Below are 56,873 nucleotides of genomic sequence, written 5' to 3'. Positions count from 1 at the left end.
TGCCCCGAGCACCCGCGCGAAACGGCGGAAGAGCCCGTCGTTGCCCACCGCCACCGCCAGCCGGCCCGCCGCGGTGGGGTAGACCTCGTAGGGGGCGATGGAGGGGTGCCGGTTGCCCATGGGGGTGGCCACCATCCCGGCGCCGAGATAAGCGGCGGCCTGGTTGACCAGGGAGGACAGTGAGCAGGAGAGCAGGTCGGTGGCGACCCGCTGGCCGCGCCCGGTACGGTCGCGGTGCCGTAGCGCGGCAAGCACCCCGATCGCCAGGTGCAGCCCGGTGAGCACATCAACCACGGCCACGCCGACCTTCACCTCCGCACCCGGGCCCTCCCCGGTGATCGACAGCAGCCCGCCGACGGCCTGCACCACCAGGTCGTAGCCGCCGAGGGTGGCGCCGGCGCCCTCCCCGAACCCGGATAGGGAGGCGTAGACCACCCGTGGATTGATCTTCCGGAGGTCCGCGTAGCCCAGGCCGAGCCGGTCCATGGTGCCGGGCCGGAAGTTCTCCACCACCACATCGGCGCGGGCGGCGAGCTCCCGGGCCCGGGCGGCGTCGGCGGGGTCGCCGAGGTCCAGCGCCACCGAGGTCTTGTTCCGGTTCACCCCGGTGAAGTAGGTGGCCCGCCCGTCCGGGCCATGCGGCGGACCCCAGGCACGGGTGTCGTCCCCGACCCCGGGACGCTCTACCTTCACCACCTCCGCACCGAGATCGGCGAGCAGCATGGTGGCGTAGGGCCCGGCGAGCACCCGGGAGAAGTCGGCTACCAGGATCCCGTCCAGCGCCCCGGTCGGGGTGTCCTCGGCGGTGCTCATCGGCGGCCTCCCGCGAGGTAGACGGTCACCGGGCGGGTGAAGAACTCCCGAGCCGCGCGGCCTTGCTCCCGCGGTCCGTACCCGGAGGCGCCGGCACCGCCGAAGGGCACATGCGGATCCGCCCCGGTGGTCGCCGAGTTCAGGTGCAGCACCCCGGTATCCAGCAGTTCCACGGCCCGCCCCATCGCGGTGGCGGAGTCGGTGAACACCGCCGCGGACAGGCCCAGCTCCCCGGCGTCGGCGGCGGCGAAGGCGGCCTCGGCGCCGTCGACGACGAGCACCGCGAGCACCGGGGCGAAGAGCTCCTCGACCCAGGCGGGGTTGGCCGCGTCCGGCACCCGTAGCACCGTCGGCTCCAGGAACCACCCGTCGGGGCAGTCCGCCGGGGCGGCGCCCTCCCCACCGGTGAGCAGCCAGGCTCCGGCATCGACCGCGGCGCGCACCCCGGATAGGGCCCGACTCCGAGCGTCGGCGCCGATCAGCGGGCCGAGGTCGACGCCCTCGGCCAGCGGATCCCCGAGAACCCGGGCGTCGGCGCCGGCCACGAGCTGCCGGATGAACTCCTCGGCCACCTCGCGCACTACCGCCACACGGGAGGTGGCGGTGCACTTCTGCCCGGCGGAGTCGAAGGCCCCGGCGAGCACCTGCGCCGCGGCCAGATCCAGATCCGCGTCCCCGAGCACCACCGCCGGGTTCTTACCGCCCAGCTCCGCCTGCACCGGCACTCCCCGGGCGGCGCAGGCCGCGGCGATGCTCCGACCCACCGCGGTGGAGCCGGTGAAGGACACCGCCGCCACGCGCGGGTCGGCCAGCAGCGGGTCCGTGTCCGGCGGCTCGGCGAGCACCAGGTTGAGCACCCCCGGCGGCAGCCCGGCCCGCTCCAGGGCCTCGGCGAGGCGCAGCGCGGGCAGCGCCGCCAGCGGGGAGGGCTTGAGAACCACCGTGTTGCCGTGCACCAGGGCGGGGGCGGCCTTCCACGCGGGGATCGCCACCGGGAAGTTGAAGGGGGTGATTAGACCGACCACGCCAAGGGGGCGGTGCAGTACCTCGATCCGCTCGCCGACCCGGGGGGAGTGGTGCACCTCCCCGGCGTCACGGCCGTCCTCCCCGGCGTGATAGTCGAGCACCGCGGCGGCCCGGGCGAATTCGGCGACGCCTTCGGCGCGGGTCTTGCCCTCCTCCGCGGCCAGCTCCGCGCCCCAGGCCTCGGCGTTGCCGCGCAGGATTGCCGCCGCGCCGCGCAGGATCGCGGCCCGTTCGGCGATCGGCCTCGCCGCCCAGTCGCCGGCGGCCGCCGCGGCGGCGTCGATGCCGGCGGTGACCTGGGCTGCGTCGGCGAGCCGGCCGACGCCGACGGTCTCCTCCGGCCGGGCCGGGTTCACCGAGCGCCACTGGGCGCCGGCGCCGGTCACCCGGGCCCCGCCGATGAGGTGGCGCAGTTTCACGGGGCCGCTCATCGGAACGCCGCCTCGCCGGTGAGCTCCTGACCGATGATGAGCTGGTGCATCTCCGCGGTGCCCTCGTAGGTGAGCACCGACTCCAGGTTGTTGGCGTGCCGGATCGGGGAATACTCGGTGGTGATCCCGGAGGCGCCGAGCAGGGTGCGGCAGGTCCGGGCGATGGCCAGTGCCTCCCGGGTGGAGTTCAGCTTGCCCAGGGAGATCGCCTGGTGCGGCAGCCGGCCGGCGTCTTTCATCCGGCCCAGCTGCAGCGCCAGCAGCAGCCCCTTGTCCAGCTCCAGGACCATGTCCGCGAGCTTGGCCTGGGTGAGTTGGTAGGCGGCCAGTGGCTTGTCGAACACCTCCCGGGCGGCGACGTAGTCGAGGGTCTGCTCGATGCAGTCCCGGGCGGCGCCGAGGGCGCCGAAGGTGATCCCGAACCGGGCCTCGTTGAGGCAGGACAGCGGTCCGCGCAACGAGGTCGCGCCGGGTAGCCGGGCGGAGTCGGGCACCCGCACCCCCTCCAGCACCAGCTCGGAGGTGATGGAAGCGCGCAGGGACATCTTCCGGCCGATGTCGTGGGTGGTGAACCCGGGGGTGCCGCGCTCCACCAGGAATCCGGCGTAGCCCTCGTCGACCCGGGCCCACACTACGGCGACATCGGCGCGGGAGCCGTTGGTGATCCATGTTTTCGCCCCGTCGAGCACCCAGTCGCCGCCGTCGCGGCGAGCGGTGGTGCGCATCCCGGCTGGGTTGGACCCGAAGTCGGGTTCGGTCAGCCCGAAGCAGCCGATGGCGCGGCCGGCGGCCATCTCCGGCAGCCAGTGGTTCCGCTGCTCCTCGCTGCCCCAGCGGTGGATGGCGTACATGGCCAGCGAGCCCTGCACGGAGACGAAGGAGCGCAGCCCGGAATCGACGGCCTCAAGTTCCAGACAGGCCAGGCCGTAGGCCACCGCGGAGGTGCCGGCGCAACCGTAGCCCTCGAGGTGCATGCCGAGAACCCCGATTTCGCCGAAGGCGGGGCCGAGGTCGTCGGGGATGTCGTGGGCCTCGAACCAGTCGGCCACGTGCGGGCGTAGCCGCTCGTCGCAGAAACCGCGGACGGTGTCGCGGATCATGCGCTCCTCCTCGGTGAGCAGCGCGTCGAAGTCAATCAGCTGATCGGGGGTGCGGGTCATCGGTCCTCCAGGGGGGTGGTGGGGTGGTCGGGATGGGGTCGGTGCCGGGGCTCCGGGTTCAGCGGGCCAGCTCCTCGACGAGCACGGCGAGGCCGGCGTCGAGCAGGTCGGCGCCGATGGTCAGCGGGGGCAGCAGCCGGATCACGTTGCCGTGGGTGCCGGCGGTGAGCGCGATCACGCCGCGGGCGGCGCAGCGGCGCACCGTCTCGGTGGTGCGCCCCGGGTCCGGGGAACCGTCGGCGGGGTCGACGATCTCGGCGGCGATCATGGCGCCGCGACCGCGGACCTCGGCGATCGCCGGGTTGTCCGCAGCGGCGGCGGACAGCGCCGCATGGGCGCGTTCGCCGATCCGGCGGGCGGCGGCGCACAGGTCCTCCTCGGCGACGATGTCAAGCACCGCGAGCGCCGCGGCGCAGGCCACCGGGTTACCGGCGTAGGTGCCGCCGATGCCGCCGGGGTGCGCCGAGTCCATCACCTCGGCTCGGCCCGTGACCGCGGCGATCGGCAGGCCACCGCCGAGGCCCTTGGCGGTGGTGATGAGGTCCGGGACGATGCCCTCGTGAGTGCAGGCGAAGAGGTCGCCGGTACGGGCGATGCCGGTCTGCACCTCGTCGGCGACGAGCAGGATGCCGCGCTCGCGGCAGAAGGCGGTGAGCTCGGCGAGGAAGCCCGGCGGGGGCACGATGAACCCGCCCTCGCCGCGGATTGGCTCGATCACCAGGCAGGCGACGTGGTCGGCCCCGAGCTGGTCGTCGACCAGGGCGCGCATCGCGGCCAGTGCCGCAGTCGCGGACACCCCGGCGCCGGGGGCGGGGGCGCGGTGCACCTCGGCGGGGAAGGGGCCGAAGCCGCGCTTGTAGGGGTCGGCCTTGGCGGTCATCGCCATGGTCAGCGCGGTGCGTCCGTGGAAGGCGTGGTCGAAGACCACCACGGCGCTGCGTCCGGTGTGCGCGCGGGCGTATTTCACCGCGTTCTCCAGGGCCTCCGCCCCGGTGGAGAACAGCGCGGTGCGCTTGGCATGGTCGCCGGGGGTCAGCGTGTTGAGCCGCTCGGCCAGCTCCAGGTAGCCGGGGTAGGGCTGGTTGAGGAAGCAGGTGTGGGTCAGCCGGCGGGCCTGCTCGGCCACCGCCGCGGCGACCCGGGGGTGCGCATTGCCCACCGTGGTGGTGGCGATGCCGCTGGCCAGGTCGATGAGCCGGTTGCCGTCGACGTCGACGACGATGCCGCCGCCGGCGCGCTCGGCCCAGGCCGGCTGGGTGGAGCGCAGGCCCGCGGGGAGTGCCTGGCGGGCGCGGGCGGCGAATTCGGCGGAGCGGGGTCCGGGGATGGCGGTGGCCAGGTGGTGGCTTTGCGCGATGTCGCCGGATGCGGTCATGGGCGCACTCCTTCTCGGGCGGCCCCGGTCGGGGGCGGTGGATGTGGTCTGGAACACACTGTGCGGACGGGAGGGGGGCTCCGCCATCGACATATTGGTGAGAGAAGCGAAATGAAATCGCCGATCCGTCGATTCCCGGTCCGGGGGGCCGGAATTACTGTGGCGCCCATCACATTTGACTCCCCGGGGCCCGGTGCCCCGGGATCGCGAAGGAGGCCCCCATGACCGAGCCGACCAACCGCACCGCGACCAGCCCACCGCCCTGCGCCACCGGGGAGCTGCAGCCGGACCTCTCCAAACGGCACCTGACAATGATCTCCATGGGCGGCACCATCGGCGCCGGCTTCTTCGTCGGGCTCTCCGGGCTCATCGTGGTCGCCGGGCCGGCGGCGATCCTGACCACCATGCTCGCCGGCGGGGTGGTCTACCTGGTGATGCGAATGCTCGGCGAGATGGCCGTAGCCCGGCCCTCCACCGGCTCCTTCGTCGACTACGCGCGGATGGCCCTGGGGCGTTGGGCGGGTTTCGCCACCGGCTGGTTGTACTGGTACTTCTGGGTGATCGTGGTCGGCATCGAGGCCGTCGTCGGCGGGGAGCTGATCGCACGCTGGGCACCCGGGATACCGCAGTGGGTGACCGCGGTGACCGTGCTGGTGGTCATGATCACGGTGAACCTGCTTTCCGTGCGAAGCTTCGGCGAAGCCGAGTACTGGTTCGCCGGGATCAAGGTCGTGGTCATCGCCGCGTTCATCCTCGCCGGTGTCGCCTACGCCCTCGGCGCCTGGACCGGTGCCGGGGAACCCGCCCGGGTCGGCAACCTGTGGTTGCACGGCGGTTTCACCCCGAACGGCGTCGGCGCCATCTTCGTCGGCGTGGTCACCGTGATCTTCTCCATGACCGGTGCAGAGCTGGTCACCATCGCCGCCGCGGAGTCGGCGCACCCGGCCGAGGCGATCCGGCGCACCACGCAGACCGTGGTGGTGCGTATCCTCGCCTTCTTTGTGATCTCCACCGCCCTGCTGGTGACCATCCTGCCCTGGGACTCCTATATCGCCGGGGTCTCGCCCTTCATCACCGCCCTGGACGCGATGGGCGTTCCCTTCGCCGCGGATCTGCTCAACCTCATCGTGCTGGTGGCGGTGCTGTCCTGTCTCAACGCGGGGCTGTACACGGCCAGCCGAATGATCTTCACCCAGGGCCGCAACGGCGATGCGCCGGCGTGGATGACCCGGGTCAACGCCCGCGGGGTGCCGATGGGCGGGATCCTCTTCTCCGCGCTGGTCGGCTTCACCTGTGTCGCCGCCGGCTACGTGTGGCCCGAGACGATCTTCCTCTACCTGGTGAACTCCTCCGGGGCGGTGGTGCTCTTCGTCTACGTGTTCATCGGGGTCTCCCAGCTGCGGCTGCGCCCCCTGCTGGAGCGCGAGCTCGCCGACCGCGGCGGTCTGCGTTTCCGGATGTTCGGCTATCCCCTGGTACCCGCCCTGGTCACCGTGCTGATCGTGGTGATCCTGGTGGCGATGGGCCTACGCCCGGAGACCCGGGCGGAGTTCACCCAGTCGCTGATCTCGCTGGCCGTTTTCGTCGCGATCGGGGTATTCCTGCAGCGCACCGGGATCCGCGGCTCCTACGAGGGTCTGCCCGCGGCGTTGCCGCCGGGGGTGGACGCAGAGGACTACTCGCCGGGCCGGGTCTACGAGACCCCCTGGCCGCGGACCCGTTTGGAGGGGGCGTCGTCATCGCGGGCCCGGCCGCGGGATTAGCCGGCCGGCTCAGCCGTCGATGGCGGCGATGGCCAGCGGGTCGGCGCCGGCGCGCATCAGCCCGGCGGCGGTGCCGCGCATCATCGCCGGGGAGCCGGCGAGCAGCACCCGGCGGCGCCGCCAGGCGCCGGTGCGGGCGGCGACGTCCACGGCCCGGCCGCGCCGGGCCAGCGGCGCCAGATGGTGCCGGCAGAAGGCGGTGGGCCAGGTGAAGCGGTCCTCGGTGCGGTCCTCCACCGCGGTGTCCAGGGTGAGGAAGCCGAGGCTGCGGGACAGCTCGGTCATGGTGCGCAGATCGTAGAGGCCGCCGGGGGTGCGCGCCCCGAGCACCAGGTGCATCCGGGGCGGGTCCCGGTGCTCGGCGGCGGCGAGGATCATCGCGCGCAGCGGGGCCAGGCCGGTGCCGCCGGCGATGAGCAGCATGTCCCGGGGCAGCAGGCCCAGGTGGTGCCGGCCGATGTCGGCGGCGCCGAAGCCGGCCGGGGGCCCGCCCGCGGGGCCGCTGATCCGCCAGTGGTCGCCGTGCCGGGCGGTGGCCAGGATCCTCGAGGCCCGGCCCCCGGGCACCACCCGGATGTGGAACTCGAGCAGGCCCTCCGGGTTGGCGGGCACCGCGGGGCTCAGCCGGCGGCGCAGCCCGCCCAGCCCCGGGCCGGTGACCTCCAGGTGCTGGCCGGGGGCGTAGTCGGGGCAGTCCGGGCAGTGCAGCCGCACCACGGTGACCTCGCGGGTGCGCCGCTGCGCCTCCAGCACCACGGCGGTGCCCGCCCGCCTCTCGTCCTCGCCGGTCACCGGCCCCTCCTCGGCTGTCTCGGGCCACCCTGCGGGGGCCGGCCCGGCCTGTTTCCCGTCATGATGGCACAGCCGCGTCCGCCCCCGGCCGGGGTCGACCCCGGCCGGGGTGGAGCGCTGACCGTCCTTCAGTGACCCGAATCACCAGCCACCCCCTACTTGAGTGGAACAGACTCAACCCTTGGCGCGTTGCATGGGGTGAACGCTTAGAATGGGCGGCCGTGGTTGAGCCGCGAAGGCTCAATGCGTCCGGTTCGCCCGGAACAGCCGGCCCACAGACGAAAGGACGGAAAGACAGTGTCGTTCACCCCGACCACGAAGACCAACGAGGCCCTGCAGGCCGCGTTGCAGTCGGCGTCCGCCGCCGGCAACCCCGACATCCGGCCCGGCCACCTGCTGGTGGCCCTGCTGGAGCAGTCCGAGGGCATCGCCGCGCCGCTGCTCACCGCCGCCGGCGTGGCCCCCGAGGGCGTGCTCACCCGCGCCCGCGAGCTCGTCGCCGGCTACCCGAAGGCCTCCGGCGCGAACCTCGCCAACCCCCAGTTCAACCGGGACGCGCTCAATGCGCTGACCTCCGCCGAGGAGCTCGCCGGGGAACTCGGCGACGAGTACGTCTCCGCGGAGGTGCTGCTCATCGGCATCGCCACCGGCGCCGCGGACGCCGCGGAGCTGCTGCAGTCCGCCGGGGCCACCCCGGAGGCGCTCAAGGGCGCGCTGACCAGCGTGCGCGGCAACCGCCGGGTCACCACCGAGGACCCCGAGGGCCAGTTCCAGGCCCTGGAGAAGTACGCCACCGACCTCACCGCCCGCGCCCGGGAGGGCAAGATCGACCCCGTGATCGGCCGCGACGCGGAGATCCGCCGGGTGGTGCAGGTGCTGTCCCGGCGCACCAAGAACAACCCGGTGCTCATCGGCGAGCCCGGCGTGGGCAAGACCGCGATCGTGGAGGGCCTGGCCCGCCGGATCGTGGAGGGCGACGTGCCCGAGTCGCTCAAGGGCAAGACCCTCATGGCCCTGGACCTGGGCTCCATGGTCGCCGGGGCGAAGTACCGCGGCGAATTCGAGGAGCGGCTCAAGGCGGTGCTCGACGAGATCAAGGACTCCGACGGGCAGATCGTCACCTTCATCGACGAGATCCACACCATCGTCGGCGCCGGCGCCACCGGCGAGGGCTCCATGGACGCGGGCAACATGATCAAGCCGATGCTCGCCCGCGGCGAACTGCGCCTGGTGGGCGCGACCACCCTCGACGAGTACCGCAAGTACATCGAGAAGGACGCCGCCCTGGAGCGCCGCTTCCAGCAGGTCTTCGCCGCCGAGCCCTCCGTGGAGGACACCGTGGGCATCCTGCGCGGGCTCAAGGAGCGCTACGAGGTGCACCACGGCGTGCGGATCACCGACTCCGCCCTGGTCGCCGCGGCCACCCTCTCCGACCGCTACATCACCTCCCGCTTCCTGCCGGACAAGGCCATCGACCTCGTCGACGAGGCCGCCAGCCGGCTGCGCATGGAGATCGACTCCTCCCCGGAGGAGATCGACTCCGCCGAGCGCATCGTGCGCCGCCTGGAGATCGAGGAGATGGCCCTGGAGAAGGAGACCGACGCCGCCAGCGCGGAGCGCCTGGAGAAGCTGCGCGAGGAGCTCGCCGACGAGCGGGAGAAGCTCACCCAGCTGAGCACCCGCTGGCAGAACGAGCGCTCCTCCATCGACGAGGTGCGCAAGGTCCGCGAGGAGCTCGACGGGCTGCGCACCGAATCCGACAAGGCCGAGCGCGAGGGCGACTACGGCCGGGTCGCGGAGCTGCGCTACGGGCGGATCCCGGAGCTGGAGAAGCGCCTGGCCGCCGCCGAGGAGAAGATCGGCGAGGACGGCTCGGATGCCGACGCCATGCTCAAGGAGGAGGTCACCACCCAGGAGGTCGCCGAGGTGGTCTCCGCCTGGACCGGGATCCCCGCCGGCAAGATGATGCAGGGCGAGACCGAGAAGCTGCTCGCCATGGAGCAGGTCCTCGCCGGCCGGGTGGTCGGCCAGGAGGAGGCCGTCGCCGCGGTCTCCGACGCGGTGCGCCGCACCCGGGCCGGGGTCTCCGACCCGAACCGGCCCACCGGCTCCTTCCTCTTCCTCGGCCCCACCGGCGTCGGCAAGACCGAGCTGGCCAAGGCCCTGGCGGAGTTCCTCTTCGACGATGAGCGCGCCATGGTGCGCATCGACATGAGCGAGTACGGGGAGAAGCACTCCGTGGCCCGGCTCATCGGGGCGCCCCCCGGCTACGTCGGCTACGACGCCGGCGGCCAGCTCACCGAGGCGGTGCGCCGCCGGCCGTACACGGTGGTGCTCTTCGACGAGGTGGAGAAGGCCCACCAGGACGTCTTCGACGTGCTGCTGCAGGTCCTCGACGAGGGCCGGCTCACCGACGGCCAGGGCCGCACCGTGGACTTCCGCAACACCATCCTCATCCTCACCTCGAACCTGGGCGCCGGCGGCGACCGGGAGCAGGTGATGGCGGCGGTGAAGGCGGCGTTCAAGCCGGAGTTCATCAACCGGCTCGACGACGTGGTGGTCTTCGACGCGCTGAGCACCGGCCAGCTGCGCGGGATCGTGGACCTCCAGATCGCGCAGCTCGCCGAGCGGCTCGCCCAGCGCCGGCTCACCCTGGACGTCGCCGACGGGGCCAAGGACTGGCTCGCCGAGCGCGGCTACGACCCCGCCTACGGCGCCCGGCCGCTGCGCCGCCTGGTGCAGAAGGCGATCGGCGATGAGCTGGCCCGCCGGCTGCTCGCCGGGGACGTCCGCGACGGCGACCGGGTGGAGGTGCACGTCGCCGAGGACGGCGAGCATCTCGCGGTCACCGGCTACGACGAGGAGGGCGAGCCCCGGGTGACCGCCGAATAGGCCCCCGCCGCACCCGCCGGCACGGCGGCGCCCCGGCCCCGAGGGGGCCGGGGCGCCGCGCCGATCCGGGTCCGGGCCCGGCTGCTAGATGCCGACCCTCCGGGAGGTGGTCAGCTTCGCGTTGAAGAAGCGGGTCACCCAGTTCGGGGAGAAATGCGCCCCCGCGTAGAGCGCCTTGGCCTGCAGGCCCACCGGGAAATGCACCTTCGTCGGCGCCTTGGAGGCGAGGTTGTCGTGGTCGATGCAGCGCACGATCTCCTGCGCCACGTCCTCGGGGGTGAGCTTCACGCCCATCCGGCGCATCCCGCCGACGTCCACCCCGTCGAGCATCCCGGTGTTGGTGAACAGCGGCCAGACCGCCTTGACCTCGATGCCGTGCTCCAGCCACTCCACCTCCAGGGCCTCGGTGGCCCCGCGCACGGCGAACTTGGTGGTGGAGTACACGGCGAGATCCGGGGTGCCGTAGATCGCCGCCGCCGAGGAGATGGACACCATCTGCGCCCGCCCGCCGGCGGCCCGGGTCGCCTTGAGATGCGGGAAGGCCGCCCGCGCCCCGTAGAGCACCCCCTTGACGTTGACGTCCACGATCATGGAGTCGCCCTTGTAGGAGTTGTCCATGAACTCCCCGCCGAAGAGGATGCCCGCGTTGTTCACCAGCAGGTTCAGCCCGCCGGCGGCCGCGGTGAACTCCGCCAGCGCGGCCTCCCAGCTCTCCGGGTCGGTGACGTCGAGGTGGCCGGGCACGGCGCCGCGGACGTCCGCGGCCCAGGACTGGTCCCCGGAGACGTCGTAGACGCCGACGGTCCAGCCGTCGGCGAGCAGCAGTTCCGCGGTGCGGCGGCCGATGCCGCGGCCCGCGCCGGTGATGAGGGCGGTCTTCTTCGTGGTCATGCGGCAAGGGTATAGGTTCGGCTCACCTCGCGGAACCCCTTCGCCGCGGTGACCGGGATCTCAGCCGGGCCCCCGGCGTGAGCTCCTCCGCGCGGCATCGCCGACCGGCGGAAACGTGCCTAGACTGCGCCACATGAGCACTTGCCTGACCCCCGAGGACCTGGACGGCCTCATCAACTCCGTCCACCGGGTCGCGGTCATCGACACCCGATGGAGCCGCGATCGCGCCGCGTACGACCACTACACCATGGCGCATATCCCGCTGGCCCTGTTCTGCGACCCGGCCTCCGATCTCGCCGGGGTGCCGGACCGGGCCCGAGGTCGCAACCCGCTGCCGGATCCGGAGCGGGTGCAGGAGGCGGTGCACCGGTGGGGCCTGGACGCCGACCACGAGGTGGTGGTCTACGACTCCGGGGACGGGCTCTTCGCCGCCCGGGCCTGGTGGATCCTCACCTGGGCGGGGCTGACCCGGGTGCGCACCCTGGTCGGCGGGCTCGCCGCCTGGGAGGCGCAGGGCCGGGCCACCGCGGGCGGGCCCGGTAACCTGCCCCAGTCCGGCGGGGCCCGGATCCGCCCCGGCCGGCTGCCGGTGGCGGACATGGCCGAGGTCCGGGACTGGCCGGGGCGCGGGGTGCTCGTCGACGCCCGGCAGCGCAGCCGCTACGACGGGATCCGGGAGCGGATGGACCTGCAGGCCGGGCACATCCCCGGGGCGGTGAGCATCCCGGTGGCGGAGCTGATGGACGGGCCCGCCTTCCTGCCCGCGGAGCGGATCCGGGCCCGCCTGGCCGAGGCCGGGATCGACGCGGACACCCCGGTGGCGGTGTACTCCGGCTCCGGGCTGCACTCGGCGCTGTTCATCCAGGCGATGCACGAGGCGGGCCTGCCCGGGGCCTCGCTCTACGTCGGCGGTTGGTCGCAGTGGGCCGGGGATCCGGCGAACCCGATCGTGCGCAAGTAGCCCCGCCGCGGTGCGGCGCCGGGGCCGGGGGCGCCCGCGCCTATAGAATCGCCGGTGATGGAAACTATCGTGCTCCTGCTGGCCGTCCTGCTCATCGTGGCGGGCGTGGCGCTGTTCATCCTGGACTCCCGGCGCCGCGGCCGCCCCGCCGCCGAGGCCCGCCGGGGCGCCGCCCCGGCCGGGCCCCCGGGGGCGGCCCCGGACCGGACCGCGGATCCCGCGCGGGGCGACGGCGCCGCCGACGCCGCCGATGCGGGGGCCCCGGCCGATTCCGATGCCCCGCCGGCGGAGTCCGCGGAGGCCCCCGACCCCGGACCGGTTCCGGAGGCCGCGGAGGCCCCCGAGCCCGAACCGGTTCCGGAGGCCCTGCCCGAGCCCGAGCCGGTTCCGGAGACCGGGGCCGATGCCGCCCCCGATACGCCGCCGGCCGCCGCGGAGCCGGCGGAGGAGCCCGCCCCGGAGCCGGAACCCGCGGTCGACCCCGCCCCGCCGGCGGAGGAGCCCGCCGGGCCCGCCCCCGCAGCCGATGCGGGGCCCGCGGCCCCCGCCGCCGATGCCGCCGCCGGGACCGGGGAGGACCCGGACCCGGAGTCGGTGCCGGCGCTCATCCGGCCCACCCCGGCCGCCGCCGGCGAGGACGATTTCGAGGAGTGGCTCACCGACCCGCATGTGCCGGTGGTGCCCGATTCCGCGGTGCCGGAGCAGGTGGCCGAGCCGATGGCCCGGGCCATCGACGCCGACGCCGGCGCCGAGGCCCCGCCCGCCGGGGAACCCGCCGCACCGGCGGAGCCGACCGGGCCGGATGCGCCGGCCGCGCCCCGGGTAATCCGGCTGCCCCGGCTGCCCCGGGTGGGCCGGCCCGCCCGGGTGCCCCGCCCGCCGCGGCTGCCGCGGCCCCCGGAGGCCGTCGCCGCCGCGCTCGGCGGGATCGCCGGCCGGCTGCGGCCCGCGCCCGGCGGCCGCCGGGCCCGCAAGGCCTGGGCGGCGCAGCGCAACGCCGGCTTCGCCACCGCCGACCCGGCCCTGGCCGGGCAGTGGGGCCGGGTGCCCGAGGGGCAGGCCCGGGACGTGGTCAGCGGGTTCGCGCACGGCCGGGAGATGCACCTGGCCGATGTCGGCGGCACCACCGTACTGGCGCTGCGCCGGCCGGTGGGCTCACCGGAGGTGCTGGAGTTCTCCCGGGACGGCGGCGCCGATCTCCGGGAGGTCGGGGTGGAGGACGGGGTGCTGGTCTCCGCCGGCGACCCCGAGCTCATCCACCGGATCTTCGACGACCGGGCGCACCGGGTGCTGCGCCGGATGCCGCCGGCGGTCACCGCCCAGTGGGCGGAGGGCGACTGGGCGATCTCCGCCCTCGCCGAGGGCGCCGGTCCCGCGGACTGGGACGCGGCGGTGGACCAGCTCGCCGAATTCGCCGACATCGTCCGGCGGCTGCCGCCCACCCCGGGGGAGACCGGGGAACTCGACCCGGCCGGCTGGGGGCCGACCCGGCCCGCGGCCGATGACGCCGAGGAGCACCGCGAACCCGGCGGGCACCTGGTCGGGCTGCCCGCGGGCGCCCCGGCGCGGGAGCACCGCGAGGGCGAGGAGGAGGACCCGGTGTGGCGGCCCGCCCCGGAGACCGCCCCGGAGCCGGTGGAGCTGCCCACCCGCAGCATCGGCACCCGGCGCGGCGAGGGCGAGTTCCGCGGCATCGGCGAGGCCGACGCGGATCTGCCCGCCCTCGGCGAGGACCCGGGGCACACCCGGGCGCGCAGCACCGCCGGGCGGGTGATCCGGGAGGATGATGCCGCCGCCGCGGACATCTTCGCCGCCGCCCTGGACGGCCCCGCCGGGGACGCCGACGCGGCGGGGGAGCACCCCGCCGCCGATGCCGCCGCCGCGGATGCGGCGCCCGCCGAATCGGCCGGGGACGCCGACGGCCCCGGCGAGCCCGCACGGGACGCCGACGCCCCGGAGGCCGGCGCCGCCGGGGACGCGATCGTCGACGTCGAGATCCTCGGGGACGAGGGGGCGGATCGGCCGGACGCCGGGTCCGATTCCGGGGAGGCCGCCGCGGCGCCGGCGGCGGAGCCCGAGGACGCCGACGACGGCAGCGGGGCCCCGGCCGGGGTGGACGACCCCGCCGATCCGGACGGGCCGCGGACCCCCGGCGCCGACCCGGCATAATCGTCCCCGGCGGCGAAGGCCGCCGCCGACACAGGAGGAGCCCATGAACGCACCCGCCGTCGACGAGGCCGCCCGCCGCCGCCTCGCGGAACTCGTCCGGGACCTGGCCGTGGTGCACGGCCGGGTCACCCTGTCCTCCGGCAAGGAGGCCGACTACTACGTCGACCTGCGCCGGGCCACCCTGCAGCACGAGGCCGCGCCGCTCATCGGCGCGCTGCTGCGCGAGCTCACCGCCGACTGGGACTACGCCGCCGTCGGCGGGCTCACCCTCGGCGCGGACCCGGTGGCCGCCGCCGTGCTGCACGCCCCCGGCCGGGACATCGACGCCTTCGTGGTGCGCAAGGAGGCCAAGCGGCACGGCATGCAGCGCCGGATCGAGGGCGCCGACGTCGCCGGGGCCCGGGTGCTCGTCGTGGAGGACACCACCACCACCGGCAACTCCCCGCTCACCGCGGTCGCCGCGCTGCGCGAGGCCGGCGCCGAGGTGGTCGGGGTGGCCACCGTGGTGGACCGGGCCACCGGGGCGGCGGACGTGATCCGCGAGGCCGGCCTGGAGTACCGGCACCTGCTCGGCCTGTCCGACCTGGGCCTGGCCTGATGGCGCGGGGCGACCGCCGCGCCGGGCTGCTCGCCCGGGCCGATCTGCCCGGCCGGGCGGCCTCCGCGGCCGGGGCCGCCGGGGCGGCGGTGGCCCGCGCCGGGCGGGAGCCCGAGCGGGCCGGCTACCTCGCCGCGCACGCGACCTGCGTGGCCTCCTCGGCGCTGGGCCTGGAGCGGCCCCGCCGGGTGTCCAAGACGCTGCTCATGCCGCTGCTGGCCGGCTCCGTGCTGCGCCGGCGCCGCCGGATCGGCGCCCCCGGGGCGGGCGCGCTGCTCACCGGGCTGGGCCTGGCCTGGGCGGGGGATCTGGTGCTGCTGCCGGAGCGCCCGGACCTCAACCGGGGCGCGGTGCCCTTCGCCGGGGCGCACGCCCTCCACCAGTGGCTGATGCACCGGGCCGGGGCCCGGCACGCCCCGGCGCGGGCGCTGCCGCGGGCGCTGGCCTGGGCGGGCGCGGCCGCGCTGGTCGCCCGCCGCGCCCCGGCGCTGCTGCCGGCGGCGCTCGGCTACGGGGCGGTGCTGGCGGCCAGCTCCGCGCTCGGCGACGACCGGGCGCTGCTCGCCGGCGCCGGGCCGGCGGACCTTGCCGCGACCCCGTTGCCGCGGGCCGACGCCCGGCACGGCATCGGCGCCGGGGCGAACCTGTTCCTGCTCTCCGACGGGCTGCTGCTGGCCCGCGCCGCCCTCGCCGACCCCGGCTCGGCCGCCGCCCGGCTGCTGGACGCGGCGGTGATGGACACCTACGCCACCGCGCAGCTGCTGCTCGTCGACGGCCTGGCCCGCGCCGAGGAGGCCCGCGCCGAGGGGGGTCGCCGGTGACCGCGCCGACCCCCGGGCCCGGGCCCACCGAATGGGGCGAGCCTCGGGTGGGGGTGGGCCCCTGGGCGGAGGAGCATCCCGGGACCCCGGTGCCGCAGGACCCCCGCTACGACCCGGAGCTGCTCGCCGGGGGCGACCGGCGCAACGTGGTCGACGCCTACCGGTACTGGCGGCGGGAGGCGATCATCGCCGACATCGACGCCCGCCGGCACCCGCTGCACATCGCGATCGAGAACTTCGGCCACGACGCCAACATCGGCACCGTGGTGCGCACCGCGAACGCCTTCGCCGCGGCGGCGGTGCACATCATCGGCCGGCGCCGCTGGAACCGGCGCGGGGCGATGGTCACCGACCGCTACCAGCATCTGCTGCACCACGCCGACGTGGCCGCCGCGGTGGCCTGGGCCCGGGAGCGCGGCCTGGCGGTGGTGGCGGTGGACAACGTGCCCGGTTCGGTGCCCCTGGAGGCCACCCGGCTGCCCCGGGAGACGATGCTGCTCTTCGGCCAGGAGGGCCCGGGGGTGACCCCGGCGGCCCGGGCCGGGGCGGATCTCACCGTGTCCATCGCCCAGTACGGCTCCACCCGGTCCATCAACGCCGGGGTGGCCGCGGGTATCGCTATGCACGCCTGGGTGCGCGAGCACGCCGATCCCCGGTCGGCCTGGTGAGCCGGCCGGCGCGAGGCCGGGCCGCCCCCACCGTGGTAAACGTGGTTGAGATGGTTATGCTGGGCTCAGCCCCCGCCACGCCCGGCGCCACCCCCGGCGGCGCCGCCCGGGCGGGGCGCCGGGTCCGCTGCGCAGCAGGAAAGGGGTGGCGTCGATGATGGGACCGACCCGCGCGGAGGCGGAGAACTGGGCCTACCGGGCGGACATGGCCGAGCAGGCGATCCGGGACCGGCACGCCTCCCGGCTGTGGGCGCTGCCGCGCACCAACCTCGCCGTGGTGAGCTGGCCGGCGCCGACCCGGCACAAGCTCTTCGTGAACTGGAACTACTGGTGGCAGGCGCATTACCTGGACTGCCTGGTCGACGCCGGCCGGCGGCTGCCCTCGAAGGAGAAGGCCCGCGCGGTGCGCGACACCATCCGCGGGATCCGGGTGCGCAACCTCGCCCCGGTGGCGGCGAACCGCTACTACGACGATCGGGCCTGGCTGGCCCTGGCCCTGGGCCGGGCCGATGCGCTGCTCGGCCGGCGCCGGCCGCGGCGCTCGGCGGCCCGGCTGCACCGGGCCCTGCTCGACGGCATCGACCCGGATGCCGGGGTGCTGCCCTGGCGGGAGGGCGACGTGTTCCTCAACGTGCCCGCCAACGGCCCGGCGGCGATCGCCTTCGCCCGGCAGGGCCGCCTCGACGAGGCGCGGTCCCTGGTGGACTGGGTCTTCGACACCCTGATCGACGATGACGGGCTGGTCATGGACGGCATCCGGCTCTCCGCGGCCGGGCCGGAGACGGTACGCCGGATCTACACCTACAACCAGGGCGTGATGATCGGCGCCTGCCTGGAGATCGCCCTGGCGCTGCGCGGCCGCGGGGAGCGCGAGCGCGCCGCCCGCTACCTCACCCGGGTGCACAACCTGGTGCACGCGGTGGCCCGGCACCTGGCCACCCCGGGCAACGTGATCGCCGGCGGCGGCGGGGGCGACGGGGGCCTGTTCAACGGGATCCTGATCCGCTACCTGGCGCTGGCCGCCACCGGGCTGCCCGATGACGACCGGATGAGCCGGGCCACCCGCCGGATCTGCCGGCGGCTGGTGCTGTGCACCGCCGAGGCCGCCTGGCAGCACCGGCTCGAGGTCGACGGGCTGCCGCTGTTCCCCGCGGACTGGACCGCCGACGCCTCCTTCCCGCAGGGCGGCGGCCTGGTCGCCGCCTCGGTGGGCGGGGCGGTGCACTCCTCCAAGGTGCGCGAACGCGACCTGTCCACCCAGCTCTCCGGCTGGATGCTGATGGAGGCCGCCGCGGCGGTGTCCGCCTTCTCCGTGCGCGCCGAGGATCCCGGGGACCCGCCGCCCTCCGGCGAGGGCGGCCCGGATCCGGCCGGCGGGCCGGCCCGGTAGCCCGCCGCCGGCGTCGCCCCGGCCGGCCCCGGCGGACTCGGTAGCGTGGGGCGCATGCGATTCATCGACGCCGAGACCGTGCACCGCTCGCTCAGCGTGGGCCGCGCCGCCTACGTGCTGCGCGAGGCCCTGCTCGACGGGGTGGAGCCGGACGCGGACGCGCCGCGCTCCCGGGCCGGGGCCCCCGGCGGGCAGCTGCTGCTGATGCCCTCGGCCTCCCGGGACCACGCCGGCTGCAAGGTGCTCACCGCCGCGCCGGGCAACCCCGACCGCGGGCTGCCCGCCATCCAGGGCGGCTACCTGCTCTTCGCCGGGGGCACGCTCACCCCGCTGGCGCTCATCGAGGGCGCGGCGCTCACCGAGCTGCGCACCCCCGCGGTGAGCTTCGCCGGGGTGCTCGAGGTGGTGCAGGCGCGCCGGGACCCCGGCCGGCCGCTGCGGGTGGCGGTCATCGGCACCGGGCCGCAGGGCGTCCACCACGCGCTCGGCGCCGCCGAGCTCTTCGACCCGGTGGAGATCGTCTTCGTCGCGCGCACCCCGCGGGAGGTGGCCTGCCCGGTGCCGCACCGGGTCGCCGACCGGATCCCCGGGGGCGCGGACCTGATCCTGTGCGCCACCTCCGCCGCGGCGCCGGTGCTCGACTCCGCCGAGGTCGCCGATTCGGCGGTGGTGGTGGCCGTGGGCGCGCATCACCCGGAGCGCCGGGAGCTGCCCGGGGAGCTGATGGCGCGGGCGAGCGTGATCGTGGAGGCCGCCGGCCCGGCCCGGGAGGAATGCGGGGACATCGCCCTGGCGATCGCCGAGGGCCACCTGGCGGACGGGGCGTGGTGCACCATGGCGGAGGTGGTCCGGGACCGGGCGCTGGCGCTGCGCCTGGCCGCCCGCGATCGGCCGGTGGTGTTCAAGACCGCCGGCCAGGGCTGGGAGGATCTGGCGGTGGCGGTGGAGGTGCTCGCCCGCGCCGGGGAGGACGCGGCCGGGGCGCCCGGGCGGGACCGGTAGCCGCCCGGGATCGGGCGGCCGGGGCTGGCCGGGCGGCGGCGGATGCCGGGAATCGCGGACGCGGGCATAATCGAGCCCAGGGGGCGCCGACGTGCGCCCGAGTCTTTCATTACCGGAGGTAGCACCACATGCCCATCGCCACTCCCGAGGTCTACAACGAGATGCTCGACAAGGCCAAGAAGGGCGGTTTCGCCTACCCGGCCATCAACTGCACCTCCTCGGAGACCATCAACGCGGCGCTGCGCGGGTTCGCGGAGGCCGAGTCCGACGGGATCATCCAGTTCTCCACGGGGGGCTCCGAGTTCGGCTCCGGGCTCAGCGTGAAGAACAAGGTCGCCGGCGCCTGCGCCCTGGCCGCCTTCGCGCATGAGGCCGCGAAGCACTACGGGGTCAACGTGGCCCTGCACACCGACCACTGCCAGAAGGAGGTGCTCGACGAGTTCGTGCGCCCCCTGATCGCCATCTCCCAGGAGCGGGTGGACCGCGGTGAGCTGCCGCTGTTCCAGTCCCACATGTGGGACGGCTCCGCGGTGCCGATCGACGAGAACCTGGAGATCGCCCAGGAGCTGCTCGCCAAGGCCCGCGCGGCGAACATCATCCTGGAGATCGAGATCGGCGTGGTCGGCGGCGAGGAGGACGGCGTGCAGGCCAAGGCCGGCGCGAACCTCTACACCACCGCCGAGGACTTCGAGAAGACCGTGGACGCCCTGGGCACCGGGGAGAACGGCCGCTACCTGCTGGCCGCCACCTTCGGCAACGTGCACGGCGTGTACAAGCCGGGCAACGTCAAGCTGCGCCCCGAGGTGCTCGACATGGGCCAGAAGACCGCGGTCAAGAAGCTCGGCCTGGCCGAGGGCGAGCAGCCCTTCGACTTCGTCTTCCACGGCGGCTCCGGCTCCGAGAAGGAGAAGATCGAGGAGGCGCTGCGCTACGGCGTGATCAAGATGAACGTGGACACCGACACCCAGTACGCCTTCACCCGCCCGATCGTCTCGCACATGTTCGCCAACTACGACGGGGTGCTGAAGATCGACGGCGAGGTCGGCAACAAGAAGGTCTACGACCCGCGCTCCTACCTGAAGAAGGCGGAGCAGGGCATGGCCGAGCGCGTCGTCGAGGCCTGCCAGGACCTGCACTCGGTGGGCACCTCGGTGAGCAAGTAGCCCGCCCGCGCCCGGGGCGGCCGAGCAGGGCCGCCCCGGGCGGATGCGGCCCCGATCGCGGCCGCGGCCGCGGCGCACCCCGCAGCGGGGGTCGCCGCGCCGCGGCCGCGTCGCGCACAATGGGGGCATGGAGTTCAAGGACATGCTCGCCCCCGATCCCGTGCGGCTGCCCGCCCTCGACGTCGCCGGCGCCGACCCGGAGCAGCGGATCCGGGCCAACCCCCTGGATTCGGCCTCCTGGGCGGATCTCGCCGAGGCGGCGCTGGCCGGGGCCCGCCCCATCGAGGCCTACGCCTACGCGCGCACCGGCTACCACCGGGGCCTGGACCGGCTGCGCGGCAACGGCTGGAAGGGCTTCGGCCCGGTGCCCTGGGATCATGAACCCAACCGGGGGGTGCTGCGCGCCATCGCCGCCCTGGCCCGGGCCGCCCGGGAGATCGGGGAGGAGCCCGAGTACGAGCGCTGCCTGGCGCTGCTGCGCGACTGCGACCAGTCCGCGGTGGACGCGCTGGGCCTGCCGTGACCGGGGCGGGCCGATGAGCCGGCGGGACTGGCCGGATCCGGGTGCCGACCTGCCCGGGGAGGGCCCCGGCCGACCCGGCGGCGGGGCGCGGCCCGCCCCGGAGGACTACGCCGACGCCGCGGCGCACCCGGCCTCCCGGGCGGCGGCGGCGCTGCGCCGCCGGATGCGGCCGCGCACCCGGGCGCTGCACGGGCTGGAGCGGATCCGCTCCCGCTGGCTGCTCATCGTGCAGGCGGCGCTGTCCGCGGGCCTGGCCTACTGGGTCGCCCTGGACGTGCTCGGCCACGCCAGCCCCTTCTTCGCGCCGATGGCGGCGTTCATCTCCATGTCCGTGATGAACCGGGGCCCGCGGATGAAGCACTCCGTGGAGCTGGTGCTCGGCGCCGCCCTGGGCGTGGGCATCGGCGACCTGATCATCGGGGTGCTCGGGCCGGGGGTGTGGCAGCTCACCGTGGGCGTGCTGGTGGCCATGGTGGTCGGCGTCTTCGTCGGCCGGGGGCCGCTGGTGGTCAACCAGGCGGCCTCCTCGGCGGTGCTCATCGCCACGATCATCCCGCCCGGGTCCGGGATCTCCTATGAGCGGATGGTGGACGCCCTGGTCGGCGGGCTCATCGGCATCGCGGTGATGGCGATCATCCCGCGCAACCCGATCGCGGAGTCCCGGCGCTCCATCGCCCGGGTGGTGGACCTGGTCGCGGACATCCTCTACGACGTCGCCCGGGGCCTGGCCGAGGACGACGTGGACCGGATCCGGGCGGCGCTGCAGGTCGGCCGGGCCTCCCAGTCGGAGGTCACCGAGATGACCCAGGTGGTCGCCGACGGCCGGGAGCTGGTCAACGTCTCCCCGGTGTGGTGGGGCCGGCGCCGGCAGCTGCGCACCCTGGCCCGGATCGTCAACCCCGCGGACAACGCGATGCGCAATGTGCGGGTGCTCGCCCGGCGGGCGATCACCGCCTGCGAGGACGGGGTGGCCGCGCATCCGGAGCTCATCGCCATGGTCGACGAGGCCGCCCGGTGCACCCACCTGGTGCGCCGGGTGATCGACGATGTCCCGGAGCTGCCGGAGGTGCCCGCCTGGGGGGCGGCGGCCACGGCCCCGCCGGCGCCGCCGATGGGCCAGGTCACCGCGGAGGAGACGGTGCGCCGGCTGCGGATCCTCGCCGCCCGGCTGGATCCGGCCGCGATCGCCGGGGTGGGGCTGAGCGAGCAGGTGATCTTCGCCCAGTGCCGCTCCATCGTGGTGGATCTGCTGCAGGTGTGCGGGCTGTCCCGGCTCTCCGCGGTGGCCACCCTGCCGCCGACCACCGAGCATCCGGCGATGCCCCCGGAGGTGTGGGGGGACCGGCACGCCCCCGGCGACCCGGGCGCCCCGGGCGAACCCGACCGGCCGCGCCGCCGCGGCGGGCCCTTCGCCGGCCCGGTCGAGGTTGACCCCGGCGAACCCGGCCGGGAGTAGGCCCTGCCGCACTACGCCGAGAGGCCCCGCCGGTGGGCGGTTAAAGTTGGCCCGCCGAGGTGTCGAGCCAACTTTAGACACTAAACTTGGCCGGGAGTCCGGGCCATTGACCAGGTGCGGAAGCCCATCGCGCGGAACCACATGGTGGATCGGTCGTAGGCGGCGGTGGCGGATAAAGTTGGCCCAGCCCCTTCTCTGGGCAACTTTAAGGTACTAAACTTCGTTTGAGGGCAAGCGCATATGGCGTGGTGCCGGAGTCGTTGGAGGAGGCGATGATGGGCGAGTGGGTTGAGCAGAAGTGGTATCCCTCCGATGCGCCGGCGTTGCCCCGGAGGTCCAGGAAGGCCGGCCGGTACCTCGCCTATGTCCCGGATCGGCTCGACTCGCCCACACCCCCGGTGAGCAGGGCCGTCGCCACCCGGGCCGCGGAACTGGAATCACGGATCGTCGAGCTCACCGGACGGCATCCGGGGGCCACCCGGGGAATCGAGGGCGTGTCCAGGTTCCTCCTCCGGTCCGAGGCCCTGGCCTCATCGAAGATCGAGGGGATGACCCCCGGCCCCGACAAGGTCGCCATCGCGGAGCTTGTCGGCCGCGATAATGTCGGGGGTTTCTCCCGGACGGCGGCCCTGGTGGCGAGCAACGTGGCGGTGCTGCGCGGACTCGGCGCGGGCGACCCCGCGCGCCCGCTGACGGTGGCGGACATCGTCGACATGCACGCCCGACTGCTCGACCAGGAGCGGCTGACCGGTCTCCGCACCGTGCAGAACTGGATCGGCGGTTCGGACTGGCACCCGATCGACGCGGCGTACGTTCCCCCGCCCCCGTCGGAGGTGCCGGACCTGATGCAGGACCTCGTCGACTACCTCAACAGCTCCATCCATGGTCCGCTGCTGCAGGCCGGGATCGTGCACGCCCAGTTCGAGACCATCCACCCCTTCGTCGACGGCAACGGCCGCATCGGCCGGGCGCTCATCCACGAGGTGCTGCACCGCCGGCATCTGCTGCCGGTGGCGATGCTGCCGGTGAGCATGGTGCTCGGCACCTGGTCGCGGGAGTACATCGCGGGGCTCACCGCCTACCGCGATGACGGGCTCCCGGATCGGGTGGACCGGTGGCTGAGCGTATTCCTCGACGCCGTGGCCGGGGCCCTCGACCAGGTGGAGCGGCTCAGCGGGGAACTCGCCGAACTGCGCGAGGACTGGCGGGATCGGATCCGCCGGGATCGGCTCACCCGGGGGCTTCCCGCGGAGCCGCGGGCCGATGCCGTGGATCTGCGAATCCTCGACGGCCTGCCGGATCTCCCGGTGCTCACCGCCGCGGTGGCGGCGGAGGAGTACGGGGTGTCCGCCACCGCGGCGCGCGGCGGCCTGGACCGGCTCGCCGATGCGGGGATCCTCCGTTCCCGATCCGTGGGGAAGGGGATCCGCGGGTACTTCGCCGATGAGCTTCTCGATCTCATCATCATCGCGGAACGCCGGTTGGCGAGCACTCGTTTCGACACCGCAGTGGCGCCGCCGCGGCGCGGGGTCCCGGTCCACCCGGACCGGCGGTGACCGGCGGGTGGGCGTTCGCGCCCGCGGTGGCCCGACCCCGATCGCGGCACCGTCGGCGCCGAAGGCCGATCCGACCCGCCCCCGGCCCCGGCGCCGTGGGTGGGCGCCGGGGACGGGGGCGGTGACCGGAAACCGGGTGGGGCGTCGCGGCGGTCAGCCGCGGAGCCGGTCCAGGATGCGCTGGTGCGCGTGCAGGATCTCGGCGGGCAGGCCGTGGAAGCGATCCAGGTGCTCCCGGCGGGAGGCCATCTCCTCCAGCCAGCGCCCGCGGTCGATGGAGAGGATCTCGTCGAGATCGGCCGGGTCGCCGGTGAAGCCGTCGAGGTTGAGCTCCTCGACCTTGGGCACCGCGCCGACCGGGGTCTCGGTGCCGGTGACCCGGCCCTCGCGGAAGTCCAGCAGCCACAGCAGGGCGCGCAGGTTGTCCCGGAAGCCCGGCCACAGGAAGCGGCCGTCCCCGCCGCGGCGGAACCAGTTCACGTGCGCGAACACCGGCATCGCGTCCTCGCCGCCCTTCTCCGCGACCCGGCCGAGGATGTCCAGCCAGTGCGCGGCGTAGGCGCCCTCCGGGTAGGCCATGAAGGGCCGCATGGACATCGGGTCGTAGCGCAGCTGGCCCTGCTTGCCCTCCGCGGCGAAGGTGGCCTCCGCGCCGAGGGTGAGCCCGTCGTAGACGCCCTCCGCCGGGTCCCGGAAGGCGCGGATCAGCGGCTCCCGGTCGCGGACCCGGCCGCCGAAGATGATCGCGTCGATGGGCACCCCGGCGGGGGCCTCGTAGTCCTCGGCGACGTTCGGCACATTGGCCAGGGTGGTGGTGAAGCGGCTGTTCGGGTGCGCCCACTCATCGCCCTCGGCGCCGGAGCGCCGCCGCTCCGCGGGCCGATCCGCGATCGGCTCCCCGGTCCAGTCCAGCCAGCCGTCGACGTCGGCCGGCGGCTCCTTGGTGAGGCCCTCCCACCACACCTCGCCGGTCCTCTCGTTGTAGGCCACGTTGGTGAACAGGGTGCCGGTGCCCTCGGCGATGGCGGCCATCGCGGTGGGGTTCGTCGTGGAGTTGGTGTTGCCGGCGACGCCGAAGGCGCCGTACTCCGGGTTCATCCCGTAGAGCCGGCCGTCCTCGCCGACCCGCAGCCAGACGATGTCGTCGCCGTAGAAGTCCACCTGGTAGCGGTCGCCGAGGCCCTCCGGGGGCAGCATCATCGCCAGGTTGGTCTTGCCGGAGGCGGAGGGGAAGCCGCCGCAGATGTGCCGGCGCACCCCGGTCTCCTTGTCCAGGATGCCGATCAGCATGAACTGCTCGGCGAGGAACTCCCCGGAGGCCCAGCCGTCGTAGCAGGCCTGGCGCAGCCCGTGCGCGATCTTGCCGAGCAGCGCGTTGCCGCCGTAGGAGGAGCCGAAGTGCAGGATGGTGCGCTCATCGGCGACGGTGGCGAAGAGGCGCCGGTCGTCCCCGGTGCCCTGGCCCAGGTTCGGCAGATCGCCGGTGACGTGCACCGCGCGCACGAAGTGGTCCGGCTCCTCGAGGGAATCCAGCAGGTCCACGCCCACCCGGGCCATCCGGATCATGTGCAGGCACACGGTGCGGTTGTCGGTGAGCTGCACCCCGGCGGCCCATTTGGCGAAGGGGGAGTCCTTCGGGGACATCAGGTAGGGGATGACGTACATGGTCCTGCCCCGGTAGGCGCCGGCCATCCGCTCCCGCTGCGCCGCGGTGACCTCCGCGGCATCGCGCCAGTTGTTGTACTCCCCGGCGTCGGCCGGGTCGTGGGTGGCCACCACGGTGCGCTCCTCGGTGCGCGCGGTGTCCTTGCGGTAGCTGCGCGAGTAGTAGCGGCCCTCGCCGGCCGGGTGGATCTCGCCGTCGGCGAGCGCGGCCTCGAGGATCCGGGCGTCGTCGCGGGCGTCGATCACCTCGATCGCCTCGGGTTCGAGCAGCGCGGCCCATTCGGCGACGAAGTCCGCGATGGCGGGATTGGCGATCCCCGCCTCGGACAGGATCGCGGCGGCGTCGGGGGCGGGTTTCGTCATGTCCATCTCCAAAGTTCGGTGGTACGAAAACTCGGGGACAGATTAGCAGAGCCCCGGTCGCCGCCGCCCCCGCCGGGCACCCGCGCCCGGCGGCCCCGCCGAGGCGCCGCGGGGCGGATCCGGGCGGCTCAGCGCACCAGCTGCAGATCCCGCAGATGCCGGTAGAGGGTCACCTTGTCCCGGGGCCGTTTCGCGGCCACCCCGTCGCGCACGTAGCGGAAGCCCGGCCCGCCGGCCTGCACCGCCCGGCCGGTGAGCGGCGGGTGCATCCCGCGCGGCGCCCCGGCGGCGTCGGCCAGGCCCGCGTCCGGGTCCGGGGCCGGGTCCCGGCGCAGCAGCCGGGCCAGGCCGCGGCGCGGCGCGGCCGGCTCCGCCGGCGGCGGCAGCTCCGCGGCGACCAGCCCCGGGGCGTCCGCCAGGGGGCGCACCTGCACCCCGTGCGCGGTGCCGGAGAACAGGTTGTGCTCGTCGACCCACACCTCCCCGACCAGGCCGCCGCGGGAGGAGGTGCCGCTCACCCCGGGGGCGGTGAGCAGCGCGTAGCCCACGATCGCGGCCCCGGTGTCGTCCCGGATGAGCGGCACCGGGCGCACCGGGCGGGTGCACGCCGCGGCGAGATCCAGGCCCTCGCCGAGATCCCAGTTCCGGCAGGCCGGGGTGGCCCCGCCGGGCACGTGCGCGACCTCCACCCAGCCGAGGTTGCGCCGCATCAGGTGGGTGACCACCGCGGCCAGGGAGGCGTCCGGGCCGGCGACGATCACCCGCAGCGGCTCCGCCGGGGCCTGCGGGGCGCGCTCCGGGGCGCCGAGGTGGGCGACCTCCTTGCGCCGGGCGATCTCCTCCGGGGTGGGCGCGTGATCCACCGGCAGCACCTCGGCGGCGGCGGCGTCGAGGAAGCCGAGCTCGCGGCGGCCCGGCCGCGGCGGCAGGTCCACCACCGCCGCCCCCGGCGGCGGGTCCCCGCCGAGGTCGACCCGCCCGCATCGCGCCACGAAGATCCGCATGGGACTAGACTCTATCCGGGTGTCCGCGGTCGACGTGCCGCGGGCCGGAACGACCTAACCAGGGAAGGCGTGCGAAATGGCCGCGATCATCATCGTCGGAGCGCAGTGGGGCGACGAGGGCAAGGGCAAGGCCACCGACATCCTCGGCGGCCGCGTCGACTACGTCGTCAAGCCCAACGGCGGCAACAACGCCGGCCACACCGTCGTCGTCGGCGGGGAGAAGTACGAGCTCAAGCTGCTGCCCGCCGGGGTGCTCTCCGAGAACGCCACCCCGGTGCTGGGCAATGGCGTGGTGATCAACCTGGAGGCCCTGTTCTCCGAGATCGACGGCCTGGAGGCCCGCGGCGCGGACGCCTCCCGGCTGCGGGTGTCCGCCAACGCGCACCTGGTCGCCCCCTACCACCAGACCCTGGACCGGGTCACCGAGCGCTTCCTGGGCAAGCGCGCGATCGGCACCACCGGCCGCGGCATCGGCCCCACCTACGCGGACAAGGTCTCCCGGGTGGGCATCCGGGTGCAGGACATCCTCGACGAGTCCATCCTGCGGCAGAAGATCGAGGCCGCCCTGGCCCGGAAGAACCAGATCCTGGTGAAGCTGTACAACCGGCGGGCGATCGACGCCGACGAGGTCTTCGACTACTTCATGGGCTACCGGGACCGGCTGGCCCCGATGATCATCGACTCCGCCACCGAGCTCAACGCCGCCCTGGACGCCGGCAAGCACGTGCTCATGGAGGGCGGCCAGGCCACCATGCTCGACGTGGACCACGGCACCTACCCCTTCGTCACCTCCTCCAACCCCACCACCGGCGGGGCCTGCGTGGGCGCCGGGATCGGGCCCACCCGGATCACCTCCTCGCTGGGCATCATCAAGGCCTACACCACCCGGGTCGGGGCCGGGCCCTTCCCCACCGAGCTCTTCGACAAATGGGGCGAGTACCTGCAGACCACCGGCGGGGAGGTCGGCGTGAACACCGGCCGCAAGCGCCGCTGCGGCTGGTACGACTCGGTGCTGGCCCGCTACGCCGGCCGGGTCAACGGGCTCACCGACCTCTTCGTCACCAAGCTCGACGTGCTCACCGGGATCGGGGAGATCCCGATCTGCGTGGCCTACGACGTCGACGGGGTGCGCCATGACGAGATGCCGCTGACCCAGTCCGAGTTCCACCACGCGGTGCCGATCTACGAGACCATGCCCGCCTGGGAGGAGGACATCACCGGCTGCCGCTCCATCGCGGAGCTGCCCGGGCGCGCCCGGGACTACCTGGACCGGCTCGAGGAGCTCTCCGGCACCCGGATCTCCTATGTCGGGGTCGGCCCGGGCCGGGACCAGACCATCGTGGTCAACGACGTGCTGGCGGGCTGAGCCCGATGTGGCCGCCGCTGCCCGGGGAGATCCCCGCCGGCGGCGGCCGGCTGCTGCGCCGGCTGCGCCCCGGCGACCCGGCGACCACCCGGGCGGTGCAGGAGGCGCTGCCGGAGCACGCCCGGGAGGACACCTTCCGCTTCTTCACCCGCCGCCCGCTGCCGCTGGTCGACTTCGTCGCCCTCGACCCGGGCCGGCGGGTCTACGGCCTCTTCGACGGCGAGCGGCCGATCGGGGCCACCGCGGTCTACGACTGCGACGAGGCCCGTGCCCGGGTCAGCCTCGGCTTCACCTGGCTGGTGCCGGCGGCCCGCGGCACCGGGGCGAACCCGGCGATGAAGGGGGCGCTCTTCGCCGCCCTGGCCGCCGCCGGGGTGCGCGAGGCCTGGTTCCGGGCGGATGCGGCGAACCTCGCCTCCCGGCGGGCCCTGGCGGCGGTGTGCGCCACCTGGGCCGGGTTCGAGGACGCCCCCCGGCTGTACCCGGACCGGGTCTCCCGCTCGGTGCTCTACCGCCGGGCGCTGTAGCCGGGGCGCCCCGCCGCACCGGCGCCGGGGGAAACCCCGGAGCGGGAATTGCCTCCTTGCGCAATGGTGCAAACAGGGTCAGAATGGGGGCGCCGGCCACGCCGGCACCGCCGCCCGGAAGGAGGCCCCGCCCCCATGCGCGCCGCGCTCGCCGACCCGATCTACCGCCGGCTCTACCTGGCCCAGATCCTCGCCCTGCTCGGCTCCGGGCTGGCCACCGTGGCCCTCGGCCTGCTCGCCTACGATCTCGCCGGGGCGGGCGCCACCCGGGTGCTCGGCACCGCCCTGGCGGTGAAGATGGTCGCCTACGTCACCCTCGCCCCGGTGATGGAGGCCCTGGTCGCGCGGCTGCCCCGGAAGCGGGTGCTGATCGGCGCGGACCTGGTGCGGATGGCGGTGGCGGCCTGCCTGCCGCTGGTCACCGAGGCCTGGCAGATCTACCCCCTGATCTTCGTGCTGCAGGCCGCCTCGGCGACCTTCACCCCGCTGTTCCAGTCGGTGCTGCCGGATGTGCTGCCCGGGGAGGACGCCTACACCGGGGCGCTGTCGCTGTCCCGGCTGGCCCAGGACATGGAGGCGATCCTCTCCCCGATGCTCGCCGCGGCGCTGCTGCTGGCGGTCTCCACCGGGGCGCTCTTCGACGGCACCGCGGTGGGCTTCGCCGCCTCCGCCGCCCTGGTCGCCTCCTGCGCCATCCCGGGCCGCCGCGCCGCGGCGGCCGGCGAAGGGGAGGACGGGGGCCACGGCCCGGCCGCCTTCGCCCGCCGGGCCCGCCGGGGGATGGCGCTGCTCGCCGGCCGGCCGGCGCTGCGGCCCATCCTGGCGCTGAACATGGTGCCCGCGGCCGGCGGCGGCTACGTCATCGTGCAGACCGTGGTCATCGCCCAGTCCCGGCTGGGCCTCGGCGAGCAGGCGGTGGCCTGGCTGCTCGCCGCCGCCGGCGCCGGCTCCATGGCCGGGGCGCTGCTGCTGCCGGCGGCGCTGCGCCGCGCCCCGGAACGCGCGGTGATGCTCTCCGGGGCGGTGCTGGTCACCGCCGCCACCGCCCTGATCGGCCCGGCGCTGGCGCTCACCGGGGCCGCGGCGGTGGCCGCGGTGGCGGTGCTGTGGGCGGCGATCGGGGTGGGCTGGTCCGCCGCGGAGACCCCGGTGGGCCGGATCCTGCGCCGGCACGCCCCGGCGGCGGACCTGCCCGCGGCCTTCGCCGCCCAGTTCTCCCTCTCGCACGCCTGCTGGCTGGTCAGCTACCTGGTGGTGGGCTGGGTCGGCGCGGTCTCCGCCCCCGTCGCCGCCGCCGTGATGGCCGCCCTCGCCGGCGCCGGCACCCTCGCCGCGGCGGCGCTGTGGCGGGCGGCGGGGGAGCCCGCGGCCGCCCCCGCGACCCCCCGCGATGCATAGTGGCACTATGGCCCGCATGAGTGAAGAGACTGCACCGGGGTCGCCGCGGCGGCGACCCGGGGGCCGGGGCCCCGGGGCCGGCCCGGGGCCGCTGCCGCCGGCCCGGGAGATCGACTACGCGGTGTCGGTGCTGCGGCTGCTCGCCGATCGCACCCGGTTGTCCATCCTGGCCCTGCTCGACGACCGGGAGATGGCGGTCACCGCCATCGCCGAGGTCCTGGACCGGCCGGTGCCGGCGGTGTCCCAGCACCTGGCGAAGCTGCGCACCGGCAACCTGGTGGTCACCCGCCGGGAGGGCACCAGCGTCTACTACCGGCAGCCCGATGCGCACGTCGCCGCCCTGGTGACGAACATCCTGCACAACGCCGAGCACGCCTACCACGAGGTGCCGCCGCACCACCGCGGCCGGGGCCGCGCCCCGCGGGCCGGGGCCGCCGGGGCCGAGGGCGGCTCCGGCGGGGCCGGGGACTCCGGCGCCGAGCACGGCCCGAGAACCCGGCACGCGGATCCGGCCGGCGCGGCGGAACCGGCCCGCCGGCGGCGCCGCACCGCGGATCGCTGAGCGCCGTCCCGGCCGCGCCGGGGGAGGGGGACGGCGCTGACGCATGTTCGGCATTCACCGGATCGGCCATTAGGCTGGGGCCGCGGCCCCGCCCGCGCCGACCGCCACCGACCCTGGAGGATCACCCCATGCTCATCCCCGCCGCCATCGGCACCCCGCGCACCGAGGGGGCGCTGCGCGTGCTCCTGCTCGGCTCCGGCGAGCTGGGCAAGGAGGTGGCCATCGCCTTCCAGCGGCTGGGCGTGGAGGTACACGCCGCGGACCGGTACCCGCAGGCCCCGGCGCACCAGGTGGCGCACGCCTGGTACGAGCTGGACATGACCGACCCGGCCGCGGTGCGCGAGCTGGTGGAGCGGGTGCGCCCGGATTTCGTGGTCCCCGAGATCGAGGCCCTGGCCACCGACGCGCTCGGCGAAATCGCCGAGGCCGGGGCGGCCACCGTGGTGCCCACCGCCCGGGCGGTGGCCCTGACCATGAACCGGGAGGGCATCCGGCGGCTGGCCGCCGAGGAGCTGGGCCTGCCCACCTCCCGGTACCGCTTCGCCGGGGACCGCGCCGAATTCGAGGCCGCGGTCGCCGACATCGGCTTCCCCTGCGTGGTCAAGCCGGTGATGAGCTCCTCCGGCAAGGGCCAGTCCACGCTGCGCTCCGCCGCGGACGTCGACGCCGCCTGGGCGCACGCGATCGGCGGCGGCCGGGTCGCCGGGCAGCGGGTCATCGTGGAGGGCTTCGTCGACTTCGAGTACGAGATCACGCTGCTCACGGTGCGCTCGGTGGACCCCTCCACCGGGGAGCCCGCGACCTGGTTCTGCGAGCCGATCGGGCACCGGCAGGACGAGGGGGACTACGTGGAGTCCTGGCAGCCGATGCCGATGAGCCAGGTCGCCCTGGACAACGCCCGCTCCGTGGCGGCCCGGGTCACCGGGGCGCTCGGCGGGCGCGGGGTCTTCGGCGTGGAGCTGTTCGTGCGCGGCGACGACGTGTGGTTCTCCGAGGTCAGCCCCCGCCCGCACGACACCGGGCTGGTCACCATGGGCACCCAGCGCTGCTCCGAGTTCGAGCTGCACGCCCGGGCCATCCTCGGCCTGCCGGTGGACGTCACCCTGACCTCCCCGGGGGCCTCGGCGGTGATCTACGGCGGGCTGGACGCCACCGCCCCGGAGTACTCCGGGCTCGCCGCGGCGCTGGCGGTGCCGGAATCCCAGGTGCGCCTCTTCGGCAAACCGGAGGCGCACCCCCGGCGCCGGATGGGCGTGGCGGTGGCCACCGCCGAGGACGTCGACGAGGCCCGCCGCCGGGCCGCCGCGGCCGCCGCGGCGGTGCGGGTCAGCGCCCGCGGCTAACCGGCCCCCGGGCGGTCCGCGCCGGGCCAGCCGGCGCCCAGGGAGGCGGCGAAGAGCGCCGACTCCAGCCACACCGCCGCCCGCTGGGCGTCCCCGGCGCCGGCGGCGATGAACCCGGCCGGGGCGGGCAGCCCGCGCAGCTGGGCGCAGTCCCCGGCGGCGAACACCCCCGGCACCGAGCTCTCCTGCCGGGGATCCACCAGCACCGTCGCCCACCCGGGGTCGATTTCGCAGCCCAGCCGCGCCGCCAGCGGGCTGGCCTGGGTGGCCTCCGGGCGGTGGAACAGCCGCGCCCGGGGCACCGGCGGCGCCCCGGCGAGCTCCACGACGAGCTCCGGCTCCGCCCCCGAGATCCGGGTCACCGGTTCCGCGGTCACCCGCACCCCGCCGGCGTCCAGCAGCGCCCGGGCGGCCTCGTCCAGCGCGATCGACCCGCCGGTGAAGAGCACCACGTCATCGGAGAACCGGTCCGCGAGATAGCGGGCCAGCACCGCGTCCTGCGGCCGGGTCGCCAGCACGCCCAGGGGCAGGCCCGCGGACTCGTGGCCATGGCAGTAGCCGCAGTGGTACACCCCGCGGCCCCACCGGTCGGCCAGCCCCGGCGGCCCGGTGACCTGGTCGGCCTGGCCCCCGGCGAGCAGCACCAGCGCCGCGGTGACCGGCCGGCCGGAGACGATCGCGGTGAAGGCCCCGGCGGCGCCGGTGACGGACTCCACCACGCCGCGGCGCAGCTCCACCCCCGGGTAGGCGGCGGCCTCCGCCCGGCCGATCCGCAGGATCTCCGCCGGATCCGCGCCATCGCGGGTGAGCAGCATATGGGATTCCCCGACGCCCCGGTTGCGCGGCGCCCCGGCGTCGACCACCAGCACCCGGCGCAGCTGCCGGCCCAGCACCGTCGCCGCGGTGAGCCCGGCGGGGCCGGCGCCGACGATGAGCACCTCCACATCCGGGTCGCCGGCGGGTCGATCGGGATCGGGGCGGCGCTGGCTCATCGGGGTCCTCCTGCGCGGACGGGGCGGTCCCGGGGCGGTGCTGCGGCGGGGCCCGGGATCGCGGGATGAGGGCAGGGTAACCCCGTCCGCCCCGGCGCGCCACGGGTCGCGGGCCGGCGCCGGCGGGCGCGTCGGCGGGGGCCTAGCCCCGCGGGGTCACCGGGGGCTTGGCGGACCAGGGGAAGACGATCCACTCGTCGGTGCGCCGCCACACGTAGTCGGGGGAGACCTCGGAGCGGGACTTGGCGTAGAGCACCGCGGAGCGCACCTCCGCGCCGTGCCCGGCGAGCAGCTCCAGCACCAGGTGCAGGGTGCGCCCGGAGTCGGCGACGTCGTCGACGACCAGGATCCGCCTGTTCCGGATCGCGTCGACGTCCAGCAGCGGCTCCAGCAGCACCGGGTCCGGCAGGGTCTCCGCGACATCGGTGTAGAACTCCACGTTGATCGCGTCGGAGAGCTTCACCCCCATGGAGTAGGACAGCGCCCCGGCCGGCAGCAGCCCGCCGCGGGCCACCGCGACGATGATGTCCGGGGTGAACCCGGAGTCGACCACCTGCTGGGCCAGCTCCTCCTGGGCGTCGCCGAATCCGGACCAGGTGAGGATTTCCTTCTGCTCCAGCTCGCTGGAGTCCGCGTGGTAGGCCATGGGCCGATCATACGTGCCGGCACCGGCCCGGCCCGGGGGCCCAGGGTGCCCTGGCCGGCCCAGGCCAGCCTTGACTGCATACCCCGCCGGGGATAGCTTGGCGGGGATCGGCCGGCCCCCGCGCGGGGGCCGGCCCCCGCACGGGAAGGAGTCGAGGGGCCGATGCACGACGATGCGCCGGAGACGGCGGGGGCCGCGGCCGGGGAGGGGCCGGCGGCGCTGCTGCCCACCGCCACCGCCGGGCAGGCGGTGGCGGAGATCGCCGGGCTGCTGCGGCCCCGGTGGTTGCACGCCCTGGCCGCGCTGGCGGTGACCTTCGCCGCCTCCGCGGCCTCCCTGGCCCCGGTGCTGCTGCTGCGCGACGTGATCAACATCGTCGCCGCCGGGGACTCCGCCGCCGGGTTGCCCCGGATCCTGGCCCTGGCGCTGGCCGCGGCGGTGCTCGCCGGGGTGGCGGCCACCCTGGCCGGCGGGCTCACCGGCACCCTCATCGCCCGGCTGCTCGCGGATCTGCGGGAACGCGCCGTCGCCGCGGTGCTGGCGATCCCCCCGGGCCGGGTGGAGCGCGCCGGCCGCGGGGATCTGATCGGCCGGGTCGGCGCCGATGTGGCGGTGCTCGTCGGCGGTTTCCTCGACGAGGTGCCGGGGCTGCTCTCCGCGATGGTGCTGGTCCTCACCGCCACCGCCGGGATCGCCGGGATGGACTGGCGGCTGGCCGCCGCCGGGGCGCTGGCCGGGCTGGCCTACGCCCATGCGCTGCGCTGGTACCTGCGGCATTCTGCGCACCTGTATCGCCGGGAGCGCCGCCAGGAGGCCCGGCTGCTCGGCGATTTGATGGCCGCCGTGGACGGCCGGGCCACGGTGCGCGCGCATCATCTCCTCGACGAGCGCCGGGCGCGGGTGATCGCGGACTCGGCGAGGTCCCGGGACACCTCGGTGCGGGTGTTCCGGGTCTTCTCCGGGCTCATCGCCCGGGACAATCTCGCCGAGTTCACCGGCCTGGCCGCGATCACGGTGGCCGGCTGGCTGCTGCTGCGCGGCGGGGAGGTGCGGATCGGCGACGTCGCCGCCGCGCTGATGCTCTTCCACCGGATGTTCGACCCGATCGGGGACATCGTCACCTCCGCCGATGAGCTGCAGCGCTCCGGGGCGGCGCTGACCCGGATCGTCGGCCTGGTCCGGCTCACCGGGGGCGCGCCCCCGCCGGCGGTGGACCCGGCGGCGCTGCCGGATGCCCCGGTGGACCTGGCGGTCACCGGGCTCACCCACGTCTACCCCGATGGCCGGGTGGGCCTGGCCGGGGTGGACCTCGCGGTGCCCGCCGGCGAGGTCATCGCCCTGGTCGGCGGCTCCGGGGCGGGCAAGTCCACCGTCGCCGGGATCATCTCCGGGATGCTGCCGCACCGCGGCTCCGGGACGGTGCGCATCGGCGGCCGGGATCTCGCCGACCTGGACGCCGCGGCCCGCACCGGGCTGGTCGCGGTGGCCTCCCAGGAGACGCACCTCTTCGCCGGCACGCTGCGGGAGAACCTGCTGCTGGCCGACCCGGCCGCCGGGGACGACCGGCTGGTGGCGGCGCTGGCCGCGGTGGGCGCCGGCGACTGGCTGGCCGGGCTGGAGCGGGGCCTGGACACCCGGGTCGGCTCCGGCGGGGTGGCCGCCCCGGCGGATGTGGTGCAGCGGGTGGCGCTGGCCCGGATCCGGCTCGCCCCCGCCCCGGTGGTGGTGCTCGACGAGCCCAGCGCCGAGGAATCCGATCTGATGGCCGCCGCCGCGGCGGCGATCCGCGGCCGCACCGCGGTGGTGGTGGCGCACCGGCTGGGCCAGGCCGCGGTCGCGGACCGGGTGGCGGTGCTCGCCGCCGGTCGGGTGGTGGAATCCGGGGATCACGCCGGGCTGCTCGCCGCCGGCGGGGCCTACGCGGAGCTGTGGGCGGCCTGGGGCGGCGGGGCCCAGGGGCCCGCCGGCGCGGGGGCGGATCCCGCCGCCGCGGATGCGGGCGCGGGGGAGGTGCCGGGCCGATGAGCGCGGTGCGGGATCATCTGCTGTCCATGGTGCGCGCCCACCGGGGCGCGATCCTGGTGGGCACCGTCCTGATGTGCCTCTACAACGTCGCCGAGGCCACGGTGCCGATCGTGCTCGGCCGGATCGCCGATGAGGTGCTGCCCTCCCCGGAGCCGCGCACCCTGCTGCTCGGGGTGGCCGCGCTGGGGCTGAACCTGGCCACGGTGTCGCTGTCCTGGCGCACCGCCGCGGTGCTGCTGCAGGTCCGGGAGGTCGGCACCCGGCACCGGCTGCGGGTGGAGCTCTCCCGGCGGGTGATCGCCGCCGCCGACCCGGCCCCGCGCACCCCCGACGGCGCCGAGTCGCTGCCCCTGGACGAGCTGCCCACCGTGATCGGCGAGGACGTGCCGGAGACCGCGGACGCGGTGGGCTTCGCCCCCTTCGTGGCCTCCGAGGCGGCCGCCATGATCTACTGCGCGGTCGCCCTGGCCCTCATCGACTGGCCGCTGGGCCTGGGCGTGCTCGCCGGCACCGCGGTGGTGCTGGCCCTGCTGCAGGCGCTCTCCGCGGGGCTGGTGCGCCGCGGCGAGGCCCACCAGAAGGCCCTGGCGGAGGCCACCGCCCGGCTCACCGACCTGATCCGCGGGCTGCGCCCGGTCGCCGGGGTGGCGGGGGGACGGCCCGCCGCGGAGGGCTACGCCGCCGCCTCCGGCCGGGCCCGGGCGCGCGCGGAGTCCCTGGCCTGGGCCGCCGGGGTCTTCGGCGGCATCGGCACCATCGCCCGGGTGGCGCTCATCGCGGTGATCGGGGTCGCCGCCGGCTACCGGGCGGTGGCCGGGGAGATCACCGTCGGGGAGCTCGTCGCCGTGGTGGGCCTGGCCCAGTTCGCGGCGGTGCCGCTGGGCGGGCTGGCCATCGTGCCGCTGGCCCTGGCCGATATCCGGGCCTCCACCCGGCGGGTCACCCGGGTCGCCGAACCCGCCCCGCTCGCCCCCGGCGCCCCGGTGCCCGCCGCCGGCGCCGCCCCGGCGCTGGCCGGGCCAGGCTGGGCCGCCGCCGAGGGGCGGCTCACCGCCGTGGCCTGCACCCCGGCGACCGCCGCGGGGATCGCCGCCGCGCTCGTCGACGGCGCCGCCGCCGGCCCGGTCGCCGGCCGGCTGCGGGTGCGCGGGACGGCCGTGGCGGAGCTGGACGTGGCCGGGCTGCGCACCGCGGTGCTCGCCGAGGGGCGGGCCCCGGCGCTCTTCGCCGGCAGCATCGGCGAGGCCCTGGGCCTGGGCCCGGACCCGGTCGCCGCGGATCCCGGGGATCCGGGGGAGCCGGCGGAGGCCGCGGCACCGGCCGGCCCCGCCGACCCGGCGGCCCGGGAGCGGGCCCTGGGGGTGCTCGACGCGCTGGGCCTGGGCGAGCTCGCCGGGGATCGCCGCGGGCTGCTCGCCCTGCGGCTGGAGGACTCCGCGACGAACCTCTCCGGCGGCCAGCGCCGGCGGCTGGCCCTGGCCCGCAGCCTGCTCGCCGAACCGGAGCTGCTGGTGCTGGTCGACCCCACCTCCGCGCTGGACTCGGTGACCGCGCTGCGGGTGGCCCGGGCGGTGGCCGCGCACCGCGCCGGGCGCACCACCGTGGTGCTCGGCGCGGGGGTGGCGATGCGGTCGGTGGCCGATGCGGTGGTCGCCGCCGGGGAGCCCGCGGCCCCGGCCGCGACGCCCGGGGAGTCCTCGGCACCCGGGGCTTAGGTCGGGGTGGGCGGATTAGGCGAGGATTGACATGCATTCCGCGCCGGGGTTACCCTGCCCACGATTCCGGGCCGCCGGCCCGGGGCCCCGGTGTGGGGCGGGGCGGCCCCGCCGGGTGCCCGCGCCCCCGCGCCCCGCAGGGTGACCATGAGGACGACCGACACCGCCGCGCCCGGCGCATCCGCCGGCGCCGCACCCCCGGACGGCGCCCGCCCGGTGCGCGCCCATGACGAGGTGGAGATCCGCGCCGAACGCCTCGACGGCATCCCCCGCACCTTCCCGCTGCTGATGCTGGTCCTCCTCGGCATCCTCGCGGCGTCCCTGGTGGGCAGCCTCTTCGTGGGCGCGCTGCCGAACACCTTCGCCGAGGTGTGGACCCGGCTGCCGGAGGCGGTGCCCGCCGGGCTGCGCGGGGAGGTCCCCGGCACCGGAGATGACCAGCTCTCCGTCATCATCGCCACCCTGCGACTGCCCCGCGGCATCCTCGCGGTGCTGGTCGGCCTGGCCCTCGGCGCCGCCGGCGCGGTGGTGCAGGGCCACACCCGCAACGCCCTGGCCGACCCGGGCCTGTTCGGGCTGACCTCCGGGGCCGCCTTCGCCGTGGTGCTGGTGATCTTCCTCGGCATCACCCGCGACCCCTACGGCTACGTGTGGGCCGCCCTGGCCGGCTGCGCCGCGGTGACCGTGCTGGTCTTCGCGCTGTCCTCCACCGGGCCGATCGTGGCCAGCCCGCTGTCCCTGGTGCTCGCCGGGGCGGCGCTGTCCGCCCTGTTCGGCAACGTCACCACCATCCTCACCCTCTCCGACCGCGAGGCCATGCGGGAGCTGGCGAAATGGGCCGCCGGCTCCGTGGCCGGCCGCGGGGTGGAGGTGATCCTGGCCACCGGCGGGTTCATGCTGCTCGGCCTGGTGCTCGCCCAGGCGCAGGCCAAGCCGCTGAACCTGCTCGCCCTCGGCGAGCGCACCGCCGCCGCGCTCGGCCTCAACGTCACCGCGCACCGGGTGCTCGGCCTGGCCACCGTGTCCCTGCTCGGCGGCGGGGCCACCGCCGCCGCCGGCCCGATCGGCTTCATCGGGCTGGCCGCCCCGCATATCGTGCGCGGCTTCACCGGCCCCGACTACCGGCTGGTGGTGCCCGCCTCCGCGGTCACCGGCGGCTTCCTCGCCCTGTGGGCGGACATGATCGGCCGGGTGGTGGTGCGCCCCGGGGAGCTGCAGATGGGCATCGTGATGGCCCTCGCCGGGGCGCCGTTCTTCATCATGCTGATCAAGCGGGGCCGGGTGAACGCGCTATGAGCCGGCCGAGGCTGCTCACCCGCCAGGACCTGGTGCCCGGGCACGCCCGGCTGCGGCTGGGCCCGGTCACCGGGCTGGTGCCCACCCGCACCCTGGTGGTCGCCCTCGTCATGGCGGCCATCGCGGTGGTCGCCTATGTCAGCTCCATCGTCTTCGGCAACTACTTCATCGGCCTCGACGAGCTGTTCCGGATCCTCACCGGGCGGGGCGAGGGCCTGTCCCGGGCGATCGTCATCGAATGGCGCGCCGGCCGGGCCACGGTGGCCTTCCTGGTCGGCGCCTGCCTCGCCTTCGGCGGCGCGATCACCCAGACCGTGGCCCGCAACCCCCTGGTCAGCCCGGATGTGCTGGGGGTGACCCAGGGTGCCTCGCTGGCGGTGGTGGCCACCCTGCTGCTCTCCGCCCGGGCCAATGACACCGGGGCCACCGCCCGGATGCTGCGCGACACCGTGGGCCTGCCCGCCATGGCGCTCATCGGGGCGACCGCCACCACCGTGGTGGTGGTGCTCATCGTGGGCCGCAACTGGGGCGACACCCTGCGCATCGTGCTCATGGGCATCGCGGTGTCGATGTTCCTCGGCGCCTTCTCCACCTGGCTGATGGCCAAGGCCGGGGAGCAGGAGCTGCTCCGGGCCAGCCTGTGGCTCAACGGCTCCGTCAACGACCGCGGCTGGCAGCACGCCTGGGCGCCGATGGCCACCCTGCTGGCGGCGGTGCTGCTCGCCTCCTGGCTGGTCTTCGCCCTCTCCGCCCTGGCCCTGGGCCCCCAGGTCGCCCATGTGCTGGGCATCCGGGTCAAGGTCGCCCAGATCGTGCAGCTGGCGGTGGCCGTCGTCCTCGCCGCGATCGCGGTCTCCGCCGCCGGGCCGGTGGGTTTCGTCGCCTTCGTCGCCCCGCAGATCGCGCGCTGGGCCTCGAAGGCCCCGACCCCGCCGATCCTCACCGCCATGCTCTGCGGCGGCGCCCTGGTCACCGCCGCGGACGTCGCCGCCCGGCTGATCATCCCCTGGTCGCTGCCGGTGGGCATCGTCACCTCGCTGCTCGGCGCGCCCGTGCTGCTGTACCTCGTCATCCAACAGAACCGGAGGAGCACCATATGACCGCCGCATCCGCCCCCGCGACGCAGGCGGCCCCGCCCGCCGGCCGCACCGGGCCCGGCACCCCCCGGATCGCGGTGCGCGACCTCACCGTGGGCTACGGGGAGGCCACCATCATCGAGGGGATGAACCTGGAGCTGCCCGCCGACTGCGTGACCACGCTCATCGGCCCCAACGGCTGCGGCAAATCCACCCTGCTCAACTCCATCGCCACCGTCCTCGACCACGAGGGCGTCATCGAGCTCGACGGCGAGGACATCGAGCGGATCCCCCGCAAGGCCCGGGCCACCCGGCTGTCCCTGCTGCCGCAGCAGCCGATCGCCCCGGAGGGGATCAGCGTCGCCCAGCTAGTCTCCCGGGGCCGGCACCCGCACCAGTCCTGGCTGTCCCGCTGGTCCGCCGAGGACGCCGCCAAGGTCGCCGAGGCCCTGGAGCTCACCGGGATGACCCATCTGCGGGCCCGGCCGCTGTCCTCGCTCTCCGGCGGGCAGCGCCAGCACGTGTGGCTGGCCATGGCCCTGGCCCAGGAGACCCCCACCATGCTCCTGGACGAGCCGACCACCTACCTGGACCTGGCGAACAGCCTGGAGATCCTGCGCCGGGTGCGCCGGCTCACCCCGGAGCGCACCGTAGTGATGGTGCTGCACGATCTCAACCTCGCCGCCCGGTTCTCCGATCACCTGGTGGTGATCAAGGACGGCTCCCTCATCACCCAGGGCGAGCCGGGGGAGGTGATCACCCGGGAGCTGCTGCACGAGGTCTTCGGCTTCGAGGCGCTGGTGGTCGACGACCCGGCGGTCGGCGGCCCGCATATCGTCCCCGAATAACCCGCCCGGCGCCCCCGCGTCCCCCTCCCACGCAAACGGATCTTGACTTTTCGTCGCGGGGGGGGGGGTACGTTTTCAGCCGTCTTCGGCCCCGCCCAGCCAGCCGGTCGATCAACCGGCTCGGGGCCCGGAGGCGGCCTCGCCCGATCCACGAACGCGAACCAGAACGGATCGGACGGACACGACATGAGAATCGGACAGCGATTTGCCGCCGCCGGAGCGGCGATCGTCATGGCCTGCGGCCTCGGCCTTGCGGGATGCTCGGGGGACGAGGGCGGCGGTGCCCAGACCAGTTCGGCGGCGCCCGCGGTGGAGGTCGAGGAGGGGGCCTTCCCGGTCACCATCGAGCACGCCTTCGGCGAGACCACCATCGAGGAGGCACCCACGCGCGTGGCGACCGTCGGCATAACCGACGAGGACGCGGTGCTCGCGCTCGGCGTCACCCCGGTGGCGATCCGGCCGCGCTTCGACTCCGAGTTCGTGGCGTGGCAGAAGCCGCACGCCGGGGACACGGAGCCGGTGTGGCTCGACGATAAGGAACTCGACATCGAGAAGATCGCGGGCGCTGAGCCGGATCTGATCCTCGCGGTGTGGTCGGAGATCACCCAGGAGCAGTACGACAAGCTCTCGCAGATTGCCCCGACCGTCGCCCACCAGGAGAGTGAGGACGACTGGGGTCAGGGCTGGGAGGACTCCACGCTCGTGATCGGCAAGGCGCTGGGCCGGCCGGCTAAGGCGCAGGAGCTCGTCGACGGTATCTCGGACCGATTCGCGGAAATCCGGGGACGCCATCCGGAATGGGAGGGCAAGACCGTCGTCGTCGCCCCGCTTGAGGAGGGCGGGAACATCTACGCCTACTCCTCCGTCGATCGGCGCAGTGACTTCTTCACTCGCCTGGGCCTCGTGGTTCCCGCGGAGATCGACGAGCTCGCCGACGGTAACCCGGACACCGAGATCTCGCAGGAGAACGCCCATATCCTGGACGTGGATCTCCTGGTGTGGCGGGGCGGCATCGACGAATGCAACCCCGATGACTACGACCTGCCCACCGTGAAGGCGCTGGAGGTTGCCAGGCAGGGTCGCGCCCTGTGCGTGCAGGACGTCTTCGGCGGTGATCCCGATCATGCCGCGACGATGGCCTTCAACTCGCAGACCGTGCTGAGCCTGCCGTATCTGCTGGATCACATCGAGGAGCCCCTCGCGGAAATCCTGGGTGACTGACCCCCGCCGGCACCCGGTTTCCGGGTACCCACTCCCTTCCCGCGCAAACGGATCTTGACTTTCCGTCGCGGGGGGGGGGGTACGTTTTCAGCCGTCTTCGGCCCCGCCCAGCCAGCCGGTCGACCGACCGGTTCGGGGCCCGGAGGCGGCCTCGCCCGATCCACGTACGCGAACCAGAACGGATCGGACGGACACGATATGAGAATCGGACAGCGGCTCGCCGCCGCCGGAGCGGCGATCGTCATGGCCTGCGGGCTCGGCCTTGCGGGATGCTCGGGCGACGAGGGCGACGGTGCCCAGACCAGTTCGGCGGCGCCCGCGGTGGAGGCCGAGGAGGGCGCCTTCCCGGTCACCATCGAGCACGCCTTCGGCGAGACCACCATCGAGGAGGCGCCGGAGCGGGTCTTCGCCCTGGGCTGGACAGACGTCGATGCGCTCCTGGCCCTGGGCGTGACCCCGGTCAGTGCCCCGGCGTGGGAGGGCACCGAGCCCGGTGCCTGGCAGCGCAATGCGGTCACCGGGGAGGAGCCGGTGTTCAATCTGCCCGCGGAGAAGCCCGATCCGGAGAAGGTCGCCAGTTTCAAACCGGATCTCATCATCGCCCAGTGGATCGGGTTGGATCAGGAGCTGTACGACAAGCTTTCCCAGGTTGCCCCGGTGGTGGCCTACGCCGAGGAGTACCCGGACTGGTCGCAACCCTGGGATATCACCACCGAGCGGATCGGGCGGGCGGTGGGTCGGCCGAAGGCGGCGAAGGAACTCGTGGAGGAGGTCGAGGGGAAGTTCGCGGCGATCCGGGAACGGCACCCCGAATGGCAGGAGATGACCGCCGTCACGGGCCTGTACTCGCAGGAGGATGGGAGTTTCGCGATGGTGACCACCAAGGACCCGCGCGGCGACTTCTTCGGCAAGCTCGGTTTCCGGATGTCCCCGGAGGTCGATGCCGCGGTCGGTGACACCGTATGGGCCCAGATATCCCTGGAACAGGCGAACCTCGTCGACGAGGACGTGTTCTTCCTCATCGCGCAGGATCTCGATGAGTTCACCGCGGAACCGGTGATCGAGAAGCTTGACGTGGTGCGGAACAACCGGGTGCTCCCGGTTTCCGCATGGGCCGAGACCGATCCGGATCTGCCCCTGGCCTTCCCCTGGCAGACGGTGCTCAGCCTCGACTACCTCCTCGACCGTGTCGAGGAACCGATCGCCGAGGCGCTCGCGACGTAGCGCCCAACGGCGGCGGGGCCACCCTGCCTCGGTTGCAGCCCTTCCCCTCCCGCGCAAACCGCCCTTGACTTTTCGTCGCGGGGGGGGGTACGTTTTCAGCCATCTTCGGCTCTCCGTCCAGCCCAGGTCACCCGACCGTTTCCGAAGCGCCGAGACGGCCTCGCCCGATCCAAGAACGCGAACCAGAACGGATCGGACGGACACGACATGAGAATCGGACAGCGATTTGCCGCCGCCGGAGCGGCGGTCATCATGGCCTGCGGCCTCGGCCTCGCCGGCTGCTCGGGGGATGGCGGGGACGCCGCGGACGCGACCGCTGCGGTCGAGGCCGAGGAGGGCGCCTTCCCGGTCACCATCGAGCACGTCTTCGGGGAGACCACCATCGAGGAGGCCCCCACCAGGATCGCGGCGATCGGGGAAAGCGATGTCGATCCGCTGCTCGCCCTGGGCATCACCCCGGTGTGGGTTCGTGGCTGGACCGATGAGGGGCCCAATGAATGGCAGCAGCCTCTGGTGGACGGGGATCCGCTCTGGTTCAACCATGAGGAGGAGATGGATTTCGAGAGCATCGCCGCGCAGAACCCGGATCTGATCATCGCCCAGTACGCGGATCTCGAACCGGACCAGTACGAGAAGCTCTCGGACATCGCCCCGGTGGTCGCTTACGCGGAGGAAACCGGTGGCTACCAGCAGTCCTGGCAGGAGACCACCCGGATCATCGGCAAGGCGGTGGGCAAGCCGGCCGCCGCCGAGAAGCTGGTGACCGACCTGGAGGATCGGATTGCGAAGGTCGCTGAGGATCATCCGAACTGGGCCGGTAAAGAGGCCGTCGTCATCGTCCCCGACCAGGAGGAGCTGATCGCCTATCCCGAGGGTGACGTGAGCAACCGGATGCTTCACGACTTCGGGTTCGTCTACCCGGATGAGGTCGCCGCCCTTGGTGACGGTACGACAAATGTCTTTATTTCCATGGAGCAGGCGGGTCTCGTCGATCACGACATGGTGGTGTGGGAGTGCTGGGAAAACTGCACGCTCGAGGGTGAGGGGCGCGAAGCGGGTGCCCTGGTGATCTCCGAGCATCCGATTCTGGGGAATCTGGAGGTGGTCACCGGTGGTCGCAGCTTCGTCACCGGTGACCACATCGATGATGGGATGCACTATGCGCTCATGTGGAACACCGTGCTGTCCATTGACCACTTCCTCGACACCTACGTCGCCGTCATCGAGGAGACCATCGGCACGTAGTCGGGGCATCCGCGCAACCCGGCCGTGGCTTCGCAGCCGGCGGTGACCGTCCCCGCCCACCCCCTCGCGAGTCCGGATCTTGACGATCCGTCGCGGGGGGGGGGTACGTTTTCAGCCGTCTTCGGCCCCGCCCAGCCAGCCGGTCGACCGACCCATCCCGGGGCGCGGAGGCGGCCTCGCCCGATCCCTGCATCACCAACCACCAGGATCGGACGGACACATGAGAATCAGCACAAGGATCGCCGCCGCTGGCGCCGCAATCGCCCTGACCTGCGGGCTGGGACTGACGGCCTGCTCCTCGGATGAGGCGGGGGAGGCCCAGGAAACCTCGGCGGCCTCGGCGGCGAGCGTCGAGGAGGGGGCCTTCCCGGTCACCATCGAGCACGCCTTCGGCGAGACCACCATCGAGAAGGCCCCGGAGCGGGTCTTCTCGCTCGGGTGGAGCGACGTGGACACGCTGCTGGCGCTGGGCGTGACCCCGGTTGGTGGCGTGGAATGGCACACCGATAAGCCGATGGCCTGGCAGAAGAACGCGGAGACCGGTGAGGAGCCGACCTTCGACATCCCGGTCGGTGAGGTGGATCCGGAGGAGATCGCCGCCTTTGAGCCGGATCTCATCATCGCCCAGTGGATCGGCCTGGAGCAGGAGGAGTATGACCGGCTCTCCCAGATCGCGCCGGTGGTGGCCTATGCCGAGGAGTACCCTGACTGGTCGCAGCCCTGGGACGTCACCACCGAGCGGATCGGCCGTGCCGTGGGCCGGCCGAAGGCCGCAAAGGCGCTCATCGATGACGTGCAGGCCAAATTCGACGGGATCCGGGAGCGGCATCCCGAATGGCAGGAGATGAGCGCGGTCGCCGGCCTGTACTCGGAGGATGACGGTCAACTGTCCATGCTCACCACGCTGGACCCGCGCGGCGCCTTCTTCGGCAATCTGGGTTTCCGGATGTCCCCGGAGGTCGATGCGATGGTCGGCGAGGACGTGTGGGCCGAAATCTCCCTGGAGCAGGCCAGCGTGGTCGACGAGGACGTGTTCTTCCTCTACGGCGACAGCGACGAGGGGTTCATGGCGCAGCCGGTGCTCGCCGGCCTGGACGTGGCGAAGAAGGGTCACGTCATCCCGCTGGGGCTGCTCGCCGCCGGGGATGACACGCTGAGCGACGCTTTCGACTGGCAGTCGGTGCTCAGCCTGAGCTACTTCCTCGACGGCATCGAGGAACCGCTCGCCGAGGCGCTGGCGGAGTAGCCCCCGCGACGCCGGCACGAGGTGGAACCCGCGCCCCTGCCGCCTCCCCCCTCCGCACGACCGGGTCTTGACGGTCCGTCGCGGGGAGGATACGTTTTCAGCCGTCTTCGGACCCGGGACCAGCCCAGGTCATGCGATCATTCCGGGATCCGATGCGGCCTCGCCCGATCCACGTACGCCAACCAGAACGGATCGGACGGACACGACATGAGAATCGGCACGCGCATCGCCGCCGCGGGTGCGGCACTGATGCTGGCCTGCGGGCCCGGCCTTGCGGGCTGCTCCCCGGATGAGACGGGTAAGGCACAGGAAACCTCGGCGGCCGCGGGCGTGGAGGACGGGGCCTTCCCGGTCACTATCGAGCACGCCTTCGGCGAGACCACCCTCGAGCAGGCGCCCACCCGGGTCGTCGCCCTCGGCGCGACGGACGTGGACCCGCTCCTGGCGCTGGGCGTCACCCCGGTCGGCGTGGCGGAGTGGCACAGCGATGAACCGCTGGCCTGGCAGAAGAACGCGGACACCGGCGAGCAGCCGGCCTTCAACATCCCGTCCGGCGAGAACGCGGACGAGAAGATCGCCGCACTGGAGCCGGATCTCATCGTCGCCCAGTGGGCCGGTCTGGAGCAGGCGGATTACGACAAGCTCTCCCAGATCGCGCCCGTGGTGCCCTACGCCGAGGAGTACCCGGACTGGTCGCAGCCCTGGGACGTCACCACCGAGCGGATCGGCCGTGCCGTGGGCCGGCCGAAGGCCGCGAAGGAGCTCGTCGAGGAGGTCAAGGGCAAGTTCGAGGGCATCCGGGAACGGCACCCCGAATGGCAGGAGATGAGCGCGGTCGCCGGCCTGTACGAGGAGGAGAACGGCCAGCTGTCCATGCTGACCACGCTGGACCCGCGCGGCGCCTTCTTCGGCAAACTCGGCTTCCGGATGTCCCCGGAGGTTGACGCGATGGTCGGCGACAACGTGTGGGCCGACATCTCCCTGGAACAGGCCAGCGTGGTCGACGAGGATGTGTTCTTCCTCTACAGCGACAGCGATGAGTCCTTCATGGCGCAGCCGGTGCTCGCCGGCCTGGATGTGGCGAAGAAGGGCCACGTCATCCCTCTTGGGTTGCTCGCCGCCGATGATCCGATGCTGGCCGAGGCCTTCGAATGGCAGTCGGTGCTCAGCCTGAACTACCTCCTCGACGGCATCGAGGAGCCGCTCGCCGAGGCGCTGGCGGAGTAGCCCCCGCGCCGCCGGCACGAGGCGGACCCCGTGCCCCTGCCGCCTCCCCCTCCGCGCAACCGGGTCTTGACGGTCCGTCGCGGGGGGGGGGTACGTTTTCAGCCGTCTTCGGCCCGGGGCCAGCCCAGGTCATGCGACCGTCCCCGGGTCCGGATGCGGCCTCGCCCGATCCATGCATCCCCAACCAGAACGGATCGGACGGACACGACATGAGAATCGGACGACGCATCACCGCCGCCGGAGCGGCCATCGCCCTGGCTTGCGGGCTGGGCCTTGCGGGCTGCTCCTCGGAGGAGGGCGACACCGCGGCCGCGACCGGAGTGGAGAGCACCGTCGAAGTGGAGGAGGGGGCCTTCCCGGTCACCATCGAGCACGCCTACGGGGAGACCACCATCGAGGAGGCCCCGCAGCGGGTCGTGGCCTACGGGGAGAACGACATCGATCCGCTGCTCGCCCTCGGGGTGACCCCGGTGTTCGTCAAGGAGTGGAACACCCCGGAGCCCACCGGCTGGCAACTCGAGGCCGCCCGGGGCGAGCTGCCCGAGTTCTACGACGGCGAGGAGATCGACCCGGAGGACGTCGCCGCCGTGGACCCGGATCTCATCGTGGCGATGTACTCCGGGATGACCCGGGAGCAGTACGAGCAGCTCTCCGAGATCGCCCCCGTGGTGCCGTTCCGGGAGGGATACGCCGACTGGCAGCAGCCGTGGGACATCACCGCGGAGATGATCGGCGAGGCCATCGGCCGGCCGCAGGCGGCGCGGGACCTCATCGACGACATCGAGGGCCGCTTCACCGCCATCCGGGGGCGGCACCCGAACTGGGAGGGCAAGACCACCGCCCTGGCGATCGCCCGCGAGGACCTCATCAACGCCTATTCCCCGGATGACCCGCGATCCCGGTTCTTCGCCAAGCTGGGCATGGTGGTGCCGGAGAAGATCGCCGAGCTTGCCGAGGGCGGCCACGTCTCCGCGTTCTCCCTGGAGCAGGCCAATGTGCTGGAGCTGGACGTCGTGTTCTGGGGTCAGGAGGGGTGCACCACCGGGCCCGGCGGCAGCCTGGCCACCGACCCGATCCTCGGCCGGCTGGACGTGGTCAAGGAGGGCCGCTCGGTGTGCGTGGACGAGTTCTTCGATGACCCCGAGCTCGGCATGGCCTTCCAGTGGCAGACCGTGCTGAGCCTGGATCACGTGCTCGACGAGATCGAGCCGATGCTCGTCGAGGAGCTCGGCGACTGAGCCGGCCCGCCGGCGTCCGCCCCACCCCCTTCCGCCCACCGGGTCTTGACGGTCCGTCGCGGGGGGGGGGTACGTTTTCAGCCGTCTTCGGCCCGGGGCCAGCCCAGGTCATGCGACCGTCCCCGGGGCCGGATGCGGCCTCGCCCGATCCATGCACCACAAACCACTACGGATCGGATGGACGAGAGAATGAGAATCGGACGACGCATCACCGCCGTCGGTGCGGCGATCGCCCTGGTCTGCGGGCTGGGGCTCACGGGCTGTTCCGCGGAGGAGGGCGACACCGCAGCCGCGACCGGTGCGCAGAGCACCGCGGAGGTGGAGGAGGGGGCCTTACCGGTCACCATCGAGCACGCATTCGGCGAGACCACCATCGAAGAGGCGCCGACGCGGGTGGTGGCTCTTGGCTGGGTCGATGTGGATTACCTCCTTGCGGTGGGGGTGACCCCGGTATGGACCTATGACTACCACGAAAGTTTCCCGACATCGTGGCAAAGCGAGGTCATCGAGGGTGAACTGCCGCAGGCGTCCACGGACAGAGAAGTGGACTACGAGCAGATCGCCGCAACGGAACCGGATCTCATCATCGCGATGACCCGGGTGGAGGACAGTGATGTCTACGACCGGCTTTCCCAGATTGCGCCGACCGTGACCCATCGGGAGGGCTACGCCGAAATGGGCCAACCCATCGAGCTGGTCATGGAGGATGTCGGTAAGGCGGTGGGCCGGCCGCAGGCGGCGGCTGACGCCGTCTCGGAGCTTGAGGATCGGATGAAGGCCATCGCCGACCGGCACCCGGACTGGGCGGGGAAGACCGTCAACGTCGGTGACCGGAATCCGGCGTTGTCCTGGTTGTATGATTCCACTGCCGATCGGACTCAGCTACCCCAGGCTTTTGGCCTGGTTGTGCCGAGCGCGGTGGACGAAGCCTCCGATGATGGCGGGGTGGAGGTCTCCGATGAGCGAACCGATCTTTTCGAGGCCGATGCGCTGCTGTTCATCGACTACGAGTGCTCCATGGACAAGTTGCGTGCGGATCCCGTCATGCGCGGAGTACCCGCCATCGCCGAGGGGCGGGCCGCCTGCATTTTTGAGGATCTCGGGGAGGAGGAGCTGACCGCCTGGCAGTACTCCACCACTCTGAGCTGGTCGTACATTCTCGACGATGTTGAGGAACTGTTGGAGCGCCTGCTCGACTGAGCTTCCGCCACCCCCTCTCCCGCGAGCGGGTCTTGACGATCCGTCGCGGGGGGGGGGGTACGTTTTCAGCCGTCTTCGGCCCCGTCCAGCCAGGCGGTCGATCGACCGTTTCGGGACCCGGAGGCGGCCTCGCCCGATCCATGCAGCACAAACCACTACGGATCGGATGGACGAGAGATGAGAATCGGCAAGCGCATCGCCGCCGCGGGTGCGGCGATCGTCATGGCCTGCGGGCTGGGGCTTTCGGGTTGTTCCGCGGAGGAAGGGGACACCGCGGACGCGACCGGTGCGGACAGCACCGTGGAGGCGGAGGAGGGGGCCTTCCCGGTCACCATCGAGCACGCCTTCGGCGAGACCACCATCGAGAAGGCTCCAAAGCGGGTCGTCGCCTACGGGCAGACCGATGCGGACGCCCTCTTCGCTCTCGGGGTGACCCCGGTGTGGGTGACCGGGTGGACCAGCGATGGTCCCGAGGAGTGGCAGAAACCCCATATCCAGGGCGAGGAGCCGGTGTGGTTCATGGGGGACGTGGACATGGAGGATATCGCGGCGGCCAAGCCGGATCTCATCATCGCGATGTTCACCAGTCTTGAGCAGGACGACTACGACCGGATGTCGGAGATCGCCCCGACGGTGACGTACGCGGAGGGGCAGGCCGATTACCAGCAGGACACGGCAGACACCCTGCTGATGGTGGGGGAGGCGGTGGGCCGGCCGAAGGCGGCGCAGCAGCTCATCGATGAACTCGATGTCAAGTACGCCGGGATTCGGGAGCGGCATCCGAATTGGCAGGGCAAGACCGCGGTGCTCGCGGCACCCGAGATGGAACATTTCGGTGCCTTCGCCCCCGATTATCCCTTCAACCGGATGCTCGCCCGCATGGGCTTCGCATATCCCGAGCAGATCGCCGAAGCATCGGACGGCAGCACCTTCGTGGACTTGTCTACGGAACAGGCAGATCTCCTTGATTTAGATTTTGTCGTGTGGATCGCCGGTGACACCCCCGTAGCGGAAATTGCGGCCGAGCCGGTGCTCGGCAACCTCCAGGTGCTGCAGGACAATCGCTCATTCGCCATCGGGGAGAAATTGGACGAAGCCGAAGCCAACGCCATCAACTGGTCCACGGTGCTGTCCCAGCTCTACGTCCTCGATGAACTGGAGCAGGCGATCGTTGACACCATCGGCGAATAGCCGTCCCCACCGGCCACGCTCGGCATCCCGCACCAAGGGTGCCGCCACCCCTCTCCCGCGATCGGTCCTTGACGATCCGTCGCGGAGGGGGGTACGTTTTCCGCCGTCTTCCGCCCGCGGCCAGCCCAGGTCATGCGACCGTCCCCGGGTCCGGATGCGGCCTCGCCCGATCCACGTACGCCAACCACTACGGATCGGATGGACGAGAGATGAGAATCGGACGACGCATCACCGCTGCGGGTGCGGCGATCGCCCTGGCCTGTGGGCTGGGGCTTTCGGGCTGTTCCTCGGAGGAGGGGGACACCGCGGCCGAGACCGGTGCGCAGAGCACCGCGGAGGTGGAGGAGGGGGCCTTCCCGGTCACCATCGAGCACGCCTTCGGCGAGACCACCATCGAGCAGGCGCCGGCCCGGGTGGTGGCCCTGGGCCACAGCGACGTCGATCCGCTGCTGGCCCTCGGCGTCACCCCGGTGTGGGTGCGCGCCTGGACCAGCGAGGGACCGCTGCCCTGGCAGGAGCCGCTCATCGAGGGCCCCGCCCCGGAGTGGGTGGACATGAAGGAGGTCGACGCCGAGGAGATCGCCGCGGCGGAACCGGATCTCATCCTCGCCCTGTACTCGGGGGGCGACCAGGAGACCTACGACAAGCCCTCCCGGATCGCCCCGACGGTGACCTACCGGACCGGCAACGGGAACTGGCGGCAGGGCTGGGAGGACTCCACCCGCGACGCCGCCGCCGCGGTGGGCCGGCCGGAGAAGGGCGAGGAGCTCATCGCCGACGTCCACGAGCGGATCGCGGCGCTGCGCGAGGCCCATCCCGAATGGGAGGGCAAAACCGCGGCGATGGTCTTCGTGGAGGAGGGCGAACTCGGCGTCAACACCAGCAAGGATCCGCGCTCCCGGCTGCTTGCCTCGATTGGCTTCACCATCCCGGAGTCCTTCGACGAATTCGATGAGGACGGCTACTACGTGACGTTCTCTCGGGAACGGGCCGACCTGCTCGACCTCGATGTGCTCATCCTGGACGCCCCGGGCGAGGAATGTGTGATGGACGATTTGAAGGCCGACCCGGCATTGGGCCAACTGCCGGCGATCACCGGGGGTCATGCCTTCTGTATTGGCGAGGTGCTCGCGGAGGATCAGCAGGAGGCGCTGGCCTGGCAGACGGTGCTCGGCATCCCCTACCTGCTGGACGCCCTGGAGGAGCAGCTGACCCGGGTGGTCGGGGAGTAGCCGGCCCGCCCGCTCAGGCGGTGACCGGCGCCGCCTCCGCCGCTGCCGGGCGGGAGCGGCGGATCATCTCCGCGCGCTCCACGACCTTCTTGCGCTCCCGGCCCTCCGCGGCGCCCAGGGCGCGCTCGTGGGCGTCCAGGGCGCGCCAGCCCGCCCAGTCGGTGACCTGCACCCCGCGCTCGGCGAGCAGCCGGTCGACGCCGGGGGCCGCCGGGGCGGGCAGGGCCCCGGCGGCGGCGTCGGCGAGCAGGTTGGCGATGACCTCGTTGGCGTCGCCCTTGGTGTTGCCGATGAGGCCGACCGGGCCGCGGCGCACCCAGCCGGTGGCGTAGAGCCCGGGGATCGGGGCCCCGGCCGGGTCCAGCACCCGGCCGCCGAGCTCCGGGATGGTGTGCGTGGCCGCGTCGAAGGGCACCCCGGGCACCGGGTCGGAGCGGTAGCCCACCGCCCGGTAGACCGCCCCGGCCGGCCAGTCGGTGAACTCGCCGGTGCCGCGCACCCCGCCGTTGCCGTCGGGTTCGGTGCGCTCGGTGCGGATCGCGGTGACCCGCCCGCCGACGCCGAGCAGCGCCACCGGGTTCTCGAAGAAGTGGATGCGCAGCCGGTGCGGGGCGCCCTTCGGCTCCCGGAGGGCGTAGTCCTCCAGGATCGTGCACACCTGGTCGACGACCTTGGTGCTGCGCCGGGCGGCCTCCCCGGCGGCGTCGTAGCGCAGGTCCGCCGGGTCCACGAGCACCTCGATGGTGGGGGAGTGGTCCAGCTCCTTCAGCTCCAGGGGGGTGAACTTCGCCTGGGCGGGGCCGCGCCGGCCGAAGACGTGGATGTCCCGGGCGGCGTTGCCCGCCAGGGTCGCGTGCACGTTGTCCGCGATTTCGGTGACCTTCAGCTCATCGGCGGTCTTGGCCAGCACCCGGGCCACGTCGAGGGCGACGTTGCCGACCCCGACCACGGCCACCGATTCCGCGGAGAGATCCCAGCCGCGGGCGAAGTCGGGGTGCGAGTCGTAGAAGCCGACGAATTCGCCGGCGCCGTGGTGCCCGGCCAGTTCCGCGCCCGGGATGTCCAGGTCCCGGTCGCCGACCGCGCCGGTGGCCAGCACCACCGCGTCATAGCGCGCCCGCAGTTCGGCGACGCTGACGTCCGCGCCGACCTCGACATTGCCGAGCAGCCGCACCCCGGGCTTGTCCAGCACCCGGTGCAGGCTGGCGATGATGCCCTTGATCCGGGGATGGTCCGGGGCCACCCCGTAGCGGATCAGCCCGAAGGGGGCGGGCAGCCGCTCGATGAGGTCCACGGCGACCTCCGCATCGGATTTCAGCAGCGCGTCCACGGCGTAGACCCCGGCCGGGCCGGAGCCGACCACCGCCACCCGCAGCGGGGCGGCGCCCCCGGGTGGCGCCGCGGGCGCGGGGGCGGGCGGGGACTGCGGGGCGGGGCGGGTCATGGGGTTCCTCCATCATCGGGTGGGCGGCGCGGCGGCGGGGCGGACTCGGCCACCCCTTGGCAATCGCGTACCAGTCGGTCTAGTGTTGCGTGAAATGAGACTAGACCGAAAGGTCTAGTTTCGCCAATGCGGGCCCCGCCCCCGGTGCGCAGCCGGGGCGCGGCGGGGCCCCCGCCCCTGGAGTCACCCATGGAGAAGATCCTGCTGTTCGCCCTCATCGGGCTCGGCGCCCAACTCGTCGACGGCACCCTCGGCATGGCCTTCGGCGTCACCGCCACCACCCTGTTCATGGTCACCGGGACGCCCGCGGCGACGGCCTCCGCGGTGGTGCACGTGGTCCAGGTGGGCACCACCGCCGCCTCCGGGGTCTCGCACTGGCGCTTCGGCAACGTGGACCTGCCCCGGGTGCTCGCCCTCGGCGGGCCGGGCGCGATCGGCGCCTTCGCCGGGGCCACCCTGCTCACCGGCCTGGACGCCTCCGCCGCCGCCCCGGTGACCTCCTCGATCCTGCTCGGCCTGGGCCTGTGGGTGACCGTCCGCTTCGCCCGGGGCGCCGCCCGGCCGGCGCGCGCCCGCTGGGGGGCCGGCCGGCTCGCGCCCCTGGGCCTGCTCGGCGGGCTGCTGGACGCCACCGGCGGCGGCGGCTGGGGGCCGGTGACCACGTCCACGCTGCTCAGCGTGGAGTCCGGGCGGCCGCGCACCATCATCGGCACCGTCTCCGCCGCGGAGTTCCTGGTCACCTGCGCCGCGGTGGCCGGGTTCGCCCCGCTGCTGCGGGCGGAGTTCGCCGCGCATGCCGGGGCGATCGCGGCGATGCTCGCCGGCGGGGTGGCCGCCGCCCCGGTCGCCGCGGCCCTGGTCGGGCGGGCGAACCCCCGGCTGCTGGGCATCGTGGTCGGCGCGGTGCTGGTGGCGCTGAACCTGCGCACCCTGCTCGCCGGGGCGCTCGCCCCGGCGGCGCTGGCCGGGCTGCTCGCCGGCTGGGCGGCGGCGGTGGCGGCGCTGCTGGGCCTGCTCGCCGCCCGCGGCGCCTTCCGCCGGCCCCGCGTCGACCTGGTCTCGCCGGGCCCCGATTTGCAACAGACAGATCGGTACGTCTACTCTTCGGAATCACGCTGACTGAACCGTACTGTCTACTTCACCCGGGGTGGTGCGGCCGGCGGCGGGACCCGGCCCGTACCCGGCCGGGTCCCGCGGCCCCGCCGCCCCGCCCCCCCGACCCCGACGCGAAGGACCCCGCCGCCATGACCACCCCGACGAAGGCCGCCCCGGCCGCGCGCCCCCGGCCCAAGCGCACGCCCAAGCCGCAGGGGCAGTGGCTGGTCGACGGCCGCGAACCCCTCAACGAGGATGAGCGGCTCAAGGCCGCCGACCCCGGCATCGCCGTGAAACGGCGGGTGCTGGACATCTACTCCCGGGAGGGCTTCGCCTCGATCCCCGCCGAGGACCTCGCCCCCCGCTTCAAGTGGATCGGCCTGTACACCCAGCGCCGCCAGGACCTCGGCGGGGAGCACACCGGCACCATGACCAACGCCGAACTGCAGGACCGCTACTTCATGCTGCGGATCCGGCTCGACGGCGGCCAGGCCACGGTCGCCGGGATCCGGGCCATCGGCGAGATCTCCCGGGACTTCGCCCGCGGCACCGCCGATTTCACCGACCGGCAGAACGTGCAGCTGCACTGGATCCGGATCGAGGACATGCCGGAGATCTGGCGCCGCCTGGAGGCCGTCGGCCTGGACACCCACTTCGGCTGCGGGGACGTGCCCCGGGTGATCCTGGGCTCCCCGGTGGCCGGGGTCGCCGCCGACGAGATCGTCGACGGCACCCCCGCCATCGAGCGGATCCGCGCCGAGTACCTCGACCCGGACGCCCCCGGGGCCGGGGAGTTCGCGAACCTGCCCCGCAAGTTCAAGTCCGCGGTCTCCGGCTCGCCCCGCCTGGACGTCACCCACGAGGTGCAGGACGTCGCCTTCGTCGGGGTCGAGCACCCCGAGCACGGCCCCGGCTTCGACCTGTGGGTCGGCGGGGGCCTGTCCACCAACCCGATGCTCGCCCGCCGGCTCGGCGCCTGGGTGCCCCTCGAGGAGGTGCCCGAGGTGTGGGCCGGGGTATGCCGGATCTTCCGCGACTACGGCTACCGCCGGCTGCGCAACCGGGCCCGGCTGAAGTTCCTCGTCGCCGAATGGGGCGCCGAGCGCTTCCGGAGGGTGCTGGAGGAGGACTACCTCGGCCGGCCCCTCGTCGACGGGCCCGCCCCGCGGCCGCAGTCCGGCGACCGCGACCACGTCGGGGTGCACAGCCAGCGCGACGGGCGCAACTACGTCGGGGTCAAACCCGCCGTGGGCCGGGTCGGCGGCGCCGACCTGGTGCGCCTGGCCGACATCGCCGACGCGCACGGGGTCACCCGCATCCGCACCACCGTGATGAAGGAGCTGATCCTGCTCGACGTCGCCGATGCGGAGGTCGGGCCGCTGCTCGCCGACCTCGACGAGCTGGGGCTCACCGCCCGGCCCAGCGCCTTCCGCCGCGGGGTGATCTCCTGCACCGGCCTGGAGTTCTGCAAACTCGCCCTGGTCACCACCCGCACCCGGGCGATCGAGCTGGTCGCCGACCTGGAGCGGCGGCTCGGCGACCTGGACTCGCCGATCACCATCGCGCTCAACGGCTGCCCCAACTCCTGCGCCCGCACCCAGATCGCGGACATCGGGCTCAAGGGCCAGATCGTCACCGACGCCGCGGGCAACCGGGTGGAGGGCTTCCAGGTGCACCTCGGCGGGGGCCTCGGCGAGGACGCGGGCTTCGGCCGCAAACTGCGCGGGCACAAGGTCACCTCCGCCGAGCTCGGCGACTACGTGGAGCGCCTGGTGCGCGCCTACCGCGCCGGCCGGGGCCCCGGCGAAACCTTCCGGGACTGGGTGGCCCGGGCCCCCGAGGAGGAGCTGCGATGAGCCGCCGCACCGCGCCGAGCACCGCCGCCGCGGCCCCGGACCCGACCGGGCTGCCCGGCCGAGCCGCCCACCCCAACCCGAACCGGGGCGCGGTGATGCACTGCCCCTACTGCGCCGGGGAGGACCTCTGGCCGGATCCGGAGACCGGCTACGCCTGGTCCTGCCGGGACTGCTGCCGGGTGTTCACCGTGAAACTGCACGGCCACGCCCCCCGGGCGGTGATCGCATGAGCGCCGAGCTGATCCGCGCCGACGCCGCCGCGGCGGCCCCGGACGCCCTGGCCGACCCGGCGATCGCCCGCCGGCTGCTGGGCCTGGCCCTGGACCACGGGCCCGCCCTGGAGGGGATGGACGCCGCCGGGATCCTCGCCTGGGCCGCCGGGCACGTCCGCGGCCCGCTGGCGGTGACCCTGTCCATGCAGGACACGGTGCTCGCCGATCTCGCCGCCCGGCACGCGCCGGAGGCGGACCTGATCTTCCTGGACACCGGCTACCACTTCCCCGAGACCCTGGCCGTGGCCGCGGCGGTCGCCGAGCGCTACCCCGGCCGGCTGCGCACCGTCACCCCGGAGGCCACCCCCGCGGAACAGGACGCCGCGGAGGGCCCGGACCTGTGGGCCCGGGACCCGGGCCGCTGCTGCGCGCTGCGCAAGGTCCGGCCGCTGGCGGCGGTGACGCGGCCCTACCTGGCCTGGGTGAGCGGGCTGAAGCGCTGCGACGCGCCCACCCGGGCGCGCACCCCGGTGCTGGAGGTCGACCGCACCGGGCGGCTGAAGCTCAACCCGCTGGCCGCCTGGACCGAGGCCGACGTCGCGCGCTACATCGCCGAGCACGAGCTCATCGTGCACCCCCTGACCCGCGCCGGCTACCCCAGCATCGGCTGCGCCCCCTGCACCGCCCGGGTCGCCCCGGGCGCCGACCCCCGCTCCGGACGCTGGTCCGGGCACGAGAAGACCGAATGCGGACTGCACACATGACCACCACCATCACCCAGCACCAGACCCGCCCCGACGACCCCGCCGCCGGGCGCCCCGGCCCCGGCGCGCCACCGGACCCGGACCCCCGCCTGGCCGAGCTCGAGGCCGAGGGCATCGACGTGATCCGGCAGGCCGCCGGCCAATTCGACCGGATGGGCCTGCTGTTCTCCGGGGGCAAGGACTCCGTGGTGGTGCTCGAGCT

48 protein-coding genes (2 of these 48 only partly in view) are annotated in these 56,873 nt (G+C 73.9%); 37 read left to right on the top strand and 11 right to left on the bottom strand.

Features of this window, described 5'->3' with window-relative positions:
- The 4 genes in view from CSPHI_RS11005 to gabT are tightly spaced (at most 58 nt apart) and all read right to left on the bottom strand, a layout consistent with a single transcriptional unit that may run on beyond the window.
- Positions 1–813, bottom strand: the 5' portion of a protein-coding gene (locus CSPHI_RS11005; protein WP_075693285.1) for a CaiB/BaiF CoA transferase family protein. The gene continues 306 nt to the left of window position 1, outside the view; the window shows 813 of its 1,119 coding nt (coding positions 1–813); it begins with the start codon at positions 811–813; its stop codon lies off the left edge, out of view.
- Positions 810–2,270, bottom strand: coding sequence for an aldehyde dehydrogenase family protein (locus CSPHI_RS11000; protein WP_075693283.1), 1,461 nt, complete (start codon positions 2,268–2,270; stop codon positions 810–812). The genes CSPHI_RS11005 and CSPHI_RS11000 overlap by 4 nt, the downstream gene beginning before the upstream one ends.
- On the bottom strand, positions 2,267–3,430 hold the full coding sequence (locus CSPHI_RS10995; protein WP_075693281.1) for an acyl-CoA dehydrogenase family protein: 1,164 nt from the start codon (positions 3,428–3,430) through the stop codon (positions 2,267–2,269). The genes CSPHI_RS11000 and CSPHI_RS10995 overlap by 4 nt, the downstream gene beginning before the upstream one ends.
- Positions 3,431–3,488: 58 nt before the next feature.
- The gene (gene gabT / locus CSPHI_RS10990) at positions 3,489–4,805 is read right to left on the bottom strand and encodes a 4-aminobutyrate--2-oxoglutarate transaminase (protein WP_075693279.1); all 1,317 of its coding nucleotides are present in this window, start codon (positions 4,803–4,805) and stop codon (positions 3,489–3,491) included.
- Positions 4,806–5,026: 221 nt separating this feature from the next.
- Between gabT and CSPHI_RS10985 the strand changes: the two genes are divergently transcribed.
- Positions 5,027–6,568 (top strand): amino acid permease, encoded by a 1,542-nt coding sequence (locus tag CSPHI_RS10985; RefSeq protein ID WP_075693277.1) that lies wholly within the window; start codon positions 5,027–5,029, stop codon positions 6,566–6,568.
- A 9-nt stretch (positions 6,569–6,577) separates the two neighbouring features.
- On the opposite strand, the gene CSPHI_RS10980 is transcribed toward CSPHI_RS10985, so the two are convergent.
- Positions 6,578–7,360: an FAD-binding oxidoreductase gene (locus CSPHI_RS10980; protein WP_075693275.1), complete on the bottom strand. Its 783-nt coding sequence runs from the start codon at positions 7,358–7,360 to the stop codon at positions 6,578–6,580.
- Between the two features lie 297 nt (positions 7,361–7,657).
- On the opposite strand from CSPHI_RS10980, the gene clpB reads away from it, so the two are divergent.
- Entirely contained in the window at positions 7,658–10,252 is a 2,595-nt protein-coding gene (gene clpB, locus CSPHI_RS10975; protein WP_245803312.1) for an ATP-dependent chaperone ClpB, read from the top strand.
- A gap of 84 nt (positions 10,253–10,336) precedes the next feature.
- Here the strand turns inward: clpB and CSPHI_RS10970 are convergent, their stop codons facing one another.
- Complete coding sequence (locus CSPHI_RS10970) at positions 10,337–11,143, bottom strand: SDR family oxidoreductase (RefSeq protein WP_075693271.1); 807 nt, start codon at positions 11,141–11,143, stop codon at positions 10,337–10,339.
- 133 nt (positions 11,144–11,276) lie between these two features.
- Here CSPHI_RS10970 and CSPHI_RS10965 point away from each other — a divergent pair, with 133 nt between their 5' ends.
- The 11 genes from CSPHI_RS10965 (at position 11,277) to CSPHI_RS10915 (ending at position 23,450) form a co-directional block, all read left to right on the top strand.
- Complete coding sequence (locus CSPHI_RS10965) at positions 11,277–12,104, top strand: sulfurtransferase (RefSeq protein WP_075693269.1); 828 nt, start codon at positions 11,277–11,279, stop codon at positions 12,102–12,104.
- Positions 12,105–12,161: 57 nt separating this feature from the next.
- Positions 12,162–14,273: a hypothetical protein gene (locus CSPHI_RS10960; protein WP_075693268.1), complete on the top strand. Its 2,112-nt coding sequence runs from the start codon at positions 12,162–12,164 to the stop codon at positions 14,271–14,273.
- A gap of 43 nt (positions 14,274–14,316) precedes the next feature.
- On the top strand, positions 14,317–14,871 hold the full coding sequence (gene pyrE / locus CSPHI_RS10955; protein ID WP_075693266.1) for an orotate phosphoribosyltransferase: 555 nt from the start codon (positions 14,317–14,319) through the stop codon (positions 14,869–14,871).
- A complete protein-coding gene (locus CSPHI_RS10950) occupies positions 14,871–15,692 on the top strand; it encodes a lysoplasmalogenase family protein (protein ID WP_084210394.1) in 822 nt (273 codons plus the stop codon). Before pyrE ends, CSPHI_RS10950 begins: the two co-directional genes overlap by 1 nt.
- Positions 15,689–16,360 carry a TrmH family RNA methyltransferase gene (locus CSPHI_RS10945; RefSeq protein ID WP_075693264.1) on the top strand — a complete coding sequence of 224 codons (672 nt, stop codon included), beginning with the start codon at positions 15,689–15,691 and terminating at the stop codon, positions 16,358–16,360. Before CSPHI_RS10950 ends, CSPHI_RS10945 begins: the two co-directional genes overlap by 4 nt.
- 154 nt (positions 16,361–16,514) lie before the next feature.
- Positions 16,515–17,750 carry a glycoside hydrolase family 76 protein gene (locus tag CSPHI_RS10940; protein WP_075693262.1) on the top strand — a complete coding sequence of 412 codons (1,236 nt, stop codon included), beginning with the start codon at positions 16,515–16,517 and terminating at the stop codon, positions 17,748–17,750.
- 54 nt (positions 17,751–17,804) lie between these two features.
- Entirely contained in the window at positions 17,805–18,752 is a 948-nt protein-coding gene (locus CSPHI_RS10935) for a hypothetical protein (RefSeq protein WP_075693260.1), read from the top strand.
- 128 nt (positions 18,753–18,880) lie between these two features.
- Entirely contained in the window at positions 18,881–19,915 is a 1,035-nt protein-coding gene (fbaA, locus tag CSPHI_RS10930) for a class II fructose-bisphosphate aldolase (protein ID WP_075693259.1), read from the top strand.
- A gap of 127 nt (positions 19,916–20,042) precedes the next feature.
- Positions 20,043–20,438, top strand: a complete 396-nt coding sequence (locus CSPHI_RS10925) for a DUF3151 domain-containing protein (protein WP_075693257.1) — start codon at positions 20,043–20,045, stop codon at positions 20,436–20,438.
- Positions 20,439–20,451: 13 nt separating this feature from the next.
- Complete coding sequence (locus CSPHI_RS10920) at positions 20,452–21,894, top strand: FUSC family protein (RefSeq protein ID WP_075693255.1); 1,443 nt, start codon at positions 20,452–20,454, stop codon at positions 21,892–21,894.
- Positions 21,895–22,292: 398 nt separating this feature from the next.
- Positions 22,293–23,450, top strand: coding sequence for a Fic family protein (locus CSPHI_RS10915; protein WP_245803311.1), 1,158 nt, complete (start codon positions 22,293–22,295; stop codon positions 23,448–23,450).
- Between the two features lie 153 nt (positions 23,451–23,603).
- Here the strand turns inward: CSPHI_RS10915 and CSPHI_RS10910 are convergent, their stop codons facing one another.
- Positions 23,604–25,478, bottom strand: a complete 1,875-nt coding sequence (locus CSPHI_RS10910) for a phosphoenolpyruvate carboxykinase (GTP) (RefSeq protein ID WP_157118544.1) — start codon at positions 25,476–25,478, stop codon at positions 23,604–23,606.
- Between the two features lie 128 nt (positions 25,479–25,606).
- Positions 25,607–26,482, bottom strand: coding sequence for a hypothetical protein (locus CSPHI_RS10905; RefSeq protein WP_075693249.1), 876 nt, complete (start codon positions 26,480–26,482; stop codon positions 25,607–25,609).
- A gap of 76 nt (positions 26,483–26,558) precedes the next feature.
- Between CSPHI_RS10905 and CSPHI_RS10900 the strand changes: the two genes are divergently transcribed.
- From CSPHI_RS10900 to purT, 5 genes are all read left to right on the top strand, one after another.
- On the top strand, positions 26,559–27,848 hold the full coding sequence (locus CSPHI_RS10900; protein ID WP_075693248.1) for an adenylosuccinate synthase: 1,290 nt from the start codon (positions 26,559–26,561) through the stop codon (positions 27,846–27,848).
- A 5-nt stretch (positions 27,849–27,853) separates the two neighbouring features.
- A complete protein-coding gene (locus CSPHI_RS12730; RefSeq protein ID WP_075693246.1) occupies positions 27,854–28,375 on the top strand; it encodes a GNAT family N-acetyltransferase in 522 nt (173 codons plus the stop codon).
- Between the two features lie 135 nt (positions 28,376–28,510).
- Entirely contained in the window at positions 28,511–29,773 is a 1,263-nt protein-coding gene (locus tag CSPHI_RS10890; RefSeq protein WP_075693244.1) for an MFS transporter, read from the top strand.
- 16 nt (positions 29,774–29,789) lie between these two features.
- Positions 29,790–30,335: a metalloregulator ArsR/SmtB family transcription factor gene (locus tag CSPHI_RS11940; RefSeq protein WP_084210490.1), complete on the top strand. Its 546-nt coding sequence runs from the start codon at positions 29,790–29,792 to the stop codon at positions 30,333–30,335.
- 128 nt (positions 30,336–30,463) lie between these two features.
- Complete coding sequence (purT, locus tag CSPHI_RS10880; RefSeq protein ID WP_075693242.1) at positions 30,464–31,678, top strand: formate-dependent phosphoribosylglycinamide formyltransferase; 1,215 nt, start codon at positions 30,464–30,466, stop codon at positions 31,676–31,678.
- On the opposite strand, the gene CSPHI_RS10875 is transcribed toward purT, so the two are convergent.
- Together CSPHI_RS10875 and CSPHI_RS10870 are read right to left on the bottom strand one after the other, a co-directional pair.
- A complete protein-coding gene (locus CSPHI_RS10875) occupies positions 31,675–32,670 on the bottom strand; it encodes an NAD(P)/FAD-dependent oxidoreductase (RefSeq protein WP_075693240.1) in 996 nt (331 codons plus the stop codon). The two genes, purT and CSPHI_RS10875, sit on opposite strands and share 4 nt — an antisense overlap.
- A gap of 142 nt (positions 32,671–32,812) precedes the next feature.
- Positions 32,813–33,316 (bottom strand): phosphoribosyltransferase, encoded by a 504-nt coding sequence (locus CSPHI_RS10870; RefSeq protein WP_075693238.1) that lies wholly within the window; start codon positions 33,314–33,316, stop codon positions 32,813–32,815.
- A gap of 162 nt (positions 33,317–33,478) precedes the next feature.
- Here CSPHI_RS10870 and CSPHI_RS10865 point away from each other — a divergent pair, with 162 nt between their 5' ends.
- The 14 genes from CSPHI_RS10865 (at position 33,479) to CSPHI_RS10800 (ending at position 51,300) form a co-directional block, all read left to right on the top strand.
- Positions 33,479–35,341 (top strand): ABC transporter ATP-binding protein, encoded by a 1,863-nt coding sequence (locus CSPHI_RS10865; RefSeq protein ID WP_075693236.1) that lies wholly within the window; start codon positions 33,479–33,481, stop codon positions 35,339–35,341.
- Complete coding sequence (locus tag CSPHI_RS10860) at positions 35,338–37,056, top strand: ABC transporter transmembrane domain-containing protein (RefSeq protein WP_075694038.1); 1,719 nt, start codon at positions 35,338–35,340, stop codon at positions 37,054–37,056. The genes CSPHI_RS10865 and CSPHI_RS10860 overlap by 4 nt, the downstream gene beginning before the upstream one ends.
- Positions 37,057–37,203: 147 nt before the next feature.
- Entirely contained in the window at positions 37,204–38,352 is a 1,149-nt protein-coding gene (locus CSPHI_RS10855) for a FecCD family ABC transporter permease (protein ID WP_075693234.1), read from the top strand.
- Positions 38,349–39,452, top strand: coding sequence for a FecCD family ABC transporter permease (locus CSPHI_RS10850; protein ID WP_075693232.1), 1,104 nt, complete (start codon positions 38,349–38,351; stop codon positions 39,450–39,452). The genes CSPHI_RS10855 and CSPHI_RS10850 overlap by 4 nt, the downstream gene beginning before the upstream one ends.
- On the top strand, positions 39,449–40,276 hold the full coding sequence (locus CSPHI_RS10845; protein ID WP_075693230.1) for an ABC transporter ATP-binding protein: 828 nt from the start codon (positions 39,449–39,451) through the stop codon (positions 40,274–40,276). The genes CSPHI_RS10850 and CSPHI_RS10845 overlap by 4 nt, the downstream gene beginning before the upstream one ends.
- A gap of 186 nt (positions 40,277–40,462) precedes the next feature.
- Positions 40,463–41,497 carry an ABC transporter substrate-binding protein gene (locus CSPHI_RS10840; RefSeq protein WP_075693228.1) on the top strand — a complete coding sequence of 345 codons (1,035 nt, stop codon included), beginning with the start codon at positions 40,463–40,465 and terminating at the stop codon, positions 41,495–41,497.
- Positions 41,498–41,695: 198 nt separating this feature from the next.
- Positions 41,696–42,721 (top strand): iron-siderophore ABC transporter substrate-binding protein, encoded by a 1,026-nt coding sequence (locus tag CSPHI_RS10835; protein ID WP_075693227.1) that lies wholly within the window; start codon positions 41,696–41,698, stop codon positions 42,719–42,721.
- Positions 42,722–42,928: 207 nt separating this feature from the next.
- Positions 42,929–43,966, top strand: a complete 1,038-nt coding sequence (locus CSPHI_RS10830) for an ABC transporter substrate-binding protein (RefSeq protein WP_075693225.1) — start codon at positions 42,929–42,931, stop codon at positions 43,964–43,966.
- Between the two features lie 220 nt (positions 43,967–44,186).
- Positions 44,187–45,212 (top strand): iron-siderophore ABC transporter substrate-binding protein, encoded by a 1,026-nt coding sequence (locus CSPHI_RS10825; protein ID WP_075693224.1) that lies wholly within the window; start codon positions 44,187–44,189, stop codon positions 45,210–45,212.
- Between the two features lie 207 nt (positions 45,213–45,419).
- Entirely contained in the window at positions 45,420–46,439 is a 1,020-nt protein-coding gene (locus CSPHI_RS10820) for an iron-siderophore ABC transporter substrate-binding protein (RefSeq protein ID WP_075693222.1), read from the top strand.
- Positions 46,440–46,648: 209 nt separating this feature from the next.
- Complete coding sequence (locus tag CSPHI_RS10815; RefSeq protein ID WP_075693220.1) at positions 46,649–47,677, top strand: ABC transporter substrate-binding protein; 1,029 nt, start codon at positions 46,649–46,651, stop codon at positions 47,675–47,677.
- Between the two features lie 189 nt (positions 47,678–47,866).
- Positions 47,867–48,877 carry an ABC transporter substrate-binding protein gene (locus CSPHI_RS10810; protein ID WP_169840410.1) on the top strand — a complete coding sequence of 337 codons (1,011 nt, stop codon included), beginning with the start codon at positions 47,867–47,869 and terminating at the stop codon, positions 48,875–48,877.
- A 177-nt stretch (positions 48,878–49,054) separates the two neighbouring features.
- Positions 49,055–50,068, top strand: a complete 1,014-nt coding sequence (locus CSPHI_RS10805) for an ABC transporter substrate-binding protein (protein WP_075693217.1) — start codon at positions 49,055–49,057, stop codon at positions 50,066–50,068.
- A 209-nt stretch (positions 50,069–50,277) separates the two neighbouring features.
- Positions 50,278–51,300: an ABC transporter substrate-binding protein gene (locus CSPHI_RS10800; RefSeq protein ID WP_075693214.1), complete on the top strand. Its 1,023-nt coding sequence runs from the start codon at positions 50,278–50,280 to the stop codon at positions 51,298–51,300.
- A 13-nt stretch (positions 51,301–51,313) separates the two neighbouring features.
- Here the strand turns inward: CSPHI_RS10800 and CSPHI_RS10795 are convergent, their stop codons facing one another.
- Entirely contained in the window at positions 51,314–52,744 is a 1,431-nt protein-coding gene (locus tag CSPHI_RS10795) for an FAD-dependent oxidoreductase (protein ID WP_075693212.1), read from the bottom strand.
- A gap of 189 nt (positions 52,745–52,933) precedes the next feature.
- On the opposite strand from CSPHI_RS10795, the gene CSPHI_RS10790 reads away from it, so the two are divergent.
- The 5 genes from CSPHI_RS10790 to cysD all read left to right on the top strand — a co-directional run.
- Entirely contained in the window at positions 52,934–53,863 is a 930-nt protein-coding gene (locus tag CSPHI_RS10790; protein WP_157118543.1) for a sulfite exporter TauE/SafE family protein, read from the top strand.
- A 125-nt stretch (positions 53,864–53,988) separates the two neighbouring features.
- Positions 53,989–55,695 carry a nitrite/sulfite reductase gene (locus CSPHI_RS10785; RefSeq protein WP_075693208.1) on the top strand — a complete coding sequence of 569 codons (1,707 nt, stop codon included), beginning with the start codon at positions 53,989–53,991 and terminating at the stop codon, positions 55,693–55,695.
- Positions 55,692–55,925: a hypothetical protein gene (locus tag CSPHI_RS10780; protein WP_075693206.1), complete on the top strand. Its 234-nt coding sequence runs from the start codon at positions 55,692–55,694 to the stop codon at positions 55,923–55,925. Before CSPHI_RS10785 ends, CSPHI_RS10780 begins: the two co-directional genes overlap by 4 nt.
- Positions 55,922–56,671, top strand: a complete 750-nt coding sequence (locus CSPHI_RS10775) for a phosphoadenylyl-sulfate reductase (RefSeq protein WP_075693204.1) — start codon at positions 55,922–55,924, stop codon at positions 56,669–56,671. The genes CSPHI_RS10780 and CSPHI_RS10775 overlap by 4 nt, the downstream gene beginning before the upstream one ends.
- Positions 56,653–56,873 carry the beginning of a sulfate adenylyltransferase subunit CysD gene (gene cysD, locus CSPHI_RS10770; protein ID WP_211274667.1) on the top strand. Its footprint extends 766 nt past the window's final position, so 221 of the gene's 987 nt are visible here — the first part of the coding sequence; the start codon lies at positions 56,653–56,655; the stop codon falls past the right edge of the window. The genes CSPHI_RS10775 and cysD overlap by 19 nt, the downstream gene beginning before the upstream one ends.

This window comes from Corynebacterium sphenisci DSM 44792 (assembly GCF_001941505.1).
Classification (GTDB): Bacteria; Actinomycetota; Actinomycetes; order Mycobacteriales; family Mycobacteriaceae; genus Corynebacterium; species Corynebacterium sphenisci.
This window is presented reverse-complemented; position numbering and strand designations above follow the sequence as displayed.

Bases quoted from the DNA above. Each gene is read 5' to 3' on its own strand.
- CSPHI_RS11000 (WP_075693283.1), bottom strand. From the start codon at position 2,270: ATGAGCGGCCCCGTGAAACTGCGCCACCTCATCGGCGGGGCCCGGGTG.
- CSPHI_RS10995 (WP_075693281.1), bottom strand. From the start codon at position 3,430: ATGACCCGCACCCCCGATCAGCTGATTGACTTCGACGCGCTGCTCACC.
- gabT (WP_075693279.1), bottom strand. From the start codon at position 4,805: ATGACCGCATCCGGCGACATCGCGCAAAGCCACCACCTGGCCACCGCC.
- CSPHI_RS10985 (WP_075693277.1), top strand. From the start codon at position 5,027: ATGACCGAGCCGACCAACCGCACCGCGACCAGCCCACCGCCCTGCGCC.
- CSPHI_RS10970 (WP_075693271.1), bottom strand. From the start codon at position 11,143: ATGACCACGAAGAAGACCGCCCTCATCACCGGCGCGGGCCGCGGCATC.
- CSPHI_RS10965 (WP_075693269.1), top strand. From the start codon at position 11,277: ATGAGCACTTGCCTGACCCCCGAGGACCTGGACGGCCTCATCAACTCC.
- CSPHI_RS10960 (WP_075693268.1), top strand. From the start codon at position 12,162: ATGGAAACTATCGTGCTCCTGCTGGCCGTCCTGCTCATCGTGGCGGGC.
- pyrE (WP_075693266.1), top strand. From the start codon at position 14,317: ATGAACGCACCCGCCGTCGACGAGGCCGCCCGCCGCCGCCTCGCGGAA.
- CSPHI_RS10950 (WP_084210394.1), top strand. From the start codon at position 14,871: ATGGCGCGGGGCGACCGCCGCGCCGGGCTGCTCGCCCGGGCCGATCTG.
- CSPHI_RS10940 (WP_075693262.1), top strand. From the start codon at position 16,515: ATGATGGGACCGACCCGCGCGGAGGCGGAGAACTGGGCCTACCGGGCG.
- CSPHI_RS10935 (WP_075693260.1), top strand. From the start codon at position 17,805: ATGCGATTCATCGACGCCGAGACCGTGCACCGCTCGCTCAGCGTGGGC.
- fbaA (WP_075693259.1), top strand. From the start codon at position 18,881: ATGCCCATCGCCACTCCCGAGGTCTACAACGAGATGCTCGACAAGGCC.
- CSPHI_RS10925 (WP_075693257.1), top strand. From the start codon at position 20,043: ATGGAGTTCAAGGACATGCTCGCCCCCGATCCCGTGCGGCTGCCCGCC.
- CSPHI_RS10920 (WP_075693255.1), top strand. From the start codon at position 20,452: ATGAGCCGGCGGGACTGGCCGGATCCGGGTGCCGACCTGCCCGGGGAG.
- CSPHI_RS10910 (WP_157118544.1), bottom strand. From the start codon at position 25,478: ATGACGAAACCCGCCCCCGACGCCGCCGCGATCCTGTCCGAGGCGGGG.
- CSPHI_RS10905 (WP_075693249.1), bottom strand. From the start codon at position 26,482: ATGCGGATCTTCGTGGCGCGATGCGGGCGGGTCGACCTCGGCGGGGAC.
- CSPHI_RS10900 (WP_075693248.1), top strand. From the start codon at position 26,559: ATGGCCGCGATCATCATCGTCGGAGCGCAGTGGGGCGACGAGGGCAAG.
- CSPHI_RS12730 (WP_075693246.1), top strand. From the start codon at position 27,854: ATGTGGCCGCCGCTGCCCGGGGAGATCCCCGCCGGCGGCGGCCGGCTG.
- CSPHI_RS10890 (WP_075693244.1), top strand. From the start codon at position 28,511: ATGCGCGCCGCGCTCGCCGACCCGATCTACCGCCGGCTCTACCTGGCC.
- CSPHI_RS11940 (WP_084210490.1), top strand. From the start codon at position 29,790: ATGAGTGAAGAGACTGCACCGGGGTCGCCGCGGCGGCGACCCGGGGGC.
- purT (WP_075693242.1), top strand. From the start codon at position 30,464: ATGCTCATCCCCGCCGCCATCGGCACCCCGCGCACCGAGGGGGCGCTG.
- CSPHI_RS10875 (WP_075693240.1), bottom strand. From the start codon at position 32,670: ATGAGCCAGCGCCGCCCCGATCCCGATCGACCCGCCGGCGACCCGGAT.
- CSPHI_RS10870 (WP_075693238.1), bottom strand. From the start codon at position 33,316: ATGGCCTACCACGCGGACTCCAGCGAGCTGGAGCAGAAGGAAATCCTC.
- CSPHI_RS10865 (WP_075693236.1), top strand. From the start codon at position 33,479: ATGCACGACGATGCGCCGGAGACGGCGGGGGCCGCGGCCGGGGAGGGG.
- CSPHI_RS10860 (WP_075694038.1), top strand. From the start codon at position 35,338: ATGAGCGCGGTGCGGGATCATCTGCTGTCCATGGTGCGCGCCCACCGG.
- CSPHI_RS10855 (WP_075693234.1), top strand. From the start codon at position 37,204: ATGAGGACGACCGACACCGCCGCGCCCGGCGCATCCGCCGGCGCCGCA.
- CSPHI_RS10850 (WP_075693232.1), top strand. From the start codon at position 38,349: ATGAGCCGGCCGAGGCTGCTCACCCGCCAGGACCTGGTGCCCGGGCAC.
- CSPHI_RS10845 (WP_075693230.1), top strand. From the start codon at position 39,449: ATGACCGCCGCATCCGCCCCCGCGACGCAGGCGGCCCCGCCCGCCGGC.
- CSPHI_RS10840 (WP_075693228.1), top strand. From the start codon at position 40,463: ATGAGAATCGGACAGCGATTTGCCGCCGCCGGAGCGGCGATCGTCATG.
- CSPHI_RS10835 (WP_075693227.1), top strand. From the start codon at position 41,696: ATGAGAATCGGACAGCGGCTCGCCGCCGCCGGAGCGGCGATCGTCATG.
- CSPHI_RS10830 (WP_075693225.1), top strand. From the start codon at position 42,929: ATGAGAATCGGACAGCGATTTGCCGCCGCCGGAGCGGCGGTCATCATG.
- CSPHI_RS10825 (WP_075693224.1), top strand. From the start codon at position 44,187: ATGAGAATCAGCACAAGGATCGCCGCCGCTGGCGCCGCAATCGCCCTG.
- CSPHI_RS10820 (WP_075693222.1), top strand. From the start codon at position 45,420: ATGAGAATCGGCACGCGCATCGCCGCCGCGGGTGCGGCACTGATGCTG.
- CSPHI_RS10815 (WP_075693220.1), top strand. From the start codon at position 46,649: ATGAGAATCGGACGACGCATCACCGCCGCCGGAGCGGCCATCGCCCTG.
- CSPHI_RS10810 (WP_169840410.1), top strand. From the start codon at position 47,867: ATGAGAATCGGACGACGCATCACCGCCGTCGGTGCGGCGATCGCCCTG.
- CSPHI_RS10805 (WP_075693217.1), top strand. From the start codon at position 49,055: ATGAGAATCGGCAAGCGCATCGCCGCCGCGGGTGCGGCGATCGTCATG.
- CSPHI_RS10800 (WP_075693214.1), top strand. From the start codon at position 50,278: ATGAGAATCGGACGACGCATCACCGCTGCGGGTGCGGCGATCGCCCTG.
- CSPHI_RS10795 (WP_075693212.1), bottom strand. From the start codon at position 52,744: ATGACCCGCCCCGCCCCGCAGTCCCCGCCCGCCCCCGCGCCCGCGGCG.
- CSPHI_RS10790 (WP_157118543.1), top strand. From the start codon at position 52,934: ATGGAGAAGATCCTGCTGTTCGCCCTCATCGGGCTCGGCGCCCAACTC.
- CSPHI_RS10785 (WP_075693208.1), top strand. From the start codon at position 53,989: ATGACCACCCCGACGAAGGCCGCCCCGGCCGCGCGCCCCCGGCCCAAG.
- CSPHI_RS10780 (WP_075693206.1), top strand. From the start codon at position 55,692: ATGAGCCGCCGCACCGCGCCGAGCACCGCCGCCGCGGCCCCGGACCCG.
- CSPHI_RS10775 (WP_075693204.1), top strand. From the start codon at position 55,922: ATGAGCGCCGAGCTGATCCGCGCCGACGCCGCCGCGGCGGCCCCGGAC.